This window comes from Gordonia sputi NBRC 100414 (assembly GCF_000248055.1).
Classification (GTDB): domain Bacteria; phylum Actinomycetota; class Actinomycetes; order Mycobacteriales; family Mycobacteriaceae; genus Gordonia; species Gordonia sputi.
Genome location: NZ_BAFC01000101.1, coordinates 56,570 through 113,458, shown reverse-complemented (window position 1 = coordinate 113,458; position 56,889 = coordinate 56,570). Strand labels below are relative to the sequence as shown.

49 protein-coding genes, 2 pseudogenes and 1 riboswitch (2 of these 52 only partly in view) are annotated in these 56,889 nt (G+C 65.8%); of the genes and pseudogenes, 29 read left to right on the top strand and 22 right to left on the bottom strand.

The genetic code is table 11. The features are described from left to right. On the bottom strand, positions 1-2,330 hold the 5' portion of the coding sequence (locus tag GOSPT_RS16680) for an Rv0361 family membrane protein (RefSeq protein WP_005207602.1). It extends 34 nt beyond the left edge of the window; only the first 2,330 of its 2,364 coding nucleotides appear in the window; it begins with the start codon at positions 2,328-2,330; the stop codon falls past the left edge of the window. A 253-nt stretch (positions 2,331-2,583) separates the two neighbouring features. On the opposite strand from GOSPT_RS16680, the gene GOSPT_RS16675 reads away from it, so the two are divergent. Next, positions 2,584-3,051 carry a DUF3151 domain-containing protein gene (locus GOSPT_RS16675; protein WP_039856335.1) on the top strand — a complete coding sequence of 156 codons (468 nt, stop codon included), beginning with the start codon at positions 2,584-2,586 and terminating at the stop codon, positions 3,049-3,051. Continuing rightward, a complete protein-coding gene (locus GOSPT_RS16670) occupies positions 3,048-4,163 on the top strand; it encodes an FUSC family protein (protein ID WP_005207600.1) in 1,116 nt (371 codons plus the stop codon). The genes GOSPT_RS16675 and GOSPT_RS16670 overlap by 4 nt, the downstream gene beginning before the upstream one ends. Positions 4,164-4,166: 3 nt before the next feature. On the opposite strand, the gene GOSPT_RS16665 is transcribed toward GOSPT_RS16670, so the two are convergent. Then, a complete protein-coding gene (locus tag GOSPT_RS16665) occupies positions 4,167-4,583 on the bottom strand; it encodes a DUF2568 domain-containing protein (RefSeq protein ID WP_005207599.1) in 417 nt (138 codons plus the stop codon). Between the two features lie 134 nt (positions 4,584-4,717). Between GOSPT_RS16665 and GOSPT_RS16660 the strand changes: the two genes are divergently transcribed. After that, complete coding sequence (locus GOSPT_RS16660; RefSeq protein WP_064904828.1) at positions 4,718-5,641, top strand: cation diffusion facilitator family transporter; 924 nt, start codon at positions 4,718-4,720, stop codon at positions 5,639-5,641. Between the two features lie 75 nt (positions 5,642-5,716). After that, positions 5,717-6,517 carry a polysaccharide deacetylase family protein gene (locus tag GOSPT_RS16655; RefSeq protein ID WP_005207594.1) on the top strand — a complete coding sequence of 267 codons (801 nt, stop codon included), beginning with the start codon at positions 5,717-5,719 and terminating at the stop codon, positions 6,515-6,517. 50 nt (positions 6,518-6,567) lie between these two features. Here the strand turns inward: GOSPT_RS16655 and GOSPT_RS16650 are convergent, their stop codons facing one another. Together GOSPT_RS16650 and GOSPT_RS16645 are read right to left on the bottom strand one after the other, a co-directional pair. Further along, complete coding sequence (locus GOSPT_RS16650; RefSeq protein ID WP_005207593.1) at positions 6,568-7,431, bottom strand: site-2 protease family protein; 864 nt, start codon at positions 7,429-7,431, stop codon at positions 6,568-6,570. Positions 7,432-7,441: 10 nt separating this feature from the next. Further along, entirely contained in the window at positions 7,442-8,065 is a 624-nt protein-coding gene (locus GOSPT_RS16645; protein ID WP_005207591.1) for a hypothetical protein, read from the bottom strand. A 170-nt stretch (positions 8,066-8,235) separates the two neighbouring features. Here GOSPT_RS16645 and GOSPT_RS16640 point away from each other — a divergent pair, with 170 nt between their 5' ends. The 3 genes and pseudogenes from GOSPT_RS16640 to GOSPT_RS16630 all read left to right on the top strand — a co-directional run bounded on the left by GOSPT_RS16640 (position 8,236) and on the right by GOSPT_RS16630 (position 12,655). Further along, a complete protein-coding gene (locus GOSPT_RS16640) occupies positions 8,236-9,522 on the top strand; it encodes an adenylosuccinate synthase (protein ID WP_005207590.1) in 1,287 nt (428 codons plus the stop codon). Positions 9,523-9,737: 215 nt separating this feature from the next. Beyond that, positions 9,738-11,081 (top strand): NAD-dependent succinate-semialdehyde dehydrogenase, encoded by a 1,344-nt coding sequence (locus tag GOSPT_RS16635; RefSeq protein WP_005207589.1) that lies wholly within the window; start codon positions 9,738-9,740, stop codon positions 11,079-11,081. 26 nt (positions 11,082-11,107) lie between these two features. Next, positions 11,108-12,655 (top strand): annotated as a pseudogene (locus GOSPT_RS16630) (adenylate/guanylate cyclase domain-containing protein). 3 nt (positions 12,656-12,658) lie between these two features. On the opposite strand, the gene GOSPT_RS16625 reads toward GOSPT_RS16630, so the two are convergent. Then, positions 12,659-14,248, bottom strand: a complete 1,590-nt coding sequence (locus tag GOSPT_RS16625) for a Na+/H+ antiporter (protein WP_005207586.1) — start codon at positions 14,246-14,248, stop codon at positions 12,659-12,661. An 88-nt stretch (positions 14,249-14,336) separates the two neighbouring features. On the opposite strand from GOSPT_RS16625, the gene GOSPT_RS23265 reads away from it, so the two are divergent. Both GOSPT_RS23265 and purT read left to right on the top strand, forming a co-directional pair. Next, a complete protein-coding gene (locus GOSPT_RS23265) occupies positions 14,337-14,681 on the top strand; it encodes a UBP-type zinc finger domain-containing protein (RefSeq protein WP_082965504.1) in 345 nt (114 codons plus the stop codon). Positions 14,682-14,793: 112 nt separating this feature from the next. Beyond that, positions 14,794-16,440: a formate-dependent phosphoribosylglycinamide formyltransferase gene (purT, locus tag GOSPT_RS16615; RefSeq protein WP_083837494.1), complete on the top strand. Its 1,647-nt coding sequence runs from the start codon at positions 14,794-14,796 to the stop codon at positions 16,438-16,440. Positions 16,441-16,462: 22 nt separating this feature from the next. On the opposite strand, the gene GOSPT_RS16610 is transcribed toward purT, so the two are convergent. From GOSPT_RS16610 to GOSPT_RS16600, 3 genes are read right to left on the bottom strand one after another with little or no spacing between them, the layout of a single operon-like run. Continuing rightward, entirely contained in the window at positions 16,463-17,290 is an 828-nt protein-coding gene (locus GOSPT_RS16610; protein WP_005207583.1) for an ABC transporter ATP-binding protein, read from the bottom strand. Next, positions 17,287-18,393 (bottom strand): FecCD family ABC transporter permease, encoded by a 1,107-nt coding sequence (locus GOSPT_RS16605; protein ID WP_005207582.1) that lies wholly within the window; start codon positions 18,391-18,393, stop codon positions 17,287-17,289. Before GOSPT_RS16605 ends, GOSPT_RS16610 begins: the two co-directional genes overlap by 4 nt. Next, complete coding sequence (locus tag GOSPT_RS16600; RefSeq protein ID WP_005207581.1) at positions 18,390-19,424, bottom strand: FecCD family ABC transporter permease; 1,035 nt, start codon at positions 19,422-19,424, stop codon at positions 18,390-18,392. The genes GOSPT_RS16605 and GOSPT_RS16600 overlap by 4 nt, the downstream gene beginning before the upstream one ends. A gap of 265 nt (positions 19,425-19,689) precedes the next feature. Here GOSPT_RS16600 and GOSPT_RS16595 point away from each other — a divergent pair, with 265 nt between their 5' ends. Then, complete coding sequence (locus GOSPT_RS16595; RefSeq protein ID WP_005207580.1) at positions 19,690-20,238, top strand: hypothetical protein; 549 nt, start codon at positions 19,690-19,692, stop codon at positions 20,236-20,238. A gap of 100 nt (positions 20,239-20,338) precedes the next feature. On the opposite strand, the gene GOSPT_RS16590 is transcribed toward GOSPT_RS16595, so the two are convergent. Together GOSPT_RS16590 and GOSPT_RS16585 are read right to left on the bottom strand one after the other, a co-directional pair. Further along, positions 20,339-21,730: an FAD-dependent oxidoreductase gene (locus GOSPT_RS16590; RefSeq protein ID WP_005207579.1), complete on the bottom strand. Its 1,392-nt coding sequence runs from the start codon at positions 21,728-21,730 to the stop codon at positions 20,339-20,341. A 148-nt stretch (positions 21,731-21,878) separates the two neighbouring features. Continuing rightward, entirely contained in the window at positions 21,879-22,919 is a 1,041-nt protein-coding gene (locus tag GOSPT_RS16585; protein ID WP_005207578.1) for an ABC transporter substrate-binding protein, read from the bottom strand. Positions 22,920-23,033: 114 nt separating this feature from the next. Between GOSPT_RS16585 and GOSPT_RS16580 the strand changes: the two genes are divergently transcribed. Further along, positions 23,034-23,534, top strand: a complete 501-nt coding sequence (locus tag GOSPT_RS16580) for an Rv0361 family membrane protein (RefSeq protein ID WP_005207577.1) — start codon at positions 23,034-23,036, stop codon at positions 23,532-23,534. 23 nt (positions 23,535-23,557) lie between these two features. On the opposite strand, the gene GOSPT_RS16575 is transcribed toward GOSPT_RS16580, so the two are convergent. Both GOSPT_RS16575 and GOSPT_RS16570 read right to left on the bottom strand, forming a co-directional pair. Continuing rightward, positions 23,558-24,424, bottom strand: a complete 867-nt coding sequence (locus tag GOSPT_RS16575) for a 3-hydroxyacyl-CoA dehydrogenase family protein (RefSeq protein WP_005207576.1) — start codon at positions 24,422-24,424, stop codon at positions 23,558-23,560. 82 nt (positions 24,425-24,506) lie between these two features. Beyond that, a complete protein-coding gene (locus GOSPT_RS16570; protein ID WP_005207575.1) occupies positions 24,507-25,421 on the bottom strand; it encodes an SMP-30/gluconolactonase/LRE family protein in 915 nt (304 codons plus the stop codon). Positions 25,422-25,563: 142 nt separating this feature from the next. Here GOSPT_RS16570 and GOSPT_RS16565 point away from each other — a divergent pair, with 142 nt between their 5' ends. Beyond that, the gene (locus GOSPT_RS16565; protein WP_005207574.1) at positions 25,564-26,427 is read left to right on the top strand and encodes a LysR family transcriptional regulator; all 864 of its coding nucleotides are present in this window, start codon (positions 25,564-25,566) and stop codon (positions 26,425-26,427) included. A 9-nt stretch (positions 26,428-26,436) separates the two neighbouring features. Here the strand turns inward: GOSPT_RS16565 and GOSPT_RS16560 are convergent, their stop codons facing one another. Together GOSPT_RS16560 and GOSPT_RS22870 are read right to left on the bottom strand one after the other, a co-directional pair. Further along, on the bottom strand, positions 26,437-27,261 hold the full coding sequence (locus tag GOSPT_RS16560; protein ID WP_005207573.1) for a hypothetical protein: 825 nt from the start codon (positions 27,259-27,261) through the stop codon (positions 26,437-26,439). An 8-nt stretch (positions 27,262-27,269) separates the two neighbouring features. Then, positions 27,270-28,991 (bottom strand): vWA domain-containing protein, encoded by a 1,722-nt coding sequence (locus tag GOSPT_RS22870; RefSeq protein WP_083837492.1) that lies wholly within the window; start codon positions 28,989-28,991, stop codon positions 27,270-27,272. A gap of 243 nt (positions 28,992-29,234) precedes the next feature. Here GOSPT_RS22870 and GOSPT_RS16550 point away from each other — a divergent pair, with 243 nt between their 5' ends. Then, positions 29,235-29,648 (top strand): rhodanese-like domain-containing protein, encoded by a 414-nt coding sequence (locus GOSPT_RS16550; protein WP_005207570.1) that lies wholly within the window; start codon positions 29,235-29,237, stop codon positions 29,646-29,648. Beyond that, a complete protein-coding gene (locus GOSPT_RS16545) occupies positions 29,645-30,844 on the top strand; it encodes an O-succinylhomoserine sulfhydrylase (RefSeq protein ID WP_005207569.1) in 1,200 nt (399 codons plus the stop codon). The genes GOSPT_RS16550 and GOSPT_RS16545 overlap by 4 nt, the downstream gene beginning before the upstream one ends. Here the strand turns inward: GOSPT_RS16545 and GOSPT_RS16540 are convergent. Next, on the bottom strand, positions 30,829-31,767 hold the full coding sequence (locus GOSPT_RS16540; protein ID WP_005207568.1) for a GntR family transcriptional regulator: 939 nt from the start codon (positions 31,765-31,767) through the stop codon (positions 30,829-30,831). The genes GOSPT_RS16545 and GOSPT_RS16540 overlap by 16 nt on opposite strands. An 85-nt stretch (positions 31,768-31,852) precedes the next feature. Between GOSPT_RS16540 and GOSPT_RS16535 the strand changes: the two are divergent. Further along, positions 31,853-33,149, top strand: a pseudogene (locus GOSPT_RS16535) (aspartate aminotransferase family protein). A gap of 553 nt (positions 33,150-33,702) precedes the next feature. Here the strand turns inward: GOSPT_RS16535 and GOSPT_RS16530 are convergent. Then, positions 33,703-34,803 carry an isochorismate synthase gene (locus tag GOSPT_RS16530; protein WP_005207565.1) on the bottom strand — a complete coding sequence of 367 codons (1,101 nt, stop codon included), beginning with the start codon at positions 34,801-34,803 and terminating at the stop codon, positions 33,703-33,705. A 166-nt stretch (positions 34,804-34,969) separates the two neighbouring features. Beyond that, positions 34,970-35,083: riboswitch (SAM riboswitch) on the top strand. 16 nt (positions 35,084-35,099) lie between these two features. Here GOSPT_RS16530 and GOSPT_RS16525 point away from each other — a divergent pair. Beyond that, positions 35,100-36,428 (top strand): aminotransferase class V-fold PLP-dependent enzyme, encoded by a 1,329-nt coding sequence (locus tag GOSPT_RS16525; RefSeq protein WP_005207564.1) that lies wholly within the window; start codon positions 35,100-35,102, stop codon positions 36,426-36,428. Continuing rightward, on the top strand, positions 36,425-36,907 hold the full coding sequence (locus GOSPT_RS16520; RefSeq protein ID WP_005207563.1) for a hypothetical protein: 483 nt from the start codon (positions 36,425-36,427) through the stop codon (positions 36,905-36,907). Before GOSPT_RS16525 ends, GOSPT_RS16520 begins: the two co-directional genes overlap by 4 nt. 156 nt (positions 36,908-37,063) lie before the next feature. Here the strand turns inward: GOSPT_RS16520 and GOSPT_RS16515 are convergent, their stop codons facing one another. The 4 genes from GOSPT_RS16515 to alc all read right to left on the bottom strand — a co-directional run bounded on the left by GOSPT_RS16515 (position 37,064) and on the right by alc (position 42,825). Beyond that, on the bottom strand, positions 37,064-38,254 hold the full coding sequence (locus tag GOSPT_RS16515; RefSeq protein ID WP_005207562.1) for a phosphatase PAP2 family protein: 1,191 nt from the start codon (positions 38,252-38,254) through the stop codon (positions 37,064-37,066). An 11-nt stretch (positions 38,255-38,265) separates the two neighbouring features. After that, positions 38,266-39,555 (bottom strand): hypothetical protein, encoded by a 1,290-nt coding sequence (locus tag GOSPT_RS16510; protein WP_005207561.1) that lies wholly within the window; start codon positions 39,553-39,555, stop codon positions 38,266-38,268. 72 nt (positions 39,556-39,627) lie between these two features. Then, positions 39,628-41,265: an alkaline phosphatase D family protein gene (locus tag GOSPT_RS16505; protein WP_005207560.1), complete on the bottom strand. Its 1,638-nt coding sequence runs from the start codon at positions 41,263-41,265 to the stop codon at positions 39,628-39,630. Between the two features lie 576 nt (positions 41,266-41,841). Then, positions 41,842-42,825 (bottom strand): allantoicase, encoded by a 984-nt coding sequence (gene alc, locus GOSPT_RS16500; protein ID WP_005207559.1) that lies wholly within the window; start codon positions 42,823-42,825, stop codon positions 41,842-41,844. A 185-nt stretch (positions 42,826-43,010) separates the two neighbouring features. Between alc and GOSPT_RS16495 the strand changes: the two genes are divergently transcribed. Continuing rightward, positions 43,011-43,493 (top strand): MarR family winged helix-turn-helix transcriptional regulator, encoded by a 483-nt coding sequence (locus GOSPT_RS16495; RefSeq protein WP_005207558.1) that lies wholly within the window; start codon positions 43,011-43,013, stop codon positions 43,491-43,493. Next, positions 43,490-45,181, top strand: a complete 1,692-nt coding sequence (locus GOSPT_RS16490) for an MDR family MFS transporter (protein ID WP_005207557.1) — start codon at positions 43,490-43,492, stop codon at positions 45,179-45,181. The genes GOSPT_RS16495 and GOSPT_RS16490 overlap by 4 nt, the downstream gene beginning before the upstream one ends. Positions 45,182-45,301: 120 nt before the next feature. Here the strand turns inward: GOSPT_RS16490 and GOSPT_RS16485 are convergent, their stop codons facing one another. Further along, on the bottom strand, positions 45,302-45,784 hold the full coding sequence (locus GOSPT_RS16485) for an inorganic diphosphatase (protein WP_005207556.1): 483 nt from the start codon (positions 45,782-45,784) through the stop codon (positions 45,302-45,304). A gap of 136 nt (positions 45,785-45,920) precedes the next feature. On the opposite strand from GOSPT_RS16485, the gene dacB reads away from it, so the two are divergent. Genes dacB through tilS form a run of 3 tightly spaced genes read left to right on the top strand, consistent with a single transcriptional unit; the run spans position 45,921 to position 49,437 of the window. After that, on the top strand, positions 45,921-47,327 hold the full coding sequence (dacB, locus tag GOSPT_RS16480) for a D-alanyl-D-alanine carboxypeptidase/D-alanyl-D-alanine endopeptidase (protein WP_005207555.1): 1,407 nt from the start codon (positions 45,921-45,923) through the stop codon (positions 47,325-47,327). Further along, the gene (locus GOSPT_RS16475; protein WP_005207554.1) at positions 47,324-48,502 is read left to right on the top strand and encodes an Rv3626c family coenzyme F420 biosynthesis-associated protein; all 1,179 of its coding nucleotides are present in this window, start codon (positions 47,324-47,326) and stop codon (positions 48,500-48,502) included. The genes dacB and GOSPT_RS16475 overlap by 4 nt, the downstream gene beginning before the upstream one ends. Continuing rightward, positions 48,481-49,437, top strand: coding sequence for a tRNA lysidine(34) synthetase TilS (tilS, locus tag GOSPT_RS16470; protein WP_005207553.1), 957 nt, complete (start codon positions 48,481-48,483; stop codon positions 49,435-49,437). Before GOSPT_RS16475 ends, tilS begins: the two co-directional genes overlap by 22 nt. Before the next feature lie 52 nt (positions 49,438-49,489). On the opposite strand, the gene GOSPT_RS16465 is transcribed toward tilS, so the two are convergent. Further along, positions 49,490-50,158: a DUF8020 domain-containing protein gene (locus GOSPT_RS16465; protein ID WP_005207552.1), complete on the bottom strand. Its 669-nt coding sequence runs from the start codon at positions 50,156-50,158 to the stop codon at positions 49,490-49,492. A 399-nt stretch (positions 50,159-50,557) separates the two neighbouring features. Here GOSPT_RS16465 and hpt point away from each other — a divergent pair, with 399 nt between their 5' ends. The 7 genes from hpt to GOSPT_RS16430 all read left to right on the top strand — a co-directional run. Then, the gene (hpt, locus tag GOSPT_RS16460) at positions 50,558-51,133 is read left to right on the top strand and encodes a hypoxanthine phosphoribosyltransferase (RefSeq protein WP_005207551.1); all 576 of its coding nucleotides are present in this window, start codon (positions 50,558-50,560) and stop codon (positions 51,131-51,133) included. A 603-nt stretch (positions 51,134-51,736) separates the two neighbouring features. Then, positions 51,737-54,157: an ATP-dependent zinc metalloprotease FtsH gene (gene ftsH / locus GOSPT_RS16455; RefSeq protein ID WP_083837493.1), complete on the top strand. Its 2,421-nt coding sequence runs from the start codon at positions 51,737-51,739 to the stop codon at positions 54,155-54,157. 11 nt (positions 54,158-54,168) lie between these two features. Continuing rightward, the gene (gene folE, locus GOSPT_RS16450) at positions 54,169-54,807 is read left to right on the top strand and encodes a GTP cyclohydrolase I FolE (RefSeq protein WP_005207549.1); all 639 of its coding nucleotides are present in this window, start codon (positions 54,169-54,171) and stop codon (positions 54,805-54,807) included. 50 nt (positions 54,808-54,857) lie between these two features. Beyond that, positions 54,858-55,721, top strand: coding sequence for a dihydropteroate synthase (folP, locus tag GOSPT_RS16445; protein WP_039856378.1), 864 nt, complete (start codon positions 54,858-54,860; stop codon positions 55,719-55,721). Further along, positions 55,714-56,094: a dihydroneopterin aldolase gene (folB, locus tag GOSPT_RS16440; RefSeq protein WP_039856327.1), complete on the top strand. Its 381-nt coding sequence runs from the start codon at positions 55,714-55,716 to the stop codon at positions 56,092-56,094. The genes folP and folB overlap by 8 nt, the downstream gene beginning before the upstream one ends. Then, positions 56,091-56,642, top strand: coding sequence for a 2-amino-4-hydroxy-6-hydroxymethyldihydropteridine diphosphokinase (gene folK, locus GOSPT_RS16435; RefSeq protein ID WP_005207546.1), 552 nt, complete (start codon positions 56,091-56,093; stop codon positions 56,640-56,642). Before folB ends, folK begins: the two co-directional genes overlap by 4 nt. Further along, positions 56,639-56,889, top strand: partial view of a DUF3180 domain-containing protein gene (locus tag GOSPT_RS16430; protein WP_005207545.1) — the 5' portion only. The gene runs 292 nt beyond the window's last position; 251 of the gene's 543 nt are visible here — the first part of the coding sequence; it begins with the start codon at positions 56,639-56,641; its stop codon lies off the right edge, out of view. Before folK ends, GOSPT_RS16430 begins: the two co-directional genes overlap by 4 nt.

Here is a 56,889-nt window from a genome sequence, read left to right as displayed (position 1 = left end):
TCCTTCTGGAGATTGATGGTGACGGTCTGAGGCTCGTTGGGGTTGCTGGTTTGGTAGGCAGTCACCTCGACGACCGCCTTTGCCCCGTCGTCGGTCACCTTCGACGCCTTGATGTCTCCGGTGCGGACCAACTCGTTGCGCGCCTTCTGTGCCGAGTAGATCTTCTGGAAATCAGCGTCGGAGATGTTGGTGTAGAACTGATTCTCCTGACCGCACGTCACTGAGCGCAGCGTCGAGAGGTCGCCGTTGTAGAGGGCGGTGGAGAACTTCGACGCTGCGTCGGCAGCCTGGTCGGCTGCAGGCTTGGCGCGCGATGCGATAACGCCCCACACAACTCCCACGACGACCAGCGCCAGGACGACGAGCGCGCCGACCGTCAGCAGCAGACGACGGCTGGAGCCTTCCTTGCTCTTCGCAGTGGTCGTCGTCGACGTTCCGGCAGGTGGAATCACCTGTGGCTGGTGCGGCGTGGTCGACCAACCGGTCGACGTCGTGGGACGAGCCGTCGACGTTTGCGCAGTCTTCGCTGTGGACCCTGCTGCTGCAGCCGCTCCGACCGCGGCAGCTCCTGCGGCAGCCGCGCCACCGGCAACTGCGGCGCCCTTGCCGATGTTCACCTTGTCGGTGGTGCCCGTGTCGTCGGTGGTGGCTGTGTCTGTAGTGGCGCTGTCTGTCGGGGCGTCGGGCTTCTGTGCCTTCAGCGCGACGGTCTGCGCCTCGCCGTCGATGTGGCCTTCATCGTCAGCGGGTTCTTCGTCGGTGAGTTCCTCGTCGACAGACTCTTCGTCAACGCCCTCTTCATCGACAGAAGCGCTGTCGTCTTCTGTGGCTTCCGCGTCGGCCGACTCGTCGCTGTCGGTGCTCTCGGCGTCGGTTTCGGCCTCGGCCTGGGTCTCAGCCTCGGTCGCGGGCTCAGCCTCGGTCGCGGTCGATGTGTCGTCGACGTCGGCGGGTTCGACCTCGTCTTCGGCGCCTGTCTCGTCGTCGACGTCCGCGGCGTCGGACTCCGAAGTGGCTTCAGGCTCGGAAGTGGCGTCAGACTCGGAAGTAGTTGCAGCCGTAGGTGTTTCGTCGACGGGTTCGTCGTCGACGCTCAGGTCGCCCGCGTCCGTGGTCGCTTCGAAGGCTTCGAGGCGAGCTTCGGCGTCTTCCTTCTCGTGCTCGGTCTCGGCGGCGTCGACGGCTTCGGGATCGGCGGCATCGAGCTTCGCTTCGGACTCCGCCTCGGCACGGTCGGCAGCGATGGCGTCTGCGGTGTCGTCGGCGTCTTCGATCTCGGCGGCAGACGACTCGTCAGCGGCAGGGAACTCCGTGGCGTCGTCGGTTGCCTCGTCGCCCGCTTCCTCGTCCCCGACTGTATCTTCTGCTGCCTTCTCGTCGGTGTCGGTGTCGGTGTCGGTGTCGTCCGTATCGTGCGCCGCTACGGCAGCCGCGCCTGCGACTCCCGCTGCGACCGCGCCCGCCGCCGCGATCTTCCCCGCGTTGCCCTGACCGGCCTCTTCCGCGCTTTCTGTCTTCTCGGCGCCGCCGGCCTCTTCTGCCCTGTCTGTTTCCTCTGCGCTGTCTGTTTCCTCTGCGCTGTCCGTTTTCGCGGCACTGTCGGTCTCTTCGGTGCTGCCGGGCTCTTGAGTGCTGGCGGCGGACTCCTCAGCGGAGTCGGTGCCCGTGATGTCGACGTCGTCGAGGTCGGGCATGTCGCTGGTATCCGGCAGGTCGTCGCGCTTGATCACCGTGGTGTCGGTGGCGCTCGGCGACGCCGTGCCGGCAACCTTCACGACCGCGGGCTTGTGACCCTTGTCGTCCGAACCCTTGTCGTCCGAACTCGCGGCGTCGGAACTGTCGGTGTCAGTTGCTTCGGCTGCTTTGGCGTCGTCGGCCTCGGTGCCGCCCGCGAGGGGATCGATGTCGTCGAGGTCGTCGAGCGTGCTGGGATCGGGAAGCTGATCCCGCGAGATCACCTTTGTCGCGGAGTCGATGCCTCGACCTCCACGGGGCTTCGGGCCACTCGGGCGTGAATCCGTCCCCTGTGCGCCGCCGGCGCCCACCTCATCGACCTGAGACTTGTCCACAGATGATCCCGATTCCCCCGTTTGTGTATCCGTGACTGTTGTTGCCTCGGCGCCCGCCGATTCCTTCTTGCCCGCAGTCTCGCTCTTGCCCGCTGTCTCGCTGCGCGTCGACGTCCTCGCAGTGGACGCGGCCGGTGCTGAGTTCTTGGTCGGCGACGAGTAGATCCGGCTCGACGTCCCCTCCAGACGTTCGGCGGCCTTCTTGCGTATCACCGAGAAGGCTTTGGTGACAGCCGATTTCCGATCACCGGATTGAGGCATCGTCGATCACCATTCCTTCCTCGAGCAAGTGGATTCTGCCGCGCATCGCGGCGTCGTGGTCGTGCAGCGACCAAGTGCGCCATTCACCCTAGCGAATCGTCGTTGTCACGGGCATCCGGGCAGGGGATGAGCATCTGCGCAGACTACTACCGCCGGGCAGATGTCGCGGGGGCGTCGAGCGGCCGTGCCCCGACCGGCTCGGCGGGTCGACCGAAGCGGACACGGTGTCGTGGCTCGATGCTTGAATAGGGGTGTGACTTCCTTTGGAGACTTGCTGGGCCCGCAACCGACACTCCTCCCAGGAGACGACGAGGCCGAATCGGATCTGCTCAACGGCGCATCGCCCGCTGCTGTAGCCGCCGAACATCCCACGGCGTCGATCGCCTGGGCATATCTGGCGGAAGGTGCGTTGACTGCGGGTGGTGTCGGAGCCGACGGTGAGCCCGCAGGTGAACAAACGCCTGACGTCGACGCCGTGATCGCCGCCTACGCCTACGCGCGCACCGGGTACCACCGCGGGCTCGACCAACTGCGCCGCAACGGGTGGAAGGGATTCGGACCCGTTCCGTGGTCGCATGAGGGCAACCAGGGCTTCCTGCGCTGCGTCGGCGCGTTGGCCAGAGCTGCTCGAGTCGTCGGTGAGCGCGACGAGTACCTGCGCTGCCTCGACCTCCTGAACGAAAGCGACCCGACCGCGGCAGAACAACTCGGCCTGGTGTGACCGCAACGCTGCGTGCACGGGTCAGCGCCAGGGTCAACGCGCTCCCGCGCCCCCTGCGCACCCGCATTCGGCGGCTGTACCTTTCTCTGCAACCGATCGTGCAATGCTCGATCGCGGCGGGTCTGGCGTGGTGGATCGCTCTCGACCTACTGCATCACTCACGTCCGTTCTTTGCGCCGATCGCGGCTGTCATCTCGCTGGGGCTGTCACTCGGTCAGCGGTGGCGGCGCGCCGTCGAACTGGTCGTCGGCGTCTCCATCGGAATCCTGATCGGCGATCTGCTGATCTCGCGGATCGGCTCGGGGACCTGGCAGATCATGGTCGTCGTCGCACTCGCGATGGCGACAGCGGTGTTCCTCGACGACGGCCCGCTGATCCCGATGCAGGCGGCGTCGTCGGCCGTGCTGGTCGCGACGCTCCTGCCGCCTGGTCAGGCGGGCGGCTACTACCGCGCGTTCGACGCGCTGATCGGCGGACTTGTCGGCATCACCGTCGGCGCGCTACTTCCAACGAACCCGGCGGCGCGTGGGCGGCGTGATGCGGCCGGGATTCTGGCGACGATGCGCGACGCCGCGAAGACCCTCGCGGCGGGACTGCGTGTGGGCGACCCCGACGTGGTGTTCTCGGCGCTTGAGAGCGCGCGCGGAACACAGGCCGCGATCAACACGATGCGCTCGGACATGGGTGGCGGCAAAGAGATCAGCACCATCTCGCCGCTGTACTGGCGGCAGCGAATACGACTCCAGCGAATCGCCGCGACAGCGGACCCCATCGACAACGGGGTGCGCAACTTCCGGATCGTCGCACGGCGCGCGCTCGGGATGACGCAGCGCGGCGAGAAGCTCCGCCCCGAACTGATCGAGATCATCGACGACCTCGGCGACGCGTTCGAGACGCTGCGTCGAATGATGCTCGCCGACCCCGGCGAATCGCCCGACCCCGCCGACGCCGCGCGGGTACTGCGCACGATCGCGCGCAAGGCTCGCGCGGAGCTCGTCGCCGAGAGTGACATGAGTGAGACCGCGCTGCTGGCAGAGATACGTTCGCTGCTGATCGACCTGCTGATGGTGTGTGGTCTTCGACGCTCCTCCGCGCAGGCGACGCTGCGCTGAGCGTCAGGCCTTGCCGTCGATCGCGCGCTGCCCCAGAGCGAAGATCGGCACCGACACCGCGACGCAGCCGATCGCGCCGTCGACCCCGATCAGTGCGCTCGCCCCGGCCGCGGCGACGACGATGAGACAGACGCCGAGCGCGATGCGCGGGACCAGCCGAAGGCGGCGTCGTGCTTTCGGCGACATCCAGCGTCCCCACACGCCACCGATCACCGCGAGCGCGACAACGCCGAGCAGTACGCCTGCGGCGGGACCCGCGAATGCGGCGCCCCAGTGATAGCCGACGGCCACCGCCGCGGACCAGAGTGCGACCTCGACAGCGAAGACCAGCGCTCCCCAGGTGTAATCGCGCATGCCGGACAGTGGGCGAACTTCGACGCCGTGCTGTCCAGCACTTTCGAGAGCGGTGCTCTTGTTCATGCTTTGAGTGTGCGCCTGTGTGACTGAAAAACAAGAGCAGTGATCTCGTTTCGCCTGAAACGGCCTAGAAGTAGAGATTTAGGCGACCCTAATCCTTGTCATATATGCGAAAACATGCATATATTGGCGAGACCATGGGTCACTCGCATACACACACGCACTCACACGGCGCCGGCGCCGGCGCCGCGACGTCGAATCGGCGGATCTGGCCGATGGCCATCGCCGTGGTGATGATCGGGACGTACTTCGTCGTCGAGCTCAGCGTCGGAATCGCAGTCAACTCGCTGGCCTTGATCGCCGACGCCGGGCACATGCTGACCGACGTCGTCGCACTGTTGATGGGTCTTGTCGCTCTGTTGCTCGCGCGCCACGGATCGACGACGGCCGAGCGGAGCTTCGGGTGGCACCGCGCCGAGGTCTTCACCGCGGTGGCCAATGCGGTGCTGCTGATCGGTGTTGCCGTCTTCGTGTTGTACGAGGCGATTCGACGCATCGGCTCTGATCCGGAAGTGCCCGGGCTGACGCTCATCGTGGTGGCGTTGGTCGGCCTGGCCGTCAACGTCGCGATGATGCTGCTGCTGCGTGCCGACTCCAAGGAGTCGATCGCGGTGCGCGGCGCGTACATGGAGGTATTGGCCGACGCCGTCGGAAGCGTCGGCGTGTTGGTCGCGGGCATCGTGACGATGACAACAGGTTGGGGCTATGCCGATATCGTGGTCGCGGTCCTGATCGCGATCTGGGTGGTACCCCGCGCGGTGCGTCTGGCCCGCGATGCCCTGCGCATTCTCAACCAGCAGGCACCCGACCACATCGACGTCGACGCTCTCGAGCACGAGCTCGCCGCTATCCCCGAGGTCCACGACGTCCACGACCTGCACGTCTGGTCACTGACCACCGGAATGGACGTCGCGACAGTGCATCTGGCGAGCAACTGTCCCAACGACGAGGTGCTCCCGCAGGCGCGCGCCGTGCTGGCCCGTCACGGCCTCACCCACGCCACGATTCAGGTCGATCCGGACCAAGCGGGCAAACGCTGCCGCGACGATATGGGCTGGTAACGCGACACACTCGATCGCGTCGCCCGTACGCCACCTTGGTGGGCTATCTTCACAGCCGTGAGACGTCGGGGGTTCATGACCTTCTTGGCTGCAGGGTTAGTCACTGCACTCGGGGGATGCGCGACAGCGCGTGTCGATGCGACGGCGCCGACGGCGTTGCCGTCGACCAACCCGATGTCGCCGACTCCGAAACCGGTTGCGCAGACACAGGTTCCGCAGGTGCCACCACCCGACGTCGCGCGCAAGGTTCCGATCCCCGCGGGAACACTGACCGGATTGCCCGGTACGGGAAGACATCTCGCGCTGACCGTCGACGACGGCGCTAGTTCCGAGGTCGTCGGAGCGTACATCCGATTCGCGCGCGACACCGGCGCCCGGTTCACCTTCTTCGTCACCGGCGGCTTCGACTCCTGGACCGACCACAAAGCCGAGCTACGGCCGCTCGTCGAATCCGGTCAGATCCAACTCGGCAACCACACGTGGACCCACGCCGATCTCACGTCGTTGTCGACCGAGGGCGTCGCCGATGAGCTGTCGCGGTGTAAGCGATTCCTGCGCAACATATTCGGCGTCGACGGCACTCCGTTCTTTCGCCCGCCGTACGGCTACCACAACGAGACGGTCGACGCCGTGGCCGCCGACCTCGGATACACGACACCCGTGCTGTGGTTCGGGTCGCTCTCGGACTCGGGATTGATCACCGAGCGCTACCTGGTGCAGTGTGCGCGGCAGTACTTCCATCCGCAGACCGTGATCATCGGCCACGCCAACCATCCGCCGGTGACCCACGTGTATCCGACGCTGGTGGAGATCATCCGCGAGCGTCGACTCAACATGGTCACGCTCGACGACTACTTCGTCACGCGCAGGGCGTGAATTGCGGAGCGGCCCTCCGGGGCTGCCAGAACATCAAGTCCGTCGGTAGATCACGTCCGCCAGAACATGAAGACGTTCCAGCCCTGGATCGCGAGATTCGATGGCACGCCGGACAATTCGAACAGCCAGCGGATGAGGTCGAAGAAGGCGGCGTTCAGTTGGGGAATGAACAGTAGCGCGAACACGATCAGGAATCCGTAGGGTGCGATCTTGGCGGCGTTCGCGCGTGCCTGCTGCGACAGGTACGGCTCGATGGCGTTGTAGCCGTCGAAACCCGGCATCGGAATCAGGTTCAGCACGGCCGCGGTGATCTGCAAGAAGGCGAGCATCGCCAGTGCCGCCCACAGATTGATGCCGTCGACGGCGAGAATCATCCCCGACATCAGGCCCGAGTGGAGGGGGATGTAGGCGTCGGGTGCCGCGATCCGGATGACGAGCAACAGGATCGCCGCGAGCAGGATGTTCATCGCGGGCCCTGCGAGTGAAACCAGCGTCTTCTGGCGGTTGGTCATGCCGCGTTCGTCGAGATATACAGCGCCGCCGGGGAATCCGATACCGCCGAGCAGGATGATCAACAGCGGTAGGCCGAGTGACAGCCCCGGATGCGTGTAGCGCATCGGATTGAGCGTGAGGTAGCCGCGCAGTTCGGCATTGCGATCGCCGAACCGGAACGCTGTGACGGCGTGGCCGAATTCGTGCAGGCACAGTGAGATGACCCAGCCGGCGAGCACCAACAGCAGGGTGCCGCCGATCGACGTCGCGTTGCGGCCGGGGTCCGAGACCGCGCACATCCAGCCACCGAGCACGGCGACGGCGATGAACGCGAAGAACAACCAGCCCGGTCGTATCGCGCGGGCGATCTCGCCGGGACGGGGATGCTTCGGCCGATCTGCGGCCCATGCATTCTCTGTCATGAGTGCACCGTCATGGGTGGACCAGCTTCCAGTCGATATGATGGCGGTAGAACGTCGACCGCTTCACGGTCCGCTCGGTCAGCACACCTTCACGCTCGACGACGAGATTGCTTCCGCCGGTCTGCGCCGCGCGCCCGACGTGCCAGGCGCCCGGCCGGAGCGGACGTTCGACGCGCGCGCGTACGCCCGGTGCCTCACGGGTCGGTTCGATCCGCACGCCGCGTACCGAACCGGTGAACAGTCGGGCGTCGTCGACGTAGCTCTCGCCGTGCAGCTTTGCGCCCTCGGCGCCGAGGTGACGTGCGCTGCCGACGAGGACGGTGGCGGCGTCGTCGCGGATCAGTGGTAGGGCGTGAGCGTCGCCGTCGCGGGCGAGGTCGACGCTCGCCTGTCCGTGCGGTAGGCCGTAGCGCCGGGTTGCCGGGGTGGCGTAGCTCGGCGTGTAGGCGACCTCGACGTCGAGTCGTTCGGAGATCATCAGGATCGCCACCACCTCGGCGAGCAGCACGTCGGGGTATGCGCAGTCGCCGGGTTCGACGATCAGCCGGCTCGGTGCGTCGGAAAGCGCGCCTTCGACGACTCGCCGTACCGCCTTGCGGGTCGGTGGCGACTGCCGGGCGTCGTCGACGATCACCGTCCCCGAAAAAACGGCTTCAGACGAGATAACTGCATGGGACACGCCGACGAGCGTAGTCGGGCCGCAACGTCGATGTCGGGGCGTCGGCCAAGGGTTCTGCCCGGTCAGCAAGTAGGGTAGGTCCGTTACGGCGCGTTCCGCATGCGCGCGGCTAAGGAGTAGGGGACATGGCAGCGATCGTGCTTATCGGCGCCCAATGGGGCGACGAGGGCAAGGGCAAGGCGACCGATCTACTCGGCGAGAAGCTGCAGTGGGTCGTCCGCTACCAGGGCGGCAACAACGCGGGTCACACCGTCGTTCTCCCGAATGGTGAGACGTTCGCCCTGCACCTGATCCCCTCGGGCATCCTCACGCCGGGCGTCAACAACGTCATCGGCAACGGCGTCGTCGTCGACCCCGGGGTTCTGCTCACCGAGCTGAGCGGCCTCGAGGACCGCGACGTCGACACCACCGGCCTGATGATCTCGGCCGACGCGCACCTGCTGATGCCCTATCACGTGGCGATCGACAAGGTCACCGAGCGGTTCCTCGGAAACAAGAAGATCGGCACGACGGGCCGCGGCATCGGGCCCTGCTACCAAGACAAGATCGCGCGCGTCGGCGTGCGTGCGGCCGACGTCCTCGACGAGAAGATCTTCGCGCAGAAGGTCGAGGCCGCGCTCGAACTCAAGAACCAGATCCTGGTCAAGATCTACAACCGTCGCGCACTCGAACCCGCGCAGGTCGTCGACGAGGTCCTCACCCAGGCCGAGGGCTTCAAGCATCGCATCGCCAATACGCAGCTCCTGCTGAACCAGGCGCTCGAACGTGGCGAGACGGTGCTGCTCGAGGGCTCGCAGGGCACGCTGCTCGACGTCGACCACGGCACGTATCCCTACGTGACGTCGTCGAATCCGACGGCAGGCGGCGCCGCTGTCGGGTCGGGTATCGGACCGAACAAGATCACCACGGTGCTCGGCATTTTGAAGGCCTACACCACGCGCGTCGGCTCGGGTCCGTTCCCGACCGAGTTGTTCGACGAGTGGGGCGAGTACCTCGCGAAGACCGGCGGCGAGGTCGGTGTGACCACCGGCCGCGCCCGCCGTTGCGGTTGGTTCGACGCCGTGATCGCCCGCTACGCGACGCGCATCAACGGCATCACCGACTACTTCCTGACCAAGCTCGACGTGCTCTCCAGCCTCGACCGCGTCCCGATCTGCGTGGCCTATGAGGTCGACGGCGAGCGCGTCGACGAGATGCCGATGACCCAGACCGGCTTCCATCACGCCAAGCCGGTCTACGAGTACATGCCCGGCTGGTGGGAGGACATCTCACAGTGCAAGACGTTCGACGACCTGCCGAAGACCGCCCAGGACTACGTGTTGCGGCTCGAGGAGCTCTCGGGTGCGCACATCTCGTGCATCGGCGTCGGCCCCGGCCGTGACCAGACGATCGTCCGTCGGGCCATCATCTGACGAGCGCGGGTGAGCAGAAGAGCCGGACTGTGCGGAATCCGTCACCAACGGACGCGGGTTTCGCCGAAAAGTGAACTGCTTGAGTGAGAATGTTGCGGATTCCGCAACGTAAGCGCCCTAGAATTGTCGATTCACTCAGCGCGCGACCTCGTCGACTACTACATTCGTAGATGAAGTCGGCCGAGCGGCCGTGCGTGCAGACGAGGAGAATCGCAATGAGCTTGTACCAAGTCGTCGACCCCGCGACCGGCGACGTCGTCAAGGAGTACCCGACCGCCACCGATGAGCAGGTCGAGGCGGCGATCACCGCGGCGTCGGATGCGTTCACGACGTGGTCGAAGAACTCGACGGTCGCCGAGCGGGCCGCACTGATCCGACGCGTCGGCGAACTGCACACCGAGCGCAAGGACGAGCTGGCCAAGATCATCGTCCGCGAGATGGGCAAGCCGTACGACCAGTCCGTCGGCGAGGTCGAGTTCAGCGCCGCGATCTACGAGTACTACGCCGACAATGCCGAGAAGTTCCTCGCAGACGAGCCGATCGCGCTGCTCGAGGGCGAGGGGTCGGCGTTCATTCGACGCAGCGCTGTCGGTGTGCTGCTCGGCATCATGCCGTGGAACTACCCCTACTATCAGGTCGCGCGTTTCGCCGGTCCAAACCTGGTGCTGGGCAACACAATTGTGCTCAAACACGCCCCGCAGTGCCCCGAATCGGCTGCCGCTCTGCAACAGATCTTCCTCGACGCCGGGTACCCGGCCGGCGCGTACGTGAACGTCTACGCCACCAATGAGCAGATCGCCGAGGCGATCGCCGACCCGCGTGTGCAGGGGGTCTCGCTGACCGGATCGGAGCGCGCAGGTGCTGCCGTCGCAGAGGTCGCGGGTCGCAACCTGAAGAAGGTCGTCCTCGAACTCGGCGGGTCGGATCCGTTCATCCTGCTGTCCACCGACGACCTCGACGCAACGGTGTCGGCCGCGATCGACGGACGATTCGAGAACACCGGACAGGCGTGCAACGCCGCGAAGCGCTTCATCGTCGACGAGAGCGTCTACGACGACTTCATCGTCAAGTTCACCGAGAAGGTCAAGGCCGCAGGGGAGGGGCTGGCTCCGCTCTCGTCGGTTGCTGCCGCCGAGCGTCTCGAGGAGCAGGTGAACTCGGTGGTTGCCACCGGTGCGAGCCTCGAATCGGCAGGAGAACGCAAGGGTGCCTACTTCCCGCCCGGCGTGCTGACCGGCGTCGACCCCGACTCGATCGTCGCCAAGCAGGAGCTGTTCGGCCCGATCGCGACCGTCTACAAGGTCTCGGGTGAAGACGCCGCCGTCGCACTGGCCAACGACACTCCCTTCGGTCTGGGGTCGTACGTCTTCACCACCGATGCCGACCAGGCGCTACGCGTCGCCGACAAGATCGAGGCCGGGATGGTCTTCGTCAACGCCGTCGGCGCCGAGGGGGCGGAGTTGCCGTTCGGTGGCGTGAAGCGTTCGGGCTTCGGTCGCGAACTCGGACGTTTCGGCATCGACGAGTTCGTCAACAAGAAGATGATCCGGATCAGCTGACTCGCTGCCTGTGACACAGTAGGTGGATGATCCGCGGCAGGGGGGAACGCGACTACGGCTCGGTCCTGCTCGGGTCGGCGAGCGACGGTCCGACCAAACGGCGCGTTCGTATCCAGACGATCCTCACCGGGTCCATCGTCCTCTCCAATTTCGTCGGTGCTGTCGTCACCATCTCGCTGTCGTCCGTCGGCATCCCCGAACCGTCGACGTTCGCGCCGGAGATGTGGTGGATCAACTACATCGCGGTGCCGATCTACGTGGCGCTCGCGTTCGTCATCGGAATCGGTTGGGGTACCTACACCATCACCCGCGACCTGCGGTGGGCGATTCGACGACAGCCACCGACCAAGTCCGACGCACGCCGGACGAGGCGCGTCGCGGGCAGGCTGCTGCGACTACAGGCCGCGCTCTGGCTCGGAGCGGTCGTGATGTTCACCATCATGTACGGGATCCAGAGCCCGATGCTCATCCCGAAGATGTTCTTCGTCATCGGGTTGTCGGGTGCCGTGGTCGTCGGTGTCACGTACCTGTTGATCGAGCTCGCGCTGCGACCGGTATCCGCGGATCTGATCAGTGCGGGTTACCGACGTCGCAAGCGTTCGGGCGTGCTGTCTCGCGCGGTGGTCGCGTGGATCGTCGGGTCGGCGACGCCCATCGTCGGCATCCTGCTTCTGGTGTCATTCGGGGCGTTCCGCAAGGACACCAGCAAGCTCGACCTCTTCGTCGGAGTCTTCGTGCTCGCGGTGATCTCACTCGGTACCGGACTACTCCTGACGTGGCTGACCACGACGAGTGTCACCGGTCCGCTGCGGAGTGTCCGCAACGGGATGAACAAGGTGTAGGCGGGCAATGTCGACGTCGACCTCGTCGTCTACGACGGCACCGAACTCGGCGACCTGCAGGTGGGCTTCAACTCGATGGTCAGTGGCCTGCGTGAGCGCGAGCGGATGCGAGATCTGTTCGGCCGCCACGTGGGTCGTGAGGTGGCCGAAGCGGCGTTGAGCTCCGACCCCGCACTCGGCGGAACCGAACGCACGGTCGCGGCTCTGTTCGTCGACGTGATCGGTTCGACGACGCTGGCCGCGCAACGATCTCCGACGGAGGTGGTCGAGATCTTGAACCGCTTCTTCGCGGTGATCGTGCGGGCCGTCGAGCAACAGCGCGGACTGGTCAACAAGTTCGAGGGCGACGCCGTGCTCGCCATCTTCGGGGCACCGATCGACCTCGACGACGCCGCGGGCGCCGCGCTGTGTACCGCCCGCGAGATCGCTCGGGAACTCGAGCGTCGGGTACCAGAACTCTCCGCGGGCATCGGCGTCGGATTCGGGCCTGCGGTCGCCGGCAACGTCGGGGCGATCGAGCGCTTCGAGTACACGATCATCGGCGACCCGGTCAACGAGAGCGCCCGACTTTCCGAACTCGCCAAGCGAGATCCACGTCGTCCGTTGGCATCCGGGCGAACCGTCGACGTCGCGAACCCACAGGAAGCGGCGCACTGGGAGGAGCAGGAGACGACGTCGCTGCGCGGACGCACCGAGGAGACGCGCGTCTACGCCGCGGTGGTCGACGACTGACCGTTACGCCTCGCGGTCGTTGGTGCCCTCGGCGAAGTCGAGACGACGCAGCGCGGTACGCAGCACCTCGTCGTCGATGTGCCCGGCGTCGCGCTCGTCGATGAAGACCTTTCGTTGGATCGCAAGCATCTTGCTGCGCATGCGGTTTCCGGCTGCCGTCGGACTCTCGCCGATGTCCTCGGGGCCGCGCCCGAGCTCTTCCCATGCCGTATTGCGTTGTGTGGTAATCCATTTGCGCAGCATCGCCACCTGGAGATGTCGCGGGTCGTGATCGCCGATGTCTGATGCCATCGTGTCGAGGTAGGCCTCGGCCTCCCGTGATGCCCGATCCTGTGCTGCTGCGTATGCGAGCCGGTCGGTCGCGTCGTCGTTGTCGCAGACACCGAGACGTCGGATCACCCACGGCAGGCTGACACCCTGGATCAGCAGGGTGCCGACGACCACCACGAAGGTCAGGAACAGAATCTCCGCGCGGGCGGGGAACGGTTCGCCCGACTCCGTTGTCAGGGGGATGGAGAACGCCGCGGCCAGAGAGACGACGCCGCGCATGCCCGACCACCCGACGACGAACAGCCACGACGGTTTGGGCGGAGGTTCTCGTCGTCGAACTCCCGGCAGCAGTCGGGACGCATACGTGAACAGGTACACCCATGCGAAGCGCACAAGGATCGTGGCGATCAGGACCATTGCGGCGTCGAATGCGATGTGGAGCCAGGATTGCCCTGCGAGTCCGCGAATGAGATCGGGCAACTGCAGGCCGATCAGCAGGAAGACGAACGCCTCGAGGAGTGCGTCGATCGATTTGCGGACGGCTTCGTCCTGAAGTCGTGTCGCGTAGCCGACGCGCACCGACCGCTGCCCGATGAACAGCCCCGCGACGACGACGGCGATCACGCCGGAGGTGTGCAGTTCCTCCGCGACGAAGTAGGTCGCGAACGGCACCATGAGCCCGATGGCCGTCTCGATCGTCGGGTCGCTCAGCCAGTCGCGGACGCGAAACACGAGGTAGCCGATCAGCAGGCCGATGACGACACCTCCGATCGCCGCGAGCAGGAACGTCTCGATGCCGTCCCACACCGACGTCGTCGCACCGACCGCGGCAGCGAGTGCCACCCGGAGTGCGGTGAGCGCTGTCGCGTCGTTGAGCAGACTCTCGCCGCCGAGAAGGGTCATGATCCGCCGCGGAAGCCCGACCCTGCGCCCGATCGCCTGGGCAGAGACCGCATCGGGCGGCGCGACGATGGCACCGAGGACCAGCGCGGCGGCCAGCGGCAGATGCGGCACCGACGCGTACGCCACAAGGCCGACGACCACCGCGGTGGCGAGCGGAAGACCGATGGCCAGCATGCCGATGGCACGACGATTCGCGCGGATCTCCTGGTAAGAGCTGTCCTGCGCCGCGGAGTAGAGCAGTGGCGGCAGAATGACGAACAGGACGAAATCGGGGTCGAGTTCGGCCGCCGACAGGCCCGGTATCCACCCGATCGCCAGCCCGGCGAGGACCAGAACCAGGGGCGCCGACAGGTTGTAGTGCCGTGACAGCGCCGCGATCACCACCGACAGCACCCCGACCAGCAGAAGAGAAGCGCTCACTGCGCAAACCTAGCCCGAGTTCGAGACTTTGACGCGATCATCAAGTCGCCGGGTGTCCCCGGCGATGGCGTCGGGGATAATAGGTGGCATGCGTTTGTTCGGTCGATCACGTACCCGTGCCGGTGACCCCCGTGGCGAATCCGGGGGCGTCGAGGCCAGATGTCCGGAGCTCGCGGAGATCGGAATCGACGCGGCAGCCGACCCAGGTCCCGCCCACGGCGACATCAGCGTCTGCGAAGACTGCATGCAACTCGGCGAGCAGCACTGGGCCCATCTGCGTATCTGCCTCGAGTGCGGCCACGTCGGTTGCTGTGATTCGAGCCCGCGTCAGCACGCGACCGCCCATTTCCACGACGTCGGCCACCCCGTCATGCGGTCGGCCGAACCGGGCGAGCGCTGGCGCTGGTGCTACATCCACGAGGTCATGGGTTGACCACGGACTGATGTGTTGAGGCGGCGGTCGGGTGCGCGGGGATGAGTTCGAGTGAATGAGTACCGGGGAGATGGGGCGCGTCGGCGCAAATCCGGCACGTAAGATTGCTCCCATGACCTCGATCAACGGGAGTAGCGCGGACGACCACGCCACCGGCGCGGCGACACCTGATGTGTCGCCCGCGCAGCCGACCGTGGGGCCGCCCGACATCATCGGCACGCCACTGTCGCCGACCGCCACAAGGGTGATGGTGCTCGGCGCCGGAGAACTCGGCAAAGAGCTGATCATCGGCTTCCAGCGATTGGGCGTCGAGGTGATCGCTGTCGACCGCTACCCGGGTGCGCCCGGGCAGCAGGTCGCGCATCACGCCGAGGTGATAGATATGACCGACGGCGATGCGCTGATCGGCCTCGTCGAGAAGTACTCGCCCGCATACGTCGTCCCCGAGATCGAAGCCATCGCCACCGACGCCTTGGCGACCATCGAGCGCCGCGGACTCGCAGAGGTCATCCCCACCGCTTCCGCGGTGATGGCCACGATGAACCGCGAGGGAATTCGACGCCTCGCCGACGAAGAACTGGGCCTGCCCACGTCGCCGTATCTGTTCGCCGGTTCGCACGACGAGCTGACGATTGCCGCCGAACAGGTCGGATACCCGTGCGTGGTGAAGCCGGTGATGTCGTCGTCGGGCAAAGGACAGACCGTGGTTCGCGGTCCGGAGGACATCGACAAGGCGTGGGGGACCGCGACGACCGGCGGACGAGTTGCCGGTGAGCGTGTCATCGTCGAGGGTTTCATCGAGTTCGACTACGAGATCACCCTGCTCACGGTGCGGGCGATCGACCCCGCGACCGGCCGACTGGTGACGCACTTCTGTGCGCCGATCGGGCATCGTCAGGTCAACGGCGACTACGTCGAGAGCTGGCAGCCGCACGAGATGAGTGCCTTCGCGCTGGGTGCCGCGACGTCGATCGCCGCACGTATCGCAACGGCGATGGGCGACGGAAACCTCGGTGGCCGTGGCATTTTCGGCGTCGAACTGTTCGTCAAGGGCGACGACGTGTACTTCTCCGAGGTCTCTCCACGCCCGCACGACACCGGACTCGTCACCATGGCGACGCAGCGACTCTCGGAGTTCGAGATGCATGCCAGAGCGATCCTGGGCCTGCCGGTCGACGTGACGCTCGCGTCGCCGGGGGCGTCGGCCGTCATCTACGGCCAGCTCGACGAGAAGGGGATCGGGTTCGAGTACGTCGCGCAGGCACTTGCGTTGCCCGAGACCGACATTCGACTCTTCGGCAAGCCCGAGAGTTTCCGCCGCCGCAGGATGGGCGTGGTCACCGCAACCGCCGACGACGTCGCCACCGCCCGTGAACGTGCCGTTCGGGCCGCGTCGATCGTCACGCCCGTTCCCGGCAGGCCTGCTCGACGCGGCGTCGTGGTGCCGCTTCGTGCTCCCGGCCCGCCCGCGGCGCCGATACCTCCTGTGGGGCAACGTCCTCAGCCCGCCGCGCAGCGTCCGCCGTCGGCACAGGAGCGCCCGCAGGCAGCAGGGCAGCGCCCTCCGGCTGCACAGCAACGTCCCGCGGCAGAACAACGTCCGCCCGCGCCGGAACAGCGGCCCGCGGCGGGGGCGCAGCGTCCGCCTGTGGCCGGACAGCGACCGCAGCAGCCCGCGCCTCGCCCGGTGCGCCAACCCGCGCCGCACTCCGCCACGCCGAATGGTCGGCCGGTGACGCCAGGTCGGTCGTCGAACTAGCTCGAACGTTCAGTTCGAACTCTCAGATCGAGAGTTCCCCGGCCGACGAGCCGACTTCGGTTCGCGCACTGCGGGTTCCGATCGGAATGATCAGTGGGTCGCCGTACACGGGGTCGGTGATGACCCGCGCGTTCAGTCCGAACGCGTCGTCGAGTAGTTCTTCTGTGATGACCTCGTTGGGGGTGCCCTGCGCCACGATCTTTCCGGCCGTCATCACAAACAGCGAATCGCTGTAGCGGGCAGCGAGATTCAGATCGTGTAGCACCATGACGACGGTTTTGTCGTGTTCGGTGCGCAGCGAGTACACGAGGTCGAGTACCTCGACGGAGTGCGCGAGGTCGAGGTAGGTTGTCGGCTCGTCGAGCAGGAGAAGGTCGGTGCCCTGCGCGAGCGTCATCGCGATCCACACGCGCTGGCGCTGACCGCCGGACAACGCGTCGATGTGCCGATCGGCCAGGTCCGTCGTCCCGGTCATTTCCAACGCCGACGCCACTGCGGCCTCGTCGTCGGGAGATGCCTGCTGGTACCACTTCTGGTGTGGGAACCGTCCGCGGCCGACGAGGTCGGCGACGGTGAGTCCCTCTGGCGCCACGGGATTCTGGGGGAGTATCCCGAGCTTGCGTGCGACCTCTTTGGGCTTGGTGTGGTTGATGTCGGCACCGTCGAGAAGCACGACGCCCTCGCGCGGGTGCAGCAGGCGCGACATGGCACGCAGCAGCGTCGACTTGCCGCATCCGTTGGGGCCGATGATCGTCGTGACCGCGGCGTCGGGGATCTCGACGTCGAGACCCTCGATGACGACGCGATCGTCGTAGCCGACGCTGAGTCCTTGGCCGACGAGTCTGCTCATACTGTCGCCTTCCGTGACATCGAGACCATGAGATAGATGAGGAACGGTCCGCCCACCGCCGCGGTGACGATGCCAACCGGAAGTCCACTGGGAAGTACCGTGCGGCACAACAGATCACCGGCGAGCACAAGAATCGCTCCGATCACCCCGGCCAGCAGCGGTGTGGGAACCGGTGTCCTGGCCAGCCGCATCCCGATCTGCGGTGCGAGCAGGGCGATGAATGCGATGGGACCCGCTGCCGATACCGCCATCGCGGTCAATCCGACAGCGACGAGCAGCACCGTGGTCGACACCGCGGTGGTGCGAACCCCGAGTCCGCGCGCCATGTCCTGGCCGAGCGACAGCGCGTCGATCTGGCGGGACATCATCGCGATCACGACGATGCCGACGACGACTGCGATCGCGACGGGCCACACACTCGACCAGGTGGATTGCGACACCGACCCGACGAGCCAGACCTGTGCGCGGGCAACATCTTTGATGTCGGCGCGGGTGAGGAGGAACGACGTCAGGGCCTGCAGCAGCCAGGTCACGCCGACGCCGATCAGCACGAGTCGGAGCGGGTTGATGCCGTGGTTGGCCTTGCGTCCCGGCCACGCGAGGATGTACATGACGATCGCCGTCACGACACCGCCGATGAGGGCGGCAGCGGGGACTCCGATGTCGGCAAGCCATGCGCCCCAACCGTTTGCGAAGGCAATGGCGGCCACGGCGGCAGCGCTCGACCCGGCCGTGATACCCAGAATGTCAGGCGTGGCAAGGGGATTGCGCGCAATCAACTGGCTCAGTGCGCCTGCAGCGCCCAACGCGAAACCGACCAAGACCGAGACCAGAGCGCGGGGAAGGGAATCCGAGAGCACGACGACGTTCTCGATGCGCGTGCCGCCACCGAGCAGAATGCGCGCGACGTCGAGCGGCGTCAGTGGATAGTCACTGACACCGACACTCAACAGGAACAGCAGCAGCATCAGTGCGAGTCCGGTGAGTGTCACCGCGACCATGCGGGGACGCACCACCCACGACGACGGACCGATGTGGACGACGAGACGTCGGCGTTCGAGCGTCGGAGTGGCCGTGGTCTGGGGTGTGGTCTCGGTCGTCATACGTTCGTCAGCTTCTGTCGGCGGACCATGGCAATCAGGAACGGTGCCCCGACCATCGCGAGGACGACGCCGACCTGGACCTCGCCCGGGCGGGCGATGACTCGTCCGATGACGTCGCAGACCAGCATGAGTGTCGCTCCGATGAGCGCCGAGTAGGGGATGATCCAGCGGTAGTCGGGCCCGGTGAACGCGCGGGCGATGTGCGGTACGACGAGCCCGAGGAACACGATGGGCCCACAGGCGGCGGTCGCTGCCCCGACCAGCAGTGTGATCGCTGCGATACCGACCGCTCGGATCACCAGCACGCGTGAGCCGAGCGCCGTCGTCATCTCATCGCCGAGGCTCAGGATGTTGAGGAAGAATCCGCTCGCCAGCGCGAGGACCAACCCGGCGATGACGAAGGGCAGTGCCGCCCAGAAGATGTCGATGCCGCGCCCGGACGTCGAGCCGACACTCCAGAACCGCCAGGCGTCGAGCGACGCCGTATCGGAGAGGACCACGGCAGACGTGATCGCCGTGAGCATCGCCGAGAGTCCGGTGCCCGCGAGGATCAGCGTGACCGGGCCGGTACCGGTCAGTGCCGAGACGCCGAAGACCGCGCACGACGCGACGATCGCGCCGAGAAGGCCGAATCCCATGAACGCCATCGGCGAGGAGATACCGAGCACGTAGACCCCGCACACCACAGCGCACGCGGCACCGGCGTTGACGCCGAGCATGCCGGGATCGGCGATGGGGTTACGGGTGTGTCCCTGCGTGATCGCACCCGCGGCGCCGATCGCCAGACCACAGAGCAAGCCGAGCACGGTTCGCGGGATTCGCAGATCCCACACGATGCCCGCGACGTCGTCGGGCATGCTGACCGATGGCGCGCGCAGGTGGATGATCGAGTTCCAGATCTGACTGACGCCTGAGGTGAACGCATCCCAGGTTTGCGCAGGTGGGACGTTGCGCGTGCCGATGATCACCGACGCGATGACCGCCGCGGTGAGGACCGCAACGATCACCAACAAGCCGGATATTCGACGCACGAAGGGCAACCTTACCTGAGTTGGAATGTCCGGTTCCGGGCCGAGGGTTCATGTCGCGGCGCGACGCGGGGCCGATGTCACGGAGTGATTGCCAAACGGGCAAGATGTTCAGCGCCGGTAACAAGTTCCTGTGAGTTTCCGATAAGCATGATCAGACGGGACGAACCGTCGGGGGTGAACGTCCACAGTCGCACCCCCGGTGCGTCGACAGCTCGCAGGTCGGTACACGCACGACGACACACGTGAATCAGGAAGGTCATACGACATGAAGAAGTCTGTGAAGCGCGCCATCGCCGCGGTCGCTGCCGCCAGCGGTATCGCCGCCGGCTCTGTCGCTGCTGCGACACCCGCCCAAGCTGCCGGTCCCGGCGATCTCGCCCTCTTCGGCGGAGTCAACTGCTACTTCAAGGGCTGGGGTCCCACCTGGGACAACCTTCCCGGCTGGCGCATGCACCGCTGGATGGGCGTGAAGAACATCGGCGGATCGACCATGACCAACGTGAACGTCACCGAGTTCGGTGGGCCGACGAAGAAGACCGCGATCAAGGGTCAGCCCGCAGGTGTGCTCAAGCCGGGCCAGTTCTACATGGCATCGGAGACCACCTGGCGTAGCTGCTTCCCGTCGTCGATCTCCGGGTACACCATCGGAGCCCAGACGGAGAACATTCTCAACAACGCGGGCTTCTGGTGGAACGTCGACCAGCAGAAGGGCGAGAACGGAACCGCCCCGAACACGCAGAAGGTCGCGCCGTCGAACAACAACGCGGGCAACCAGGCTGCTCCGGCCGCCGCAGTCGAGGCCGCACAGAACTGATACACCCCGATCGCCTGGCGATCGGTTCCCTCTCACACAAAGAACGCCGACCGGAATCCGGTCGGCGTTCTTTTGTGCCGTGTGTCAGGTGCGCTGTGCGTCAGGCCTTCTGAACCTTGTGCGGTTCGGATGCGGCGATCATGTCCTCGCGCTCGACGACCTTCACGCGCTCGCGGCCCTCAGCGGCGCCGAGGGCGCGCTCGTGCTCGTCGAGGCGGTACCAGCCGTCCCACGTGGTGAACGGGATGTTCTTGGACTCGAGCAGCTCGATGATCGCGTCTTCCGACGGGTTGGCGGGGTCGAGCAGTGCGCCGTTACCCATGTCTTCGATGATGCACTCGACGGTCTCGTTGGCGTCGCCCTTGGTGTGACCGATGAGGCCGACCGGGCCACGCTTGATCCACCCGGTTGCATAGAGGCCGGTGAGGTGGGAGCCGTCGTCGTAGATGCGTCCTGCCTCATTGGGGATGACGCCTGCCTGCGAGTCGAACGGGATGTGGGGCAGGTTGTCCGACAGGTAGCCGACGGCGCGGTAGACCGCGGTGACGTCCCAGTCGGTGTGCTTGCCGGTCGGCTTGACGTTGCCGGTGCCGTCGAGCTGGGTGCGCTCGGTGCGCAGGCCGACGACCTCGCCGTTCTCGCCGAGGATCTCGATCGGGCTCTCGAAGAAGTGCAGGAAGAGCTTGTGGATCGCGCCTTCCTTGGGCTCACGCATCGCGTAGTTCTCGATGATCGTCGCGACCTGGTCGGTGATCTTGGAACCGCGACGGGCGACGGCCGAGCCCTCGTCGTAGTCGATGTCCTCGGGGCTGACGACGACCTCGATGTTGGGCGAGTGGTCGAGCTCCTTGAGCTCGAGCGGCGTGAACTTCGCCTGTGCGGGGCCGCGGCGTCCGAACACATGGACCTCGATGGCCTTGTTGGACTTGAGGCCCTCGTAGACGTTGGCGGGGATTTCGGTGGGGAGCAGTTCGTCGCCGGTCTTGGCCAGCACGCGCGCGACGTCGAGTGCGACGTTGCCGACGCCGATGACGGCGACCTTCTCCTGCTCGAGCGGCCACTCGCGCGGGAAGTCGGGATGTCCGTCGTACCAGGCGACGAACTGTGCCGCGCCGTAGCTGCGGTCGAGGTCGATGCCGGGGATGTCGAGTGCGCGGTCGTCGGTGGCGCCGGTCGAGAAGACCACGGCGTCGTAGTGCGACTTGAGCTCGTCGAGCGTGATGTCGGTGCCGTAGTCGATGTTGCCGAGCAGACGGACCTGCGGCTTGTCGAGGACCTTGTGCAGCGCGGTGATGATGCCCTTGATGCGCGGGTGGTCGGGGGCGACGCCGTAGCGGATCAGGCCGAACGGCGCGGGCATGCGCTCGTACAGATCGATGCTGACGCCGCGATCCTTGGCGGTGTCGGACTTCATCAAGGCATCGGCGGCGTAGATGCCGGCGGGGCCGGCTCCGACGATGGCAACCCGCAGCGGGCGGCTCTGATCAGTCATAGAGTGTCGTCTACCTCGTGCTCAGGGGTTTCTCGACGCGCCAGGTATGTCGCTGGAGTGCGGTGGAGCGTCGACGCTTATCCCCTCTACGGTAGGCGCTGGGCACCGCTAACCAAAATCATCTGTGAGGGTTACCTCAGTAGTCTCGCTAACTCGTCGGACGCTTACTTGCCGCTTCGGCGATGGGCGCAACGGCCTTGTCGGCGACCCACGGGACCGTCAGAACCGTCGGCACCGACATCGCGCTTCCGACCTGCTGATCGAGATAGACGGTTCGGCCCTGCGTCACGAACGCCTGGCGGTTCCACGTCGGATCGGCCTTGAGCTTGGCATTCGCGCCCGACCAGTCCACTGTGACGACCACGTCCGCCGCATCGAGCATGTCGAGCCTCTCGGCCGAGATCGAACCATAGAAGCCGCTGGTGATCGTCGGTTTGAGTGACTCGGGGAAGCTGAGTCCGTAGTCGGCGAGCATCTGCGCACGCCCGTCACCCGGCCCGTAGATGGAGACACCACCGTCCGTCGACCCGGTGACCACGACACCCGTCTTGCCCTTGAGCTCCGGATGTTGGGCAACCAGATCGGCGACGTGCTTCTTTGACTCGGCGATCTTCTTCGACGCCGCGTCGGGAAGTCCGACGGCCTTACCGATCTCGGTGGTCTGGACGCCCCACGGCACCTGCCAATCCTGGTATCGCGCGGGCCGCACGATGGTCGGCACTGCCTTGCTCAGGGTGTCGTACTGCTCGCGGGTGGGTGCCGCGCCGACCGCGGTCACCAGCTGCGGGTTGGTCGAGAGCGCTTTGGCGATCTGCGCACCGAACTCCGCCGACACGTTGGGCAGGATCACCGGCTTGGCGTCGCCGAGGAGTTCGGCATTCCACGGGGCGCTGCGCTGTGTGGGATCGGCGAACGGCGCGATCGTTGTCGGAGTGATCCCGAGGGCCAGCAGCGTATCGCCGTCGCCGACCCCCATCGCGGCGACGCGAGTGGGCTGGGTGGAGATGGTCGTCGAACCGTATTTGTGCTCGATGGTGACCGGCAGCGCGCCGGGTTCGGCCGCCGGAGCCGACGACCTGGCAGCGTCGCCGTTCTCGTCGGGGGCCGAGCAGCCGACGAGAACCAGAGTCGACGCCGCGATGGTCGCGAACACGGCGAGCAGTGGGCGGACGTGTCGTGAATGGGGCACGGGGTGGTCCTCTCGTAGGTGGCGCTCTTAGGGTCACCTTACGAGATGTGGTGCCGCAGATGTCCGGATCGGGGGTAGCGCGGGCCTGATTCGACGACAACTACACTGCCTGGCATGGCCAGCGGTGCATCCGACAGCAAAAACCCCGATAGTGACCTCGACGCCGACGACCAGCGCCCACGCACCTGGAAAGACGCGTGGCCCTTCTGGATTGCGCTGGTCATCGTGGTGGTGGCGATTCTCGCCGTCGTGTTGTCCAACATGCTGCGTCCGGCGGAGGAACGCGCAAGCGATTCCGGTCAGGTTCAGTTCGCGATCAACGACAACTACACCGCGCGCAACAACGTCGACTACGGCAAGTTCAAGCAGTCGACGTGTGCCGCCGACACGTCGTCGAGCTCATTCATCTCCGAGCAGGAGTTCGTGAGTCAGAACCGGACCTCGGTCGAGTCGAAGGGCCGCATCGTGATTCCGGAGATCACCGACGTGACGGTCAACGGCGACCGCGCGACGGCCCGCGTGCACTGGCACTTCGACAAGACGCCCGACGACAAGCAGACCACGAGCGTCGTCGTGGTGAAGGACGACGGCACGTGGAAGCTCTGCAAGAGCTGACGGTTTACTGGTAGGTGCAGCAGTCACTCGTAGGTGTAGAAGCCCTCGCCGGTCTTGCGGCCGAGCTTGCCGTCGTCGACGTAGCGCTCGAGCAGTTCGCGTGGACCGGTCGGCAGGTTCGGATTCTCTGCGGCGTAATGGTTTTCGATGTCGAGCACGACGTCGAGTCCCACGCTGTCCATCATGGCGAACGGGCCGGTTGGCATGTGCCAGTTGATCTTGAACATCTCGTCGATGTCGTGTGGCGTCGACACGCCCTCGGCGACGACTTCGAGTGACTCACGCTTGATGGCCGCCCAGATGCGGTTGAAGATGAATCCCGTGCTCTCCCTGCGTGCTTCGAACGGGTGGATGCCGAACTCGGGTAGCACGACGAGAAGCGAGTCGAGGACGTCGCGGGCGGTCTCGCCGTCGGACATGAGGTCGACGGCGTTCGACATCGGCGGCATGTAGAAGTGCATGTTGCACATGCGTTCTGGGTTCCGCACGTTCTCGATCATCGTCGACGATGCGTACGACGACGAGTTGGTCGCGAAGATCGCGTCATCGTCTGCGGCCGCGTCGATCTCGCCCCACAGCGGGATCTTGATGTCGAGGCGCTCGGGCACGGCCTCGACGACCAGCCACGCGCCAGCAACCGCATCAGCGAGGGTTGATGCCGGGATCACCTTTCCCGCAACGCCTTTGCCGATGATCTTCAGCGTCTCGTCGATGGTGTCATCGACGTACTGGGCGGCTGCCTCACGTTGGTCGGCGCTCTGGTCGAAGATCCGCACCTCGCCGCCTCGAGTGGAGAACATAAGGGCGATTCGACGCCCGAGGGTGCCTGCCCCGACGACGGCCACCGGCCGTGCGTCGACGTCGTCGAGTGACTTCGCGTAGTTGCTCATCGCGTGTGCTTCTTTCGAGAGATATTGCGGGGGTGGATATTTGGCTTCTTCGGAGCCCTGGTGTTTTTAGGGCCCGGTGTTCTCAGAGCCCGGCTATGCCCGTGAACGACGAGTCGGGCAGATGGACGATCTCGCGTACGGCGTGGTCGCCACCGATCTCGACAGACCGGATCGAGCCACCGAGATCGCTGACGTAGACCAACCCGGCGTCGGTATCGACGGCCAGGCCGATCGCCTCGTCGAAGCCGTGGGCGAGAATCTCCGGGGTGGCACCTGCGTGACCCTTGTCGGGTATCGCCGCCCGGTTGAGCGTGTTGCCGTCGGGCGCTGCTCCGCGATCCGTCCAGAAGACGGTGTTGGTGTCGAGGTCGAGGTGGAGGTCGATCGGTTCGGGCAGGTCGTGCCACAGCACTTCGATATCCGTTCGGGTGGAGGCGGTTTCGCCCTCCGGGAGGTCGAGGCCCGCGCGCAAGATCTTCCCGCGTCCGCCCTTGCTCGGGCCCTTCTGCGTCCAGTAGAGGAACCCGCCGACCGGGTCCGCCGCGACTCCGACGCATTCCTGTGTCCAGGTGTCGTCTCGGGTGTTGTGGACCAGCGGGGTCAGGCCGGTGCCGTCGGTGGCAACGCGATAGACCGTCGTACCCTCGCGGTCGCAGAAGTAGAGAAGGCCGGCGTCGAAGTCAGCGGTGAGCTGCTTGCCGGTGGTGATGGTGCCGTCGGGAACCAGCTGGGTCTGTCCGGAGCCGTCGAGGGCGCAGTTGCGCACCGATCCGTTCGGAGCGCTGAAATCCCATTCATCGTCGGGGGAGGTCCCGGCTGTCACTGCTACGCGGGTTGGCTTGCCCATCGTCGTCCAGTAGATGCGGTCGGGCGTGGTCACGATCCCGTCCGGCAGGTAGCCCGTCTGATCGGTCACGGTCTCGACGGTGCCGTCGGTCGCGTCGACCCGCAGGATGGAGTGCTTGCGGCCGTTGAGAACGTACAGATGCTCGAACATGGTGCCTCCCGATTCGCCGGCGAACAGAGCTCGTTTATCTCCACGCTAGGAGCGTTGTGGCCGGAAGGGAACGACCAGTTCGGACGCTCCGGTATTGCCTGAACGGAAATACCAAGCGCGATCTGGAGTGTTGGATATTTCCATGGATGTCATGCACCTGCGTTTCTTCCTCGCCGTGGCACGTGAGCTGAACTTCACCAGGGCTGCGGAGTCGCTCCACATGTCCGCGCCTCCGCTGAGTAAACGGATCAAGGCACTGGAGTCCGAGCTCGGCGTCCGCCTCTTCGACAGGTCGACGCATCACACCGCGCTCACCGATGCAGGTAGGGCGCTGATTCCGCTTGCCGAGCGGGTCGTCGCAGATCTCGACGCACTACCGTCCGCCGTGCGCGCGACCCACCACACGGACCTGCGTCTTGCCGTGCCGGATGAGCTCACACACGAGCAGCGTCGACGTATCTCGGCGGTCGCCGATCAGGTGGAGGAGACCCATCGGGTGATCATCTCCCAGATGCCGTCGCTGGAAATGCCGGAGCAACTTCTCGGCGGCGAGATCGATCTCGCGATCTCGCATCTTCCCGAACACCATCCTGACCTTGTGGGTACGCTGCTCGCGACGTCGAGAGTGGTGGCCGTCGTCGACGCGTCGAGATTCGCGGGGGTCGACGCGATCACGACGGCTGACCTGCGGGGAATGACACTGGTATCCGGGCCGAGACACTGGGATCTGCGGTACGGGCCGTGCACGCGGCTCCTGCGCGATCTCGGTGTGCTCGTCGACGCGGCGCACCGCTACTCGACCATCACCGGCATGGCATTGATGCTCCGCGGCGGTGACCGATTCACCTTGGTTCCGGAAGGGACGGAATCGATGCGCGCCATAGATCGCAGCGAGTTCACGCTTCTGCCCATCTCCGATCTCGCGATGCCCATGGACACGTGGGCAATCCGGCGCGCCGACGGCCACGACCTCGACGCCGTCGTTGCGGCGCTTGCGGCGGAGTGAATGTTCCTGTCAGTTCGGCGTACCGAGCGCAGGGCAATCGAATCCGTTGGAGTGCGGGCTCCAACTGTAGGAGAAGCTGTTGTCTGCTGTGTTGGTCGAGCCGTTGGGCTGCCATGAATCTCCGCTGAACACGAAGTAGTTCTCCTCGCGCCTCCCGCCACCGGGGACGGGAATGCCCTCGCGGGTTGCGGCGCTGAGATCGACGAAGGCGATCTCGCCGGGCTGCTTGCACTTGACGAATTGCTGTTTGCCGTGCGACGAGCTGAGATACCAGATGCCCGGTGTGCGCTGAGCACCCTGCTGGTTGGGGTCGGGTGGCTGCGGAAGGGCAACGAGTTTGCTTCCATCCCAACTGATCACGGCGAACTTCTCAGGGGCCCCCTGGCCCATGGCGAGGTGGAGGGCGATATCGGCGCCCTGCGCACGGCTCATCGCGAAGGCGCCGCGAAAGATCTCGGTGGGGGCCGTGTACGGCACGCCACTGACGTCTTCGGTGAGGCGAAATACGTTGCCATTGATCGCCGCGAGAGTGGTGACGTGCGAAGGTCCGAATGCTACTTGGGGACTTGGTGAATCGGACGCGTAGGCGATCGCGACCTCATCGGCCTGGCCGTCGCCGTCGACATCGACCTTGCGCACCACCTCACAGGTGCCCGAGACTCCATTACACGGATTGACATACGCCTTCGGTGCGGCCGCCGGGGTGTCGGTGCCCGTGCTGGCATCTCCCGAGATCTGTCTATCGCACGACGTGGTGAGCAGGACGAGAGCGGCGACCCCCGAGACAACCAGGGCACGCCACGGCGACTTGGCGAGTAAGGCTACCGATCGCATGGTTCTCCTTATCCGAATCTGACATAGATGACCTTGGATATCGCCACGTCTCGGAGCGATTCGCCGCTGGCGCCACCGACTTTCGCGGTCCAGCCGGTCGAGGACTGCGCCACGGGATAGGAATTCTTGTCCGAGAAGACGTACGACGTGGGACGCAGGGGATTGTCGCCGCAGTTGTATGTGGCGACAGCATCGGGGCGCGCGCTATTGCCCGGTGCGACGCCGCGCGACGCCACGTAGACGCAGCGGGTGCCGTCGGCGAGTTCGAGACCGAAGGGGATGTGATTCGCTGGTGGTTTGGGGTCGCTTGCCGGTGGCTGTGATGGAGTGATGATGAATTCCGTCGTGCTGAACGGATCTGTCACGCAGAGCAGGCTGTGGCCGTCAAATGAGGGTGCACACAGGCCCTGATCCATACCGGAAGAGCCCGAGCACCACGATATTCCAGCCTCGGCGGCACCCGGTACGGGGTTGATCGTGCAGGCGTAGTAGCCACCAGAGTTGTGCCTGGCGTCCTTGAGCCACCCGGGAGTGGTGTTGCCGGACTTGGTGAACGGTCTGATGATCTCACTTGCCGGTGCTGACGATGTGGCGGAAGAGCGTGGCGCACAGCCACAGACGACGATCCTCGTGATGGTCGACGCGTCGTCGGCGCCCTGTGAGGTGATGCGGTATCCGGTTGTGGTGTCCGGTTCGGCCACGAATGTCGAGTTCCGGGTTCCGTCTGAATTCGACGACGTAGCAACGGGATTGCCGTAGAAATGTTTGGCCTCGCCGAGTGCGCCGCCCACGCGGACGCCGTCGATGGTCCGGGCATTTCCTTGCGGGCGAATTTCGACAAGCGTGCCGGTCGCGTCGAATACCCACTCGCAGTCCTGCCACACGATGATGGTCTGATTGCCGGTGCGTCGACCGCCGAGTGGAAAGTCGGAGTGTGACTGTCGGATCTCTTGTAAGCCGTTGCCGATTGCGATGCCGCGCAACGATCCTCCGTTGATCGCCGACGACGCCGCCGCCTGATTCTGCGTTGCCAAGAGGCGAGCCTGTAGCTGGGCTGCGTTCGCGGCTTGGACGAACAATCCGCCTCCTGCCGCTGCGACACAACGCAGTTGATCCGAAGCCTCGCCCGATGTCTTGAAACCGATCGTCGAGATCTGGAGGTCGGGATGCTGAGCAACCAACGAACGGGCTACCGGGCAGGGCGGTTGCCCGCATGTGTCCTCCCCGTCCGAGACGAGCACGATGGCGGCTGGTCCGGTGGGGGGAAGTGTGGTCGCAGCTTGGGTGAGCGATGCCGCGATGGGCGTGAACCCCCGCGGAGTAATGGAGTCGACGGCCTGGTGCACAAGATTCTTGTCGAGGGTTGCCAGCGGCACGAGGGTGCGGATGTCGCGGCAACCCGCGGTGTACTCGCTCGCTGATGTTCCTGTGCCTGTTCCGTACGCGATCAGGGCGAGCTGTGAATCGTTGGGCAGGGAGTCGACAAGTGAGTTCGCTGCCGTCTTGGCCGCATCAATGCGTGGTCCCGGAGCGTCTGAGGTGAGCATTGAATCGGACGCATCAACGATCAGTGCGGTGGGCGGGATCTCGCCGACCGACGCGGACGACGCGGACTTCGTGTCTCCGGAGCTCGTGTCTCCGGACTTCGACGGAGTTCCCGTCGTGCTGCACGCGGCGACCGCCGCGCACATGACGACAGATAGGAACAGAACGCCCCACGTGCCACGCATGCTCCCTCTTCCCGCCGGGCCTGCCAGCGGCGGCCAACTACCGCGGGACAGTAGCCCAAGCTGCGGTGATGACGAATCGATCGGCGGGGCGAGAAGGGGATTTGGCTCGATCAGACGACAAGAATTGGTGCGGACGGCCGACACCGAGATGCCAGAGAGCGCTCGGGGCGCGAGGCACGCCCACCTCGCGCGCGAGTACCCTGACTATTCGACGATTCCCCCACAGTGGAAGGTGTGCAGGGCATGACCTATGCAGGCGATCTGACTCCCCAGCAGGCCTGGGAGAGGCTGGAGACCGACCCCAACACGGTTCTGGTCGACTGTCGCACCACGGCGGAATGGGCCTTCGTCGGCGTTCCCGACCTGGAAGTCATCGAGAAGAACGCCGTCTTCGTCGAGTGGAACACCTTCCCCAACGGGTCGCCCAACCAGGCATTCATCGCGGAACTGCGCGATGCGGGTATTCGGGACGACAACGAAGTGATCTTCCTGTGCCGCTCGGGTCATCGCTCGATCGGAGCCGCGGAGGCCGCGACTGCAGCGGGAATCACCAAGGCGTACAACGTTCTCGACGGATTCGAGGGTGGGCTCGACGAGAACGACCACCGCGGCGCCGTCGGGTGGCGTGCGTCGAATCTTCCGTGGAGGCAGTCGTGAGTCACGAACTGCCAGAGGGCGTTTCCTTCGACACCCTCGCCGTCCGCGGTGGCCTGGCTCGCTCCGGCTTCTTCGAAACCTCCGAGGCGCTCTATCTCACCAGTGGCTACGTCTACGACTCCGCAGAAGCGGCCGAGCGCGCATTCACCGGCGAGGACGAGCGATTCGTCTACTCCCGCTACGGAAATCCGACGACAGCCATGTTCGAGGAACGCCTACGCCTGCTCGACGGCGCCGAGGCGTGCTTCGCGACGGCGAGCGGTATGGCCGCGGTATTCGTGGCGCTCGGCGCGCTGCTGAAGGCGGGCGATCGGCTCGTCGCGGCCCGCAGCCTGTTCGGTTCGTGCTTCGTCGTGTGCAACGAGATCCTGCCGCGCTGGGGCGTTGAAACGGTTTTCGTCGACGGGGAGGATCTCGACCAGTGGGAGCAGGCGCTGTCGACGCCTACCGACGCCGTGTTCTTCGAGACGCCGTCGAATCCGATGCAGACGCTCGTCGACGTCGCCAAGGTGTCTGAGCTTGCTCATGCTGCGGGCGCAAAAGTGGTGTTGGACAACGTTTTCGCCACACCGCTGCTGCAACGCGGGTTCGACCTCGGCGCCGACGTGATCGTTTACTCGGGTACCAAGCACATCGACGGCCAGGGCCGCGTGATGGGTGGTGCGGTGTTGGGCACCAAGGAATTCATCGACGGTCCCGTGCAAACCCTGATGCGTCACACCGGTCCCGCGCTGAGTCCGTTCAACGCGTGGACACTGCTCAAGGGACTCGAGACCATGCGCCTGCGCGTCGACGCGTCGGTGGCGTCGGCGTTGCGGATCGCCGAGTTCCTCGAGGCCGACCCGCGTGTGCGGTGGACCAAGTACCCGTTCATCACCTCGCATCCGCAGTACGACCTCGCAACCAAGCAGATGTCGGGCGGCGGCACCGTCGTGACGTTCGAACTCAACGACCGCGACGGCGTCGACGGCAAGAAGCGTGCGTTCGAGGTGCTCAACGCGTTGCAGGTCATCGACATCTCGAACAATCTCGGCGACTCCAAGTCGCTCATCACCCACCCCGCCACGACGACGCATCGCGCGATGGGCCCCGACGGTCGGGCGGCGATCGGACTCAGCGATGCGGTGGTGCGGCTCTCGGTGGGGCTCGAGGGCGTCGACGACCTGCTCGGCGATCTGGATCAGGCGCTCGGCTGACTCGCCGAACGTAGGTCGCGCAGTACCTCCCGAACCATGCGCACCGACGCGTCGTCGAGGACGTTGCCGAACTCGATGACGCGTACCCGCTGAGCCAGTCTGTCGGCGAGTTCTGCTGTCTCGCTGGGGATCACGACGACGTCGAGTCCTGCGAGCTCGTCGTCGGACGTTCCGTCGAGCATCGTGACGTCTGTGATGCCCGCGGCTGACAGTGAATCCCTTACGCTCGCAGCCTGTTCGGCGGTGTTGTACCAGAGTCCGACCTTCTGTTCGGGCGGGACGTCGGCGATCTGCATGAGTGTGCGGATGTGCGGTGCGACGACGATGGCCACCACCTCGGCACGATCATTCAGCAGCTCGCGAACCTGCGCGAGATGGAAGAACGTGGTGAGCACCAGGTCGGCAGGGATGGCGTCGGGGTCGAAGTGGTCGAGTACGAGAGGGGTGACCCGAATGCCGAGCTTCTCGGTGAGTTCGTCAGCGAAGTAGTCGGCGCGGTCGTCGTTGCACTCGACGAAGTACACGCGAGGTGAATCGGACTGCGTGACAGCGAGATTCAGTGCGAGCTCACCGATCTCGGCGGGGGAGAGTCCGAGCTGGAGGCACTCGTCGACCGCGCGTTGCAGTGTCTCGCGAGCGGTATCGCGTGCTTCGGACCGCGGCTGCGTCGACGTCGCGGCAAGCACGACCATCCCGCCGCGGCCCCGCGATTCCACCAGTCCGGCCGCGCGCAGGTCGCCGTAGGCCCGCGCGACGGTGTTCCGGTTGATGCCGAGGTTGTCGGCGAGCATCCGGGAACCGGGTAGGCGGTCGCCGGCGCCGAGTTGTCCCATCTCGATCATGAAGGTCAACTGCGTGACGATCTGCCGGTAAATGGGCATGTCAGAGTGCTCGCTGACGCTGATCGGCGGCTGAGGTCCCATCGGGGTCGTGTGCTCCTGAAAGATGAATGTCCTAACTGACTATGCCATAGTTGGATGATCCGCACGACCGATCTTGAGGACGACCATGACAGACGACGCCTTCTGGGATGCCGCCCAGCGACACCTGACCCGCTACATTCCCGCGTTCACACCGCGCATCATCGAGCGCGCCTCGGGGTCGTACGTCTACGACTCCGACGGCAACGCCATCCTCGACTTCACGTCGGGTCAGATGAGCGCCGTGCTGGGCCATTCGCACCCCGCGATCGTCGAAGCGGTATCGAATTCGGTTGCCACGCTTGACCATTTGTTCAGCGGCATGCTCAGCAGGCCCGTCGTCGACTTTGCTTCACGGCTGTCGACGACGCTGCCCGACAACCTCACGCGCACAGTGCTGTTGACCACGGGGGCCGAGTCCAACGAGGCGGCGATCAAGATGGCCAAGCTCGCCACGGGACGCTACGAGATCGTCTCGTTCGACCGGTCGTGGCACGGAATGACTTCTGGCGCAGCGGCCGCCACGTTCTCGGCGGGTCGACGCGGCTACGGCCCCACGCTGCCCGGCAACTTCACGCTTCCCACTCCGAACGCCTACCGATCGCCGTTCCGCAACGCCGACGGGTCCTACGACTGGGAAGCCGAACTGGAGGTACGGATTCGCGGCCGTCGACACGCAGTCGAACGGCTCGCTCGCCGCGTGCATCGTCGAACCGATCTTGTCGTCGGGTGGCATCATCGAACTGCCCGAGGGCTATCTCGCGCGGTTGCGACAGATGTGCGACGACCGCGGCATGTTGTTGATCCTCGACGAGGCGCAGACCGGGCTCGGCCGCACCGGCACGATGTACGCATTCGAGCGCGACGGGGTTGCTCCGGACATTCTCACGCTGTCGAAGACTCTCGGCGCAGGCCTACCCGTCGCGGCCGTTGTGACGAGCGCAGAGATCGAAGACCGTTGCGCGGAGCGAGGATTCCTCTTCTACACCACGCACGCATCCGACCCGCTCGCCGCGACCGTCGCCCTCACGGTGCTCGACGTGATCGAACGGGAGGGACTCGTCGAGCGTGCCGCCAAGCTCGGAGATGTTCTGCGCGAGAGGCTGATCGGGCTGCGCGACGACGTCGAGGTGGTCGGCGACGTCCGCGGCCGCGGGCTGCTGCAGGGCGTCGAGCTCGTGACCGACAAGGCGTCGCGCACACCCGCGGATGCGTTGGGCGCCAAGGTGACTGCCGCCTGCCTCGAGCGCGGACTGCACATGAACATCGTTCAGCTCCCGGGCATGGGCGGCATCTTCCGCATCGCCCCGCCGCTGACGATCAGCGACGACGAACTGCACCACGGCCTCGACATCCTGACCGACTCGCTCGCGGCGTCGCTCTGAGGGCTGCGGTTTTCGCCCGGGCGCTGGGCCGCCGGGCTGTCGGACTGACCCGTTGGGCCCCGCCGCGCAGAATCTAGGGGAAGGGACTCTTCCTCGGCTTTTGTGCCTTTCCCCGCGTTGCAACCGGGGGAAGGCTCAGGAACCCGGGGAAACGATCTTTCCCCTAGTTTCGGCGTCGGGCGTGGGGCCGGCTGCCGAGCTGGTGGTTGGGCGCCGGGCCGACGTGCAGAATCTAAGGGGAAGGGATTCTTCCTCGGCTTTTGTGCCTTTCCCCGCGTTGCAACCGGGGGAAGGCTCAGGAACCCGGGGAAACGATCCTTCCCCTACTTTCCGCGCGGGCGTGGAGGCGTCTGGGCGTGGGGCTGCGGCGTCGACGTGATCCGAGCGCTTCGACGCTGGGCGGCCGTGCAGGTTCTAGGGGAAGGGATTCTTCCTCGGCTTTTGTGCCTTTCCCCGCGTTGCAACCGGGGGAAGGCTCAGGAACCCGGGGAAACGATCTTTCCCCTACTTTCCGCGCGGGGGTCGGCCGGGCACAACGCCCACGGCCTCGGCGTCAACCGAGCTCGGCGACGCCCAGCGCCCGCAGGACGGTCGCGAGCTTCGCCGACGTCTCGTCGAGCTCCGCCTGCGGCTCTGACCCGGCGACGATGCCGCCGCCGGCCCAGGTGCGGACGTGACGGCGGTCGTCGGACAGTTCGAGCGAACGGATCGTCACCATCCACTCGCCGTCGCCGGCGGCGCCCGACCATCCGACGGCGCCCGCGTAGAATCCACGACGCTCCTCGTGGGTCGAGATAAATTGTGCTGCAACGTCTCCCGGTGTTCCACACACTGCAGGGGTCGGGCTCAACAACAGCGCGAGGTCGAGGGCGGTGATCGTCGGGTCGGTCAGCACACCGCGAATCGGTGTCGCCAGATGCCACATCTCGCCGGTCGAGACGAGCGACGGCTGATCGGACACGTCGAGTTCGCGACAGATCGGCTCGAGCGCATCACGAAGATGCTCGACGACGAATGCGTGCTCGGCCCGGTCCTTCGTCGAAGCCAGCAGTGCGCGCCCGGCGGCGTGATCGACGTCGGGGTCTGCTGATCGCGCCGCCGATCCGGCATAGGGACGGCACGTCACCTCCAGACCTTGCTTGCGCAGCAACACTTCTGGGCTCGCTCCGAGGAGCCATCGGGCTCGCGGGTCGGTGTGCTCGTCGACGCTGAGGTCGACGAGAAACGCAGAGTGCTCGGCGTTTCCGTACGCCAGTGCCTCGAGAAGTCGATCCGGGTCGACGGGCGGTTCGACGTCGAATTCGACGGCGCGGGCGAGCACGACCTTCGACAACGCCCCCGCGTCGATCTCGTCGATGGCACGTGCGACCCGGTCCCGATGCGTCGCGGCGTCGGGAATCAGCGTGACGTGCTCGGCGTGGGCGGGTTCGGGTGCTTTCCCCATGATCGCAGAACCGCTGTGCGTGATGGTCTCGGGAACCAGCAGCGCGGCGTCGTCGGCCGAGGTGAACCCGATCGCCCCCGTGATGGCGCCGATGCGCCCGGAACGCAACGCCTCGGCGGCCTCGGTGGCATCGGTGAATCCCGCTGATGCGCCGCGCGCACGAACCGTGCCGTGCGGCCTGGACAGGACGAATACCTCCGAAGCTGGCATGGATTCACGCTACCGGTTGCGTGGAAGTGCAACCGCGTACAGGCCGATCAGGCTGGCGCACAGAATCTGGGTCACTAACACGCTCGGTGATCGCGCCCTCGGCCGCCTTTCGTCCACGCTGAGCGAAAGTTGACAGCTCAGCGTCGTGTCGGTGATCCTGGGAACAGGTCATGAGTGCCAGCGACAAGCCCCGGCTAGCTGGTCGGCAACCCTCCTCCGCGGTGGGGTGCTCCGGGTGACGACCTGGCCGTGCCCAGGGTGGGTACGGCAAGCGTGGATTCCAAGGAGACTATTCGATGACTGCTGTCGTCACCCGTTCGCACACCGATTTCTCACAGGTCAAGGCTATTTCGACTGCGCAGAGCCCGACTATCGCCCCACTTGCAGAGGTTGTCGGCGCCGCCGAATGCGCGCCGCTTTCCGACGGTACGACGGTGCGCTACGCCAACTTCGACTACGCCGCCAGCGCCCCGGCGCTCACCGCGGTGGCGCGCGCCGTTGCCGACTCGCTGAGCACCTACGCCAGCGTGCACCGCGGCGCCGGACACCTGTCGCAGGTCACGACGCGCCGCTACGAGGAGTGCCGCGAGACGGTTCGACGCTTCGTCCGCGGTCGCGCCGACGACGCCGTCGTGTTCACCCGCAACACCACCGACGCGATCAACCTCGCGGCGCATGTGACGCCCGGCGACGTCGTCGTTCTCGACATCGAGCACCATGCGAACCTGCTCCCGTGGGTCGAACGCAAGGACAAGTGGACCCGCATCGTCGAAGTTGCTTCGACCATCGACGACACCCTTGCCGCCGTCGAGCGTGAACTGGCAGCCAAGCCCGCCGCGCTACTGGCGGTGACCGCGGCGTCGAACGTGACCGGCGAGGTCCTCCCGATCTCGCGACTCGCATCGATCGCGCACCGGCACGGAGCCCGAATCCTCGTCGACGCAGCGCAACTCGTCGCTCATCGCCCGGTGTCGATCGTCAGTCACGGCATCGACTACCTCGTCTTCTCGGGGCACAAGCTCTACGCGCCGTTCGGTGCAGGTGTGCTGATCGGACGCACCGACTGGCTCGACGCCGCGCAGCCGTATCTGGCAGGCGGAGGCGCCACGGCAGATGTCGACGTCGAGGCGGGCTGCGCGTCGGTGTCGTGGCATACGGGCGCCGCGCGTCACGAAGCGGGATCTCCTAATGTGTTGGGCGCCATCGCGATTGCTGCCGCGTGCGACGCGATCGCCGATCTCGGACACGAGTGGATCGGCGCACACGAGGCGTACCTGTGCGCACAACTCGACGCCGGACTCGCCGAGATCGACGGCGTCACCCCGTTGCGTGTTTTCGACGACGGCCTCGAGCGCGTCGGCATCGCAGGCTTCACAGTCGACGGCCACACCCCGCGCGAGGTCGCGGAGTACCTGAGCTCCGAACACGGCATCGGCGTGCGCGACGGAAAGTTCTGCGCGCACCCGCTTCTCGACCGACTCGGCCATCCCGACGGTGCCGTGCGCGCGAGCTTCGGGCTCGGCAGCTCGTCCGACGACGTCGACCGCCTGCTCCACGCGTTGCGCTGCCTGAGCGATCGCAGCGCCGACGCCCCCGACATCCACCACCGAAAGGCACACTCGTGACGATCCAATCGAGTTCTCCGACAGACATTCTCGCCGACCAGCTCCTCGCTGCCGACACCGGCGTCATCACCATCGGCCGCCCGGCGCTGCGGGTTGCGATTGTCGGCGACGCCGCTGCGACGGAACTGCCCATCGTCGTACGACGTTCGACGCTGCGCGACGCTCAGCGGACCCGCTCGCTACTGCGGGCCGGCACCCGTGACACCGCGAACTTCTCGGTCGCATTGGCTGTCGAGGTTGCGATCGCACCGCATCCGGGGTCGGCGCGTGCGTCCGTCGCCTCGGTGCCGGTTGCGGGTGATTCCGCAGAAACCGTGCGTTACGTCGGCACCCCACACGGCCTGGCCACACTGATCCGCGACATCTACGCGGCCGAGGTCGCCGACGCCGTGCTCATCGTGCCGATCGACGGCTCGGCCACCGAGCACCGCGTGCGCGCAGAGGTGCTGCCGCAGTTCGAGTCTCGCCGGGCTGCGTGATCTCGACAGGCTCGATCAGCGGGTAAGACCCTCGGTCGGCGGGTCGGGCTCGGTCGGCGTGATCTCGACAGGCTCGATCAGCGGGTTGGGCTCGGTCGGCGTGATCTCGACAAGCTCGATCAGCGGGTAAAGCCCCGAGCAGCGGGTTGGGCTCGATCAGCGGGGTACGGCGTAGGCGCGGGCCAGGTCGAGTCGCTGCCACGACTGCGCGCCGGGTTTTTGGTCGTCGAGTGGGTACCCGGCGGGATATGCGGTGCGTCGAAGTAGATCGGCGGCCTGCGCGCGGGTGAGTCGGGGATGTGCGTGCAGCACCAGGTCGACGGCTGTGGGCGGTACGACAAATGCTGCACTCGGCGAGCCGATGCGCGAGAGTCCGTAGGACATGCGCGCGTCGTAGTCGGCCAGTGCGCCGGGTGTGCTGCGATACGGAGTATCGCGCGCAATGCACGTCGAAAGTGCTGCACGGCAACGCCATTCGAGTTCTGCGCGAAGCTCCTGTCCGGCGGCGACGATCAGCGGCCGGAACCTGGGGTCGGCGTACCTGTCGGCGACGGCGGCGTCGGCAACCATCCGTCCCGCGATCACGTCGAGCGGATAGTGCACTCCCAGCACCACGCGGTTGTAGCCGGCCTCGCTACCGCGCGCAAGAAACTGTGGTGCGAGTTCGGGAATCATCAGTGCCAGGAGCCCGGTGCGGATCATTGCCGACGCGGTGTGTCCGGACGGGTACGACGAGCCGCTGGACTGCACGTCGCTCTTGGACCTGCCGGGCCGGTTATACACCGTGATGCGGTCGGGTTCGGCCACATACGGACGGTCGTTGTCAGAGAGGGCCTTCTCGATCGCCGTGGACGCAGCGATGCCTTGACCCCGGGCGAACAATGTGTCGAGCAGAGCTGAGACCTTGGGCAGTCGTTTGTCCGCAAGGGCCTGACGGAAATCTCTACCGAGGTTGGCGCCGAACGCATCCGACATTGTGTAGAGCTGGTTCTGCGACAAGCCGTCAATCGCGTAGCCGTCGTCAAGTGCCCGCTTCTGACGTGCCGGATCGTTCTTCGCCGACTGATTGATCGCTGCGGTCTTGTCCGAGTTCTCGGCGATCGTGTCGGGGTGGTTCTTGCGAATGTCGGTGAAGCTCGAGATCACGGGCCAATAGATGACGTCAGAGCCGTGGACGTCGGACTGGTACACCGTCGCGATCGCACCCGCGGGGAACGGCGTCGGGTTGGGTCGAGTCGGCGCTGCGACGGCCGTGGGTACCTGTGCGCCGAGGAGTGCGCAGGCGGTCAGAGCGGTGGCCGCGACGACGCGCCTGAGCGATCTGACGGGAATGTGGATCGATGACATCGAGTGTTTCCTCACTTGCCCAGATAGACGGTCTTGTCGGCGCCTGGGTAGGGCTTGCCTTCATCGGTGGTGCGGCACAACGCTTTTGTAGCACCCTGTGCGCTCGCAAGAGCCCATTCGGGTGTTGCTTTGAAAGTTCGGAGATCGTTGACGGCACGGCCCCCGTTGAACACAGCGTTGACCGAGACATCCGACAACGGGATGTGGTGACTGAGTTCGCCGCCGGCACTGAGGTTCTGCAGCACTCCGGCCGCGTAGGTCAGGCCAGGACCGCCGATGATGGGCAGACCCGCCACCTTTTCGAATACGCCGATCAGCTCGTCCTTGGTCTTCGGGACGAAGGCGTTGCTGAGGTACACCTTGTGTAGGTTGGCGCGGACGGTCTTGACGCTCGCCGCAAACGACGCCCGTTGCGATTTCGGTAGCGTCGACTCATGCGTCGCGCCGACGTAGGCGACGGCCTCGTCCAGGCTCAGGCCTGCCAGCGGGCGACAGTCGCCACTCGACGGACTCAACGACTTCGCGAAGGTGGTCAGCTCAGGACTGACGTTCACGGCGAAGGCGTCCTTGACCGTTTCCCGTCGGACCGGTGTGGTGCCGTCTCCGGCCGCCAGACAGGTGCTGTCTGCCTTGTCTCCAAGGGCTTTTCCGCCCTTCTCGGCCGCGGTCCCCGGCAGCGCGGCGACCGATTTGACGATCTTTCCCGCGATGGATCCGATGATGCTGCTGACGATCGGCACACCGACGGCACCCGAGACGGCCTTCGACGCCACCTCGCCGAGGATGGTCGCGATGTTGTCGAGGACGATCGCGTCGTTGGCCTCGATCCCCACGAGAACGGTCTCGACTGCGTCGTTGAGCGTGATCGAGGACAGCCGGTAGCCGTCGCGATAGGTGCCGTTCTTGATCGACAACACCTGTTGAACCAGCGCATTGGCACCGTGGGTGGCCTGCACACCTTGACCGGGGCTCACTTCCGACCCGCGCTGAGTGACCACCAGGGTGCTGACGGTGCTGTTGTGCAGTTGCGTGGAGAATCGACCGGCGGCGCTGTCGATCGACGGCGCGGCGCCGGGTGCTCGGGCGTCGAGCGACTTGGCAACGATCGGTACGAGTTCACCGAGCGTTAGTGTGCTACCCGACCTGCATTCGGTGGGGAACGGCGCCGACGGCTGCCCGAGGGGCGCCGCATGCGCGGACGTCGCACCGACGGTAACCGTGGCCGCCACGGCACACGCCGTCAGTCCCGCAGCGAGGGCGAGTGTGCGTCGTGGAGCCACGGCGGAGTGGTCAGAATGCATGGGAGTCCAATCATTGCGAGAAAATCGGGGCCGTTCAGTGGGTGCCGTCGGATAATAAGGACGTCAAAAAGCTCAGGCGCGCAATAGTTTCGGCTGTCCGGCGCGCGTGTACCAGCTGAAGGCGGGGTGCACCGACGACGCCGGGTTCATCACGTCTTTGACGTAGAACCAGTTCATTTGCGCGCGTGACTTGTTGATTTCCATCACTCCGAAACCGTGTGTGGTGAGCTCGACGTCCTTGATCCAGGGGTTCGCGGTTTTGATGGCTTCCTGGGCGACGTCGAGGGCCGTCGCAACCGGAGCAGCGAGTGCCCTGTTGATGGCGATGCTGTCGTAGCCGCTGGCCGCGGTGATGCTGGGCGGGGTGAATTCGCACGCGACCACGCGCCCGCTCGCATCCTTGCCGTAGTGGGGCGCGCTGAGGGGGATCTCGCTGGCCCACGAGCTGTGGATGTCGCCGGTGACCAGCACGACGCTCTTCTTGCCCGCCTTGTCGATCGCGTGCAGCAGTGCGCGGCGTTCGGCCTGATATCCGTCCCACTGGTCGTTGTTGATCGTGATTCCGTCGGCGGGCAGGCCGATCTGCTTGTGGAGCCAGTCGGCGACTCGCGGGTCGGTGGTCTCGGGAATCACCAGCGGAACCATCATCACCTCGTTGCCGATCACCTGCCAGCTCGCTGACGACGTGGTGATCGAGGTCTCGAGCCACGTGTATTGCGTCTTGCCGGTGAGGCTCTGGTTGGGATCGTCGACCTTGAGGTAGGACTGCTTGTCGCGGTAGGAGCGTAGGTCCGGGATGATCAGCTCGGCGAGCTGGCCGAAGCGGAACCGACGGTAGAGGTGTTCGCCGTTGTCAATCGAATTGGGGCGCACCGGCATCCACTCGAAGTACGCCTTGTCCGACGCACGTTTGCGAGCGCTCCAGCTGCCCTGGGTGAGAGTCTTGTGGTTCTCTGCGCCGTCCCGATAGGAGTTGTCGGCCGATTCGTGGTCATCCCAGATGCAGATGAACGGGTGAGTGGCATGCGCGCGGGCGAGATCGGGATCCTGGCGGTACTTGCCCTGCCGGATGCGGTAGTCGTCGACGGTGACGGTCGCGTGGACCGGCGCGGTGGCGCGGACTGTCTCGTTGTACGCGCCGGGATATCCGCCGGTCTCGTATTCGTAGGTGTAGTCGCCGAGGTGTAGCACGAAGTCGAGGTCATCCCGTTGCGCCATGGCACGGTAGGAGATGAAGTGGCCTGCTTCGTAATTCGCGCACGAACACACCGCGAACCGCAGCTTGTCGATATCGGCCGACAGCGCCGGAGCGGTCTTGGTGCGCCCCGTCGGTGACACGGTGCCCGCCAGTGGGCCGTCGGCGATGGTGAAGCGATAGAAGTACCGCGTCGACGGTGACAGGCCCGCGGCGTCGACCTTGACGGTGTGGTCGCGATCAACGGAGGTGGAGAAGATGCCCGACGACACGATGCGCGTGAATCCGGGGTCAACGGACACCTGCCACCGGACGTTGGTCGGTTGGCCGAATCCCGATCCGGGTGTTGCCCGCGGCTCAGGAGTCACCCGGGTCCACAGGATGACCCGATCAGGCAGCGGATCGCCGGAGGCCACCGAGTGAAGGAAGGCCTGATGACGCGGTGCGGCAACCGCTTCGGATACACCGGCTGCGAGCGCGGCTGCCGTGCCGGCTGCGGCTGAGGCGGTCTGCATGAATCGCCGGCGCGACATCGGCGGGACGGGCGAGGTGTCCGAATCGGGCAGACTGTGAGGTTCGTGGGTCACGAAGAGTTAGCGAAGCCCTCCTCGGTGTCCAACAGGCGAACGGCAGGCTAATAGATCCTCGTGAGACGCGTATGTGAATGCCCACTCAGTTTGTCCTGCAGCGAGTTGCCGGACGGGCGCGCGACTATGTGGTTGTGACCACACGGTCGCGTGGCCGTGCCGCCGCTCGCTGACCTCGGTGTGCCGTACTTGCCTCGACGACGAGTCGCTGGAGATGGTGCGTACGTCGACGGCCCGCACGGCTTGGCCACGCCGAGGCGCAGAGATGTTGCCGCAGTTCGAGTTTCGGCGGGTGGGGTGATCTCGACAAGCTCGATCAGCGGCGTGGGGCTCGACCGGCGGGTGGGGTGATCTCGACAAGCTCGATCAGCGGGTCGGGCTCGACCGGCGGGTGGGGTGATCTCGACAAGCTCGATCAGCGGGTTGCGCTCGATCAGCGGTTTGGGCTCGATCAGCGGCGCGGACTCGATCAGTGGCGCGGGCTCGGTCGGCGGGCGATCTCGCTCAGGCCTCGCCGCGCTCCCACTGCTCGATCAGGCCCGCTTGCGATTCCTCGGTGAGCAACCCGTAGAGCTTGAACCGTGCCATGCCGCCGTCGGGGAAGATGTCCATGCGCGCTTCGGTCATCGGCCGGTCGAGATCGATGACGAAGCGGTGGCGGGTGTCGGGCTGAAGTTCGGTGCGCGGCAACACGTCGAACCATTCGCCGTTCTCGCCGTCTCTGCCGCGAACCGTCGCTGCTCCCGGCGCATTGCCGATGAAGTAGCTGGTGTCGAGTTCGACGAGACTCACCCTGCCCTGCCCGGCGAGGCGCACCTGCACCCAGTCGTTGCCCGAGTCGCGACGGCGGCTGGTCTCCCAACCCTCGCCCATGTGCCGCGCGCGACCGGGCATCAGGAGGTTGTTCGGCGAGCTGTAGAACATGTTCGAGCATGCGGTGATCAATCCGCCGTTCTCGAGCGCGGCGAGGTCGAAGTGCCCGTAGCGGAAGAAGTGCGGGTTCGGCACGCCCCGGCCGTGGACGCGGAAACGTGCGACACCGCCATCGGGGTGCATGGTGAGCCGGACGTGCGTGAACCGGTCCTTCGCGTCGACCTTGAACGGATTGCGTGTGTCGCCGTCGACCTGGGTCTTCTCGACGATCGTCGTCCACTCGGCGTCGTCGACGAGCTGTTGTGCCGATACGACGCCTTCGACCGCGGTCGCCTCGACCGAGATCTCGGGCGGATAGTTGCCCTTGAACCACGACGTGTCGACGACGACGCCGTAGATCACTCCGGGCGCGCCGAGGCGAATGATCGCCTGGTCGACTCCGTCGCGGCGTCGGCGTCGCGTCTCCCAGCCGTCGTAGACCTGGCCCTTGTGCCCGAACGTCGCGGGGCGGTACTCGGCCGGACCGGTCTTAATCAGGTTCTGGACCTCCGCGAACAGATCGTCGTTGGTCCACACGACCGCGCCGCCGAGATCGCGCAATGCGAGGTCGGGCATCGAGGTGAAGTGGGGGCGGCTACCTGACGGTGGTGGAGGCTGAGGAGTCACGAATGTCCATGGTAGTGGGCTGTTTGCGTACCGCAGAACTCGAGCGCATACTTGCGCTCGACATTTGCTTGCAACATGCAACTACTTGCAATAGGCAACATCTGTCGGCTTTGTCCGTTAGGTAGTAAAAGGCGGTGACCGTGCTCAAACCGGAGTCGATCGACCAGCTCTTCGATTCACTCAGCCGATATCTGCGTGTTCGCGATCGCGCGGTCCACACCACGTTCCGCACGAAGGACGGAGAGTTCGAGACCGCAGCGTTTCGCGGGCTGTTCCACCTCGACCGTGCACCCATGCGGTCAAGTGAACTCGCCGCAGCGCTCAACGCCGATCCGTCCACTGTGTCGCGACACGTCGCGCAACTCGTCGACCTCGACCTCGTGCGTCGCGAAGCCGACCCGGACGACGGACGCGCGACGCTCCTCGTGATCACCGACGCAGGACGTCGACGTGTCGAGGGCATGCGAGCGATGCGTCGTGAAGCATTCGAGTCCGCAATGACGGACTGGACCCAAGACGAACTGTCGACGCTGGTGGTGCTGTTCGACCGCTTCGTCGACGCCGCGGAGCAGCTCATCGTGCCCGCGGGCGAACATTCCGGGAAAGGAACGAGATGACAGACAAGACGCAGGTGTCCACCGCGTCGGACGACGTTGCGGGCGCCGGTCTGACCCACCGGCAGATCCTCACGATCCTGGCAGGCCTGATGCTGGGAATGTTCCTCGCTGCGCTCGACCAGACCATCGTGTCGACGGCGATCCGCACCATCGCCGACGACCTGCACGGCTACGACATGCAGGCCTGGGTGACCACCGCCTACCTCGTGACGTCGACCATCGTCACGCCGCTCTACGGCAAGCTCTCCGACCTCTACGGCCGCAAACCCTTTTTCCTGCTTGCCATTTCGATCTTCGTCGTCGGATCGCTGCTGTGCTCGCTCGCGACGTCGATGTACGAGCTCGCGGCGTTCCGCGCTCTGCAGGGGCTCGGTGCCGGTGGTCTGTTCACCCTGGCGCTGACGACGATCGGCGACATCGTCCCACCGCGTGAGCGCGCGAAATACCAGGGCTACTTCCTCGCGGTCTTCGGCACGTCGAGTGTGCTCGGTCCGGTACTCGGTGGCTTCTTCGCCGGTCAGTCGACGATCCTCTGGGTGTCGGGGTGGCGCTGGGTCTTTCTGGTGAATGTGCCGATCGGGATCATCGCGCTGATCGTCGTCGCGAAGGTGCTGAACTACGACCAACAAAAGGGTCGCGGTGGCCGTACCGACTACTGGGGTGCTTTCGCGCTCGCCGTCGGTATCGCGCCGTTGCTGATCGTGGCCGAGCAGGGCCGCGAATGGGGCTGGTTCTCGGGTTGGGCATGGCTCTGTTACGGCGTCGGAGCCTTCGGCATCGCGCTGTTCGTCTGGATCGAACACAAGATGGGCGACGACGCGCTGATCCCGTTGCGCGTCTTCAAGAATCGGGTGTTCGCGCAGGGCATCGTGATCTCGATGGTCGTCGGTGCGGTGATGTTCGGCGGGATCTCGATGCTGCCCCAGTACTTCCAGGTGCTGCGCGGCTCGAGCCCGATGGTCGCCGGCCTGCAGATGCTGCCGATGGTCCTCGGTTTGATGATGGGCTCGATCGCGTCGGGTCAGATGATCTCGCGCACAGGCAGATACAAGGTGTTCACGATCGTGGGCGCGGTACTCATCACCGTTGCCACGTTCCTGCTGCACCTGGTGAGCACGTCGACGCCGGTGTGGACCGTCATGCTCATGGCGTTCCTGCTCGGCTTCGGGCTCGGCAACCTGATGCAGCCGATCACGCTCGCGATGCAGAACATCTTGCCGCCCAAGGACATGGGCCTCTCGACCGGCACCGCTACCTTCTTCCGTCAGATCGGCGCGACTCTCGGTGTGGCCGTGTTCTTCTCGCTGCTGTTCAGCATGATGGGACCGAACATCAAGGACGAGATGGTCGCTGCGGCGCAGACTCCCGAGTACCGCGCCGCCGTCGTGCGGGCCGCGGGCAGTGATGATCCGCAGGTCAGTGAGTTCGCGAAGGGTCTGATCGCGGCGTCGCAGAATCCCGGGGGAGCGTCGGGGTCGTCGGACGCGGTGATGAGCGATACGTCGATCATCGAGAAGTTGCCCGCCGAACTGGGCGATCCGATCAAGGAGGGCTTCGCGAACTCGATGGACACGGTGTTCCTGACGGTGTCGATCGTCTCGCTGCTGGCGATCATCGGCACGGTGACGTGGAAGGAGCTCCCGCTTCGCCGCGGGCAGCCGACCGCCGAACCTGCCGCCGCCGAGTAGGGCGGAAGGGTAGGACCCAAAAAAGTCCACCTCATCTGTGCCGGTTCACCTTCGGCAGTGCCGAAGGTGTCGCGCAGCAGATGAGGTGGACTTTTCAGTATGTAGCGGCAGGGGCGTCGATCAGTGCCCCGGGAAGCGCTCGACGGCGGCCTGGGCCACCTTCTCCGCCTCGTCCTTGCCGACCCAACCGCCCGGTGTGACCGACTTGCCGGGCTCGAGATCCTTGTAGTGCTCGAAGAAGTGCGAGATCGCGTTCAGCTCGAACTCCGACACGTCGCCGACGTCCTGGATGTGATCCCAGCGCACGTCCTTGGCAGGCACGCACAGCAGCTTGTCGTCGCCACCTGCCTCGTCGGTCATCGTGTACATCGCGACCACGCGAGCCTTGACCACGACGCCCGGGTACACCGACTCGGGCAGCAGGACCAGCGCGTCGAGCGGGTCGCCGTCTTCGCCGAGTGTGTTGTCGATGTAGCCGTAGTCGGCGGGGTAGCCGAATGCGGTGTAGAGATAGCGGTCGAGGAAGACCTTTCCGCTCTCGTGGTCGACCTCGTACTTGTTGCGACTTCCCTTGGGGATCTCGATGGTCACATCGAATTCCACGGTTCCTCCTTGATCGTGGCGCCTCGGGCGGGATCGGTGCGCCGTCGGCGGGTGTCGACAGCCGCGGTCCGGCTGTGCGAATCGCCTCAACGATACTGTGGGGCGTCGGAAGAGATGGGTCGAGACCGGAGGTCGAGTGGGCGCGAGGAATCAGGACGGTCGGTTGGGCGGTCGACGTCGCGCGGTTGTGTGGACCTTGGTGTCGGTGGTCGTGCTGGCGTTGATCGCCTCGAGTGTGCTGTTCGTGGCGTTGCGCATGAACAAGTCCGACGACCTGCCCGCAGGTGTGCCGCCACGGCCTGCGCCGATCGCCGCGACACCTGCGATCAACGCTGTGTCGGCCACGGCCCCGCAGCCGACGGCAGACGGCGTCACAAAACAGATCGCCGCAGCGGCCCGCGCGCCCCAGCTCGGCGAGTTCACCGGCCAGGTCAGCGACTCGCTGACCGGCGCGATCCTGTGGTCCAAGAGTCCGAGCACCCCACGAGTGCCGGCATCAAACACCAAGATCCTGACCGCTGCTGCCGCGCTGCTCGGACTGCCGCACGATGCGCGCCTGACGACGACCGTCGTGGTGGGTACCGACGGTCAGGTGATCATCAAGGGGGCGGGCGATCCGACGCTGTCGGCCCAGTCGAAGCGGTCGCAGACGTTCTACACCGATCCGGGTCGGATCAGCGATCTTGCCGAGCAAGTCCGTAAGTCGGGGGTCTCGGTCACGTCCGTGGCCGTCGACACCAGCGCGTACACCGGTCCGACGATGGACAGCAGTTGGAGCCGCGCCGACATCAAGGGCGGCGACATCGCTCCGATCGAGGCGCTGATGACCGACGGCGCGCGCACGGATCGACTCAACGAATACTCGCCGCGCGTCGACAACCCGGCGATCACCGCGGGAGAGCAACTTGCCGAGGCGCTCGACGTCGACGCCCCGGTTACGAATGTCACCGCTCCCGCCGGTGCGCGGACCATCGCGACTGTCCGCTCGGCTCCACTGGTCACCAGGGTCAACGACATGCTCCGCTACTCCGACAATGTGCTCGCCGAAGCGCTCGGCGTCGAACTGTCCGTCGCACGCGGCGGGCCCGCGACACTCGCGGGCGGTACGTCGGCGGTCAAGCAGACGCTCGCCGACAACAAGTTCGACGTCTCGAACGTGACGCTGCGCGATACGTCGGGGCTGTCGTACCGCAACCTGGTACCCGCCGCGCTCCTCGACAAGCTGATGGCAGCGGCGAGCGGACCCACCGGCAGCGACCAGACGATCGACTCCAAGATCCGCCCGATGCTCGACGGACTGCCGGTTGCCGGCGGCACCGGAACACTCGCCGACCGATTCACCGTCGGCGAGAACCCCGGCGCAGGTTGGGTGCGTGCGAAGACCGGAACATTGACCGGCGTCAGTTCGTTGACCGGCATAGTTCAGACGGTCGACGGTCGGGTGCTGTCGTTCGCGTTGATCTCGGGAGGCACCTCTCCCGCGGACGCGCGGCCGGCCCTCGACAACGTCGCGGGCAAGTTGAGGGAGTGCGGGTGCCGATGACCGAGCCGACCGACGACGTGGGAAGTGGTCTCGACAAGCTCGACCAGCGGGCGGAGGCCGACCAGCGGGGTGAGCTCGACCAGCGGGGTGAGCTCGACCAGCGGGCGGAGGCCGACCAGCGGGATGAGCGCGGCGAGTCGATCGGCGCGCGCATCGATTGGTCGCTTGCCGCGACGGTCGGAAAACGGCTGGTGCGCCCTGGACCGAAGGTCACCGAGTACACGCTCGACGCCGCGCAGGCCGAACTGGCCGACGCCGCGGTGCGCGCGGAGGGGCCGGTGCGCGAGGTCACCGGACTCGCCGACGGGCTGCGCGTTCCGAGTGCGCTCGTGGTCGATCGGCGCGGTTGGGTCGACGCCGCGTCGCAATCGATGCGATCGATGCTCGACGGTGACGGCGACGAGTCCGGTGGCGGACTGTCGGGGAAGGTCGGCGGCCTGCAGGCAGGTGGTCTCCTCGCGTTTCTCGCCGGCGCCATCCTCGGGCAGTACGACCCGTTCACGCCGAGTGGCTCGGATTCGAGCGGGCCCCAGAATCCCGGCGTGCTCATGCTGGTGACGCCGAACATCATTGCGGTGGAGCGCAGTCTGCGCGTCGTGCCGTCGGATTTCCGTCTGTGGGTGTGTCTGCACGAGGTGACCCACCGCGTGCAGTTCTCCGCAAACCCCTGGCTGCGTCAGTACATGCTCGACAACATCGCAGTACTGACCTCCGATGCGGGCGAATCGGTGACAGATGTTGTTGCACGGATCAATTCGGCTGTACGAGGTGGTGCCAAGCGGGAAAAGGGCGTCATCGGTGTGATGCAGATGTTGCAGACGCCCGAGCAATACGAGGCGTTCACGCGCATGATGATGCTCGGCACCCTCCTCGAGGGGCATGCCGACCACGTGATGGATGCCGTTGGCCCAGCGCAGGTTCCGACCGTCGAGCAGATCCGCGCATCGTTCGACAAACGACGCACAGCACCGCGAAATCCCGTGCAGCGCATCATCAGAGCGTTGATCGGTATGGATGCCAAACTGGCGCAATACATTCGGGGTAAGGCCTTCGTCGACGAGGTCGTCGGGACCGTCGGTATGGAGCGTTTCAACACCATCTGGACCAATGCGGAGACGCTGCCCCGACCGGACGAGATCGACGAGCCGTCGCGATGGATTGCACGCGTGCTGTGACCCGCGCGGTCGCAGATTTCGCGACCGCTCACCTGCCCGGGCGCACTGAGGTGTGCGTCGGGTTGTCCGGCGGGCCGGACTCGTTGGCGCTCACCGCCGGAGCGCTCCGCGCGGGGCTGACGGTTCGCGCGCTCATCGTCGACCATGCACTACAGCCCGGCTCGGATGCGGTTGCGGCCAATGCGGCGCGGACTGCAACGGGACTTGGTGCGTCTGCGGAGATCCTGCGGGTGAGCGTCGGCACAGCCGGTGGCATGGAGGCCGCTGCGCGTGAAGCCCGGTACGCGGCACTCGACGCCGCTCGCGACGGAATGCCCGTGCTGCTGGCCCACACCATGGACGACCAGGCCGAGACGGTATTGCTCGGCCTCGGGAGGGGGTCGGGCGCGCGATCGCTCGCGGGTATGCGTGCGTGGCGTGAGCCGTGGGGTCGGCCGCTGCTGGGTGTTCGTCGTTCGCAGACCGTCGGCGCATGCACCGAGCTGGCGTTGCCCGCGCACGCCGACCCCCACAACCGCGACCCGCGATTCACACGCGTTCGGTTGCGAGCCGAGGTGATCCCGTTGCTCGACGACGTCCTGCACGGCGGGGTCGTCGAGGCGCTGGCGCGCACCGCCACTGCGCTGCAGGCCGACGTCGATGCTCTCGACGACGTTGCGGATGAGATCTACTCGACGTCGTCGCGGATCGGCGAGCACGCCGAACTCGACGTCGCGTCGGTCGCCGACCTTCCCGACGCGGTGCGGACCAGGGTCGTGCGGCGCTGGCTGCGGGAGGTCGGTGCGACAGAACCCACGACGCGGGTGATCGAGGCCGTCGATGAGCTACTCCGGGGCGTTCGGCCTGGCCAGGTGGCGATCGGCGGAACGCCAGATCACCGGCTGGCGGTCGAACGGACAGCCGATGGGATGAGGGTGACGCGTCTTCCGCGATGACCCGGCCAGCGAATCGTGGCCGGGTCATCGCGGAAGGATCGCACCAGTTGATCTAGACGGGTGAGTTGATCGTCTGGAAGTACTGGATTGCCGAGAGGATCAGCGTCCCACCCCCGCCGAGGATGATTCCGACGATCGAGCCGAGCGTCGCACCGATCTCTATGCCCGGGAAGATGCACCCGATTCCTGCGGCAACGGCTCCGATCGCGCACCCGATCGCGCCCCCGATAATTGCGCCGACGGTGAGTCCGACCAGAGAAGAAATGGTCATTCCGGCCGACAACTGGCCGTTGAATCGCGTCAACGCCTCGTCGTCGCGTTGTTGCTTTGTCTGCTTCGTCTGCTTCTGTGGTGTTGCCTTGGCGGCGACGGCGCGCATCGCGTTCACATGTACCGGATCGACGAGATGTGCACGCAGTTTGTCTTTGGACGGGACCAATGTCGCGGATGTCGGAGTCACTTGCGCGTCGATGGGGAATTCGAGATATTCGTCCCGATACCACAAAGCCATGCGGAAAAGGGACTTTCCCGCGCCATTCTTGATGACCAGGTCAGAGCCCTCGCGGGCTATCGTTCCGTCTGCCACGGAGATGCTCAGCGAACTTGGCCGGCCGGAGAGTCGGTAGTGCACCGAGTCCGACGACGGCGCAGCGTGGGCGGTCGCGTGCAGCAGGGGGATCGCGAGCGCTGCGGCGGCGAAGATTGCAATCGCACGTATCAAATACTCTGTCGGCGCGTATATTTCGCTAAGCGAAGGTGCTAGTCGAGAGGGTGGCTGGGTGTGGTGTCGCCGCTGTTGGTTCATTGTCGTCCTCGTCCTTGATCCGACGTTGAGTCTGCTTGTCATCGGCGATTACGCCGTCGTGTGATTCTCAGAAATGCCGAGCTTCGTGTTGTGTGATGCCGATCACGGTGAGGCTCAAGAATAGATAGTGACTTCTTTTCTCGGAGCGCGGGCTGAACGCGAACCGTGGGTGACGCATGTTTCGATCCGTTATTCTCTTGTAATAGATTTGTCCTGTTATCGGACGACATTTTCTGTAGGTGGCAATCGCGTGCAGGCGCAGTAGATGGCACCGCGGGCTTCGCCCGGTTCGGCGGACGTGTCAAGCTGGTATCCGTGCATTCCGAGATCGAGATCGAGCACCACTACGGCGACGACATCGAAGCAGTCCTCATTACGGAGGAACAGATCAAGGCGCGGACCGCGGAGCTGGCCCAGTCGGTGGTGCAGCGCTACACGGACCTGCAGGACGATCTGGTCCTGATCGGCGTCCTGAAGGGCGCGATCATGTTCATGACCGATTTCGCCCGCGCACTGCCGATCCCGTCGCAGATGGAGTTCATGGCTGTGTCGAGCTACGGGTCGGCGACGTCGTCGTCGGGCGTGGTGCGCATCCTCAAGGATCTCGATCGCGATATCGCGGGCCGTGACGTGCTCATCGTCGAGGACATCATCGACTCGGGTCTGACGCTGTCGTGGCTGATGAAGAACCTCGCCACCCGCCAGCCGCGGTCGCTGGCGGTGTGCACGCTGCTGCGCAAGCCGGAGGCCGTCCGTTCGCCCGTCGACGTCGCCGATGTCGGCTTCGACATCCCGAACGAGTTCGTCGTCGGCTATGGCCTCGACTATGCCGAGCGCTACCGCGACCTCCCCTTCATCGGTCGCCTGCGCGCCTCGGTCTACGAGAACTAGCACCCAGGACCCTGTTTGCGCGCGCTGCGATGCAGGAGGAGCCGGCGAGGAGCGCAGCGACGGGGCCGGTGACGACGAGAAGAGTGGCGCTGAGGGCGCAAACAGCGCGCGGGCGGAGCCCGTGCAGAAGGCTCTGTTTGCGCGCGCTGCGATGCAGGAGGAGCCGGCGAGGAGCGGAGCGACGTTGCCGAGCCCGCACGCAGACAAACCCTGTTTGCGCGCGCCGCGATGCAGGAGGAGGCGGCGAGGAGCGGAGCGACGTTGCCGGTGACGACGAAGAGTGGCGCTGAGGGCGCAAACAGCGCGCGGGCGGAGCCCGTGCAGACAAACCCTGTTTGCGCGCGCCGCGATGCAGGAGGGCCGGCGAGGAGCGTAGCGACGTTGCCGGTGACGACGAAGAGTGGCGCTGAGGGCGCAAACAGCGCGTGGCGAAGCCACGCAGACAAACAGGGAACGGTTTCACCTGCGTGATCGTTGACCGGTAGCCTCAATGTGTACGACCGAACCCTTGGGTGGCGTTCACATCGTTCACGAACCGATGGGAAGGACAGTGGTAACGGCGCCGGGCGGCCCAACACGTGGCCTGGACCTCCACCAATGCGCATGAACCGAAAGACAGTCTTCCGTAACCTCGCGATACTCGCGGTGCTTGTGCTCGCCCTGTGGGGCTGGAGCGCGATGCGCGATGGCGATCGCGGCTACACCGGGGTCGACACCTCTGTCGCGTTGACACAGCTCAACACCAAGAACACCAAGTTCGTCCAGATCGATGATCGCGAACAGCAGTTGCGGATCGAGACCAAGGATGCAATCAAGGTCGACGGCAAGGACGTCACGAAGATCTCGACCAAGTACCCGGCTTCGGCGGGTGAGCAGGTCTTCGACTCGGTCAAGTCGACCGGGGCCGGCTACCAGACCAACGTGACGCAGCAGTCGGTGTTCTGGCAGATCATGATCTTCCTGCTGCCGATGCTGCTCTTGTTCGGGCTCTTCTTCTTCGTCATGAACCGCATGCAGGGTGGCGGCAAGGGCGGCGTGATGGGCTTCGGCAAGTCCAAGGCCAAGCAGTTGTCCAAGGACATGCCCAAGACCACCTTCGCCGACGTCGCGGGTGCCGACGAGGCCGTCGAAGAGTTGTACGAGATCAAGGACTTCCTGCAGAACCCGGCGCGCTACCAGGCGCTCGGCGCCAAGATTCCCCGCGGCGTGCTGCTCTACGGTCCGCCCGGTACCGGTAAGACCCTGCTGGCGCGGGCAGTCGCTGGCGAGGCGGGCGTGCCGTTCTTCACCATTTCCGGTTCTGACTTCGTCGAGATGTTCGTCGGTGTCGGTGCGTCGCGTGTGCGCGATCTGTTCGAGCAGGCCAAGAACAACAGCCCGTGCATCATCTTCGTCGACGAGATCGACGCCGTCGGCCGTCAGCGTGGTGCCGGTCTCGGCGGTGGTCACGACGAGCGCGAGCAGACGTTGAACCAGTTGCTCGTGGAGATGGACGGCTTCGGCGACCGCTCGGGCGTGATCCTGATCGCAGCGACCAACCGTCCCGACATCCTCGACCCTGCGCTGCTGCGTCCGGGACGTTTCGACCGGCAGATCCCCGTCGGCAACCCCGACATCGCCGGTCGTCGGGCAATCCTCAAGGTGCATGCCAAGGGCAAGCCCATCGCAGAAGACGCCGACCTCGACGGTTTGGCCAAGCGCACGCCAGGAATGTCGGGCGCCGACCTCGCCAACGTCGTCAACGAGGCCGCACTGCTCGCCGCACGCGAGAACAAGACGGTCATCACGGCGGAGATGCTCGAGGAGGCGGTCGACCGTGTCATCGGCGGACCGCGTCGCAAGAGCCGGATCATCAGCGAACACGAGAAGAAGGTTGTCGCGTACCACGAAAGTGGTCACACGCTCGCCGCGTGGGCGATGCCCGATCTCGACCCGATCTACAAGGTGACGATCCTCGCGCGTGGACGAACGGGCGGTCACGCGCTCGCCGTGCCCGAGCAGGACAAAGACCTGATGACGCGCTCGGAGATGATCGCTCGTCTGGTGATGGCCATGGGCGGACGCGCATCGGAGGAATTGGTCTTCCACGAGCCGACGACCGGCGCGTCGTCGGACATCGACCAGGCGACCAAGATCGCACGCGCGATGGTCACCGAATACGGCATGAGCGCCAAGCTCGGCGCTGTGCGCTACGGGCAGGAGCAGGGCGATCCGTTCCTCGGCCGCAGCATGGGCGCGCAGAGTGACTACTCCGCCGAGGTCGCGAGCGAAATCGACGACGAGGTGCGCCGACTGATCGAGGCCGCGCACACCGAGGCGTGGGCGATTCTGTCCGAGTACCGCGACACCCTCGACGTGCTCGCCAGCGAACTCCTTGAGAAGGAGACGCTGACCCGCAAGGATCTCGAGAGCATCCTTTCCGACGTCGAGAAGCGTCCGCGAATCACGACGTTCAACGAGTTCGGCGAGCGCACCCCGAGCGACAAGCCCCCGGTGAAGACCCCCGGCGAGAGGGCCATCGAACGTGGCGAGCCGTGGCCTCCGCCTCCGCCGGAGCCGGTGCGCGAACCCGTCGGTGCCGGAAGTGCACCGGGCTCGCCGTCCGGTTACCCCGGTGGGCAGCAGCCCTACTACGGAACGCCTCAAGGTCCGGGTTCCTATCCAGGTCAGAGCTACGGGCAGCCCTACCCGCAGCAGCCCTACCCGCAGGGCCCGCAGGGCGGCGGAACCCGACCCGACTACGGCGCCCCGCGTGACTGGTCGGCGCCGGGTTGGCCGCCCCAGTCGCAGGGAGATCCGCAGTCGCACGGGTATCCGCAGACGCAGGGATATCCGCAGAACGGAAACCCGAACGGCGCCAACGGAAATCAGCCCAACGGGTATGGCTATGGCAACGGCTCGTACGGCGGTCAGAACGGTGCGGGCCACAACGGTGGGCAGCATCGTGATGACTCCGGCGACAGCGGTTCACACGGGGAGAATCGTTCACACGGGGACAATCGTTCACACGGAGACGGAGCCTGAGGGTCGGATCGATGACAATCAGCGAGGGTCACGACATCGCGACTCACGACGGCGCGTCGCGCGAACTATCGACCGGAGAGGGGCGCTTCTTCGACCAGGAGCGCGCCGAAGCTGCCGTCCGGGAGTTGCTGATCGCGGTCGGCGAAGACCCCGACCGCGAGGGGCTGCGACGCACGCCGACCCGCGTGGCCAACGCGTACCGCGAGATGTTCGCCGGGCTCTACACCGACCCGTCGGAGGTACTCGCGACCATCTTCGACGAGGACCACGACGAGTTGGTGCTGGTCAAAGACATCCCGATGTACTCGACGTGCGAGCACCACCTCGTGTCGTTCCACGGTGTCGCCCATGTCGGCTACATTCCCGGCCCATCGGGCCAGGTGACCGGACTGTCGAAGTTGGCGCGCGTCGTCGACCTCTACGCCAAGCGTCCGCAGGTGCAGGAGCGATTGACCAGCCAGATCGCCGATGCTCTGGTGGAGCGGCTCAATCCACGTGGCGTGATCGTGGTGATCGAAGCCGAACACCTGTGCATGGCGATGCGCGGCATCCGCAAGCCGGGCGCTCGCACGACGACGTCCGCGGTGCGCGGCATCTTCAAGACCAGCGCCGTTTCGCGCGGCGAGGCACTCGACCTCATCACCCGGTGACCGCTCACCCGGTCGCCGTCGACACGGCCGATGACGCGCGCACAAAGGTGATGGGCGTCGTCAACGTCACCGCCGACTCATTCTCCGACGGTGGTCGCTACCTCGACGCCGAGCGCGCCGTCGAACACGGTTTTCGTCTGCTCGCCGGCGGCGCCGACATCATCGACGTCGGGGGCGAATCGACCCGCCCGGGTGCGGTACGCGTCGACGAGTCCGTCGAGATCAAGCGGGTGGTTCCGGTGATCGCCGCACTCGCTGCCGAGGGTGCACAGGTCTCGGTCGACACGATGCGCGCAGGCGTGGCGTCGGCCGCCATCGAGGCCGGGGCGACGATCGTCAACGACGTGTCGGGGGGTCGCGCCGATCCGGGCATGGCAGCGCTTCTCGCCGACGCCGGACTGCCCTGGATTCTGATGCACTGGCGTCCCGCGGCAGCCGAATCGGATGCCGGTCGACGATTCACGCACCGGGTCGACGACACGGGCGGGTACCGCGACGTGGTCGCAGAGGTCAGTCGTGAGCTCCTCGGCCAGGTCGACGCCGCTGTCGACGTCGGGGTCGATCCCGACAACATCATCCTCGATCCCGGGCTGGGATTCGCCAAGACAGCACAACACAATTGGGCGCTGCTCAACGCGTTGCCGACGCTGGTCGATCTCGGTTTTCCGGTGCTCGTCGGGGCGTCGCGCAAGCGTTTCCTCGGCACGCTGCTCGCCGCCGACGGCCACGATCGTGAACCGGAGGGACGCGAGATCGCGACGGCGTCGATCAGCGCGCTCGCCGCGGTGCAGGGCGCGTGGGGAGTTCGGGTCCACGACGTCGCGGCCAACCGGGATGCGGTGACCGTCGCCGCGGCGTGGCGTTCGGGTGGGCGTGACCGGCATACCGTCCGGCGGGAGCATCGAGATGGCTGACCGCATCGAACTGCGCGGACTGCGGGTGCGCGGCAACCACGGCGTCTTCGACCACGAACGCCGCGACGGGCAGGACTTCATCATCGACGTCACGCTGTGGGCCGACTTGCGGGCCGCCGCGGCGTCGGACGATCTGGCCGACACCATCGACTACGGGTCGCTCGCACAGCAGGTCCACGACGTCGTCGCCGGTGACCCCCGCAATCTGATCGAGGCTGTCGGCGGGGAGATCGCCGAGAAGGTCATGCTCGACGACCGCATTCACGCGTGCGAAGTGGTGGTGCACAAGCCGTCCGCGCCGATCCCGCTGGATTTCGCCGACGTCGCCGTCGTGACCCGACGCTCCCGCAAATCGGCGGGTGGTGCGAGATGACGCGCGCCGTGTTGTCCGCCGGTACCAATCTCGGCGACCGAGTGGCCCGGCTCGGTGAGGTTGTCGACGCATTCGCCGACAACCTCGTCGCGGCGTCGAGCATCTATTCGACGGCCCCGTGGGGCGGCGTCGAACAACCCGACTTCTACAACATCACGCTCATCGTCGACGCCCCGATCTCTGCGCGTGACTGGTTGGAGCGTGGCTTCGAACTCGAGCGCGCTGCTGACCGGACCCGAGACATCCGTTGGGGCCCAAGAACTCTCGACGTCGACGTGATCTGTGCGACCGACGCCGACGGGCAGCCGATCATCAGTGACGACGACGTGCTGACGCTGCCGCATCCGCGAGCCGCCGACCGTGCCTTCGTGCTCGTGCCGTGGCTGGAGATCGAACCCGACGCGACGCTGTGGACGCCCGACGGTGTCCGGTCGGTGGTCGACCTGGTCGCGGCACTACCCGCGAGTGAACGCGCAGGCGTGCACCGACTGTACGTGCGCCCGGGAGGTTCGCAGCCGGGCCGACCCGGGAGTGAGGTGGCGCGGTGACAACCCCGCAGCCGTCGACGCCACCGGAGTCCGACGAACCCGGCCTTGGTCCGACCCGGCCACGTGATCTGCTGATCATTGCGGTCTTTGTCGCGGTGATCTCGTGGATTCTGGTGCGCTACAACTACTCGGCACTGCCCCCGCTGCCGCTGCTGGCGGGAATCGTCCTCTACGTGCTCGCCGCGATCGAGACGGCGATGGCATTCGTGGTGCGCGCACGTGTCGCCGACCGTCAGGTGGGTCGTGC

Excerpts from the sequence above, each read along its gene's own strand:
- GOSPT_RS16570 (WP_005207575.1), bottom strand. The coding sequence starts at position 25,421 with ATGTTCGAGCATCTGTACGTTCTCAACGGCCGCAAGCACTCCATCCTG.
- GOSPT_RS16595 (WP_005207580.1), top strand. The coding sequence starts at position 19,690 with ATGAAGAAGTCTGTGAAGCGCGCCATCGCCGCGGTCGCTGCCGCCAGC.
- ftsH (WP_083837493.1), top strand. The coding sequence starts at position 51,737 with ATGAACCGAAAGACAGTCTTCCGTAACCTCGCGATACTCGCGGTGCTT.
- GOSPT_RS23265 (WP_082965504.1), top strand. The coding sequence starts at position 14,337 with ATGCGTTTGTTCGGTCGATCACGTACCCGTGCCGGTGACCCCCGTGGC.
- GOSPT_RS16475 (WP_005207554.1), top strand. The coding sequence starts at position 47,324 with ATGACCGAGCCGACCGACGACGTGGGAAGTGGTCTCGACAAGCTCGAC.
- GOSPT_RS16590 (WP_005207579.1), bottom strand. The coding sequence starts at position 21,730 with ATGACTGATCAGAGCCGCCCGCTGCGGGTTGCCATCGTCGGAGCCGGC.
- GOSPT_RS16490 (WP_005207557.1), top strand. The coding sequence starts at position 43,490 with ATGACAGACAAGACGCAGGTGTCCACCGCGTCGGACGACGTTGCGGGC.
- GOSPT_RS16665 (WP_005207599.1), bottom strand. The coding sequence starts at position 4,583 with ATGAACAAGAGCACCGCTCTCGAAAGTGCTGGACAGCACGGCGTCGAA.
- folP (WP_039856378.1), top strand. The coding sequence starts at position 54,858 with ATGGGCGTCGTCAACGTCACCGCCGACTCATTCTCCGACGGTGGTCGC.
- GOSPT_RS16610 (WP_005207583.1), bottom strand. The coding sequence starts at position 17,290 with ATGAGCAGACTCGTCGGCCAAGGACTCAGCGTCGGCTACGACGATCGC.
- GOSPT_RS16515 (WP_005207562.1), bottom strand. The coding sequence starts at position 38,254 with ATGTCATCGATCCACATTCCCGTCAGATCGCTCAGGCGCGTCGTCGCG.
- GOSPT_RS16640 (WP_005207590.1), top strand. The coding sequence starts at position 8,236 with ATGGCAGCGATCGTGCTTATCGGCGCCCAATGGGGCGACGAGGGCAAG.
- folB (WP_039856327.1), top strand. The coding sequence starts at position 55,714 with ATGGCTGACCGCATCGAACTGCGCGGACTGCGGGTGCGCGGCAACCAC.
- purT (WP_083837494.1), top strand. The coding sequence starts at position 14,794 with ATGACCTCGATCAACGGGAGTAGCGCGGACGACCACGCCACCGGCGCG.
- GOSPT_RS16510 (WP_005207561.1), bottom strand. The coding sequence starts at position 39,555 with ATGCATTCTGACCACTCCGCCGTGGCTCCACGACGCACACTCGCCCTC.
- GOSPT_RS16525 (WP_005207564.1), top strand. The coding sequence starts at position 35,100 with ATGACTGCTGTCGTCACCCGTTCGCACACCGATTTCTCACAGGTCAAG.
- GOSPT_RS16635 (WP_005207589.1), top strand. The coding sequence starts at position 9,738 with ATGAGCTTGTACCAAGTCGTCGACCCCGCGACCGGCGACGTCGTCAAG.
- GOSPT_RS16655 (WP_005207594.1), top strand. The coding sequence starts at position 5,717 with ATGACCTTCTTGGCTGCAGGGTTAGTCACTGCACTCGGGGGATGCGCG.
- GOSPT_RS16540 (WP_005207568.1), bottom strand. The coding sequence starts at position 31,767 with ATGGGACCTCAGCCGCCGATCAGCGTCAGCGAGCACTCTGACATGCCC.
- GOSPT_RS16530 (WP_005207565.1), bottom strand. The coding sequence starts at position 34,803 with ATGCCAGCTTCGGAGGTATTCGTCCTGTCCAGGCCGCACGGCACGGTT.
- GOSPT_RS16565 (WP_005207574.1), top strand. The coding sequence starts at position 25,564 with ATGGATGTCATGCACCTGCGTTTCTTCCTCGCCGTGGCACGTGAGCTG.
- GOSPT_RS16560 (WP_005207573.1), bottom strand. The coding sequence starts at position 27,261 with ATGCGATCGGTAGCCTTACTCGCCAAGTCGCCGTGGCGTGCCCTGGTT.
- GOSPT_RS16660 (WP_064904828.1), top strand. The coding sequence starts at position 4,718 with ATGGGTCACTCGCATACACACACGCACTCACACGGCGCCGGCGCCGGC.
- GOSPT_RS16650 (WP_005207593.1), bottom strand. The coding sequence starts at position 7,431 with ATGACAGAGAATGCATGGGCCGCAGATCGGCCGAAGCATCCCCGTCCC.
- GOSPT_RS22870 (WP_083837492.1), bottom strand. The coding sequence starts at position 28,991 with ATGCGTGGCACGTGGGGCGTTCTGTTCCTATCTGTCGTCATGTGCGCG.
- GOSPT_RS16505 (WP_005207560.1), bottom strand. The coding sequence starts at position 41,265 with ATGCAGACCGCCTCAGCCGCAGCCGGCACGGCAGCCGCGCTCGCAGCC.
- folE (WP_005207549.1), top strand. The coding sequence starts at position 54,169 with ATGACAATCAGCGAGGGTCACGACATCGCGACTCACGACGGCGCGTCG.
- GOSPT_RS16580 (WP_005207577.1), top strand. The coding sequence starts at position 23,034 with ATGGCCAGCGGTGCATCCGACAGCAAAAACCCCGATAGTGACCTCGAC.
- folK (WP_005207546.1), top strand. The coding sequence starts at position 56,091 with ATGACGCGCGCCGTGTTGTCCGCCGGTACCAATCTCGGCGACCGAGTG.
- alc (WP_005207559.1), bottom strand. The coding sequence starts at position 42,825 with ATGCCCGACCTCGCATTGCGCGATCTCGGCGGCGCGGTCGTGTGGACC.
- GOSPT_RS16605 (WP_005207582.1), bottom strand. The coding sequence starts at position 18,393 with ATGACGACCGAGACCACACCCCAGACCACGGCCACTCCGACGCTCGAA.
- tilS (WP_005207553.1), top strand. The coding sequence starts at position 48,481 with ATGGATTGCACGCGTGCTGTGACCCGCGCGGTCGCAGATTTCGCGACC.
- GOSPT_RS16550 (WP_005207570.1), top strand. The coding sequence starts at position 29,235 with ATGACCTATGCAGGCGATCTGACTCCCCAGCAGGCCTGGGAGAGGCTG.
- GOSPT_RS16575 (WP_005207576.1), bottom strand. The coding sequence starts at position 24,424 with ATGAGCAACTACGCGAAGTCACTCGACGACGTCGACGCACGGCCGGTG.